Annotated in this window: 49 protein-coding genes, 1 tRNA gene and 1 pseudogene (1 of these 51 only partly in view); 30 read left to right on the top strand and 21 right to left on the bottom strand. The window is 59.5% G+C overall.

The features are described 5' to 3' along the window. Positions 1-250 precede the first annotated feature (250 nt). Positions 251-492 (top strand): annotated as a pseudogene (locus tag ACQKPC_RS17175) (transposase domain-containing protein); the annotation flags it as partial. A 416-nt stretch (positions 493-908) separates the two neighbouring features. Here ACQKPC_RS17175 and ACQKPC_RS17180 read toward each other — a convergent pair. Continuing rightward, positions 909-1,172: a hypothetical protein gene (locus ACQKPC_RS17180; protein WP_427625661.1), complete on the bottom strand. Its 264-nt coding sequence runs from the start codon at positions 1,170-1,172 to the stop codon at positions 909-911. Beyond that, positions 1,162-1,953 (bottom strand): MlaA family lipoprotein, encoded by a 792-nt coding sequence (locus ACQKPC_RS17185; protein ID WP_427625662.1) that lies wholly within the window; start codon positions 1,951-1,953, stop codon positions 1,162-1,164. Before ACQKPC_RS17185 ends, ACQKPC_RS17180 begins: the two co-directional genes overlap by 11 nt. Before the next feature lie 166 nt (positions 1,954-2,119). Between ACQKPC_RS17185 and ACQKPC_RS17190 the strand changes: the two genes are divergently transcribed. Both ACQKPC_RS17190 and ACQKPC_RS17195 read left to right on the top strand, forming a co-directional pair. Then, positions 2,120-2,830: a response regulator gene (locus ACQKPC_RS17190; protein WP_008072831.1), complete on the top strand. Its 711-nt coding sequence runs from the start codon at positions 2,120-2,122 to the stop codon at positions 2,828-2,830. Beyond that, complete coding sequence (locus ACQKPC_RS17195) at positions 2,827-4,212, top strand: ATP-binding protein (RefSeq protein WP_427625663.1); 1,386 nt, start codon at positions 2,827-2,829, stop codon at positions 4,210-4,212. Before ACQKPC_RS17190 ends, ACQKPC_RS17195 begins: the two co-directional genes overlap by 4 nt. A 188-nt stretch (positions 4,213-4,400) precedes the next feature. Here the strand turns inward: ACQKPC_RS17195 and ACQKPC_RS17200 are convergent, their stop codons facing one another. From ACQKPC_RS17200 to ACQKPC_RS17215, 4 genes are read right to left on the bottom strand one after another with little or no spacing between them, the layout of a single operon-like run. Next, a complete protein-coding gene (locus tag ACQKPC_RS17200) occupies positions 4,401-4,622 on the bottom strand; it encodes a formate dehydrogenase subunit delta (RefSeq protein WP_063342580.1) in 222 nt (73 codons plus the stop codon). After that, positions 4,619-7,501: a formate dehydrogenase subunit alpha gene (gene fdhF / locus ACQKPC_RS17205; protein ID WP_427625664.1), complete on the bottom strand. Its 2,883-nt coding sequence runs from the start codon at positions 7,499-7,501 to the stop codon at positions 4,619-4,621. Before fdhF ends, ACQKPC_RS17200 begins: the two co-directional genes overlap by 4 nt. Beyond that, positions 7,498-9,060 (bottom strand): formate dehydrogenase beta subunit, encoded by a 1,563-nt coding sequence (locus ACQKPC_RS17210; protein WP_427625665.1) that lies wholly within the window; start codon positions 9,058-9,060, stop codon positions 7,498-7,500. The genes fdhF and ACQKPC_RS17210 overlap by 4 nt, the downstream gene beginning before the upstream one ends. Beyond that, the gene (locus ACQKPC_RS17215) at positions 9,057-9,533 is read right to left on the bottom strand and encodes a formate dehydrogenase subunit gamma (RefSeq protein WP_218398546.1); all 477 of its coding nucleotides are present in this window, start codon (positions 9,531-9,533) and stop codon (positions 9,057-9,059) included. The genes ACQKPC_RS17210 and ACQKPC_RS17215 overlap by 4 nt, the downstream gene beginning before the upstream one ends. A gap of 414 nt (positions 9,534-9,947) precedes the next feature. Between ACQKPC_RS17215 and ACQKPC_RS17220 the strand changes: the two genes are divergently transcribed. Beyond that, a complete protein-coding gene (locus ACQKPC_RS17220) occupies positions 9,948-10,289 on the top strand; it encodes a potassium channel family protein (RefSeq protein WP_427625666.1) in 342 nt (113 codons plus the stop codon). 156 nt (positions 10,290-10,445) lie between these two features. Here ACQKPC_RS17220 and ACQKPC_RS17225 read toward each other — a convergent pair whose 3' ends face one another. After that, positions 10,446-10,775: a hypothetical protein gene (locus ACQKPC_RS17225; RefSeq protein ID WP_427625667.1), complete on the bottom strand. Its 330-nt coding sequence runs from the start codon at positions 10,773-10,775 to the stop codon at positions 10,446-10,448. A gap of 152 nt (positions 10,776-10,927) precedes the next feature. Next, positions 10,928-11,830 (bottom strand): LysR family transcriptional regulator, encoded by a 903-nt coding sequence (locus ACQKPC_RS17230; protein WP_086946341.1) that lies wholly within the window; start codon positions 11,828-11,830, stop codon positions 10,928-10,930. 139 nt (positions 11,831-11,969) lie between these two features. Between ACQKPC_RS17230 and ACQKPC_RS17235 the strand changes: the two genes are divergently transcribed. Together ACQKPC_RS17235 and ACQKPC_RS17240 are read left to right on the top strand one after the other, a co-directional pair. Further along, positions 11,970-12,716 (top strand): SDR family oxidoreductase, encoded by a 747-nt coding sequence (locus tag ACQKPC_RS17235; protein ID WP_123498033.1) that lies wholly within the window; start codon positions 11,970-11,972, stop codon positions 12,714-12,716. A 147-nt stretch (positions 12,717-12,863) separates the two neighbouring features. Further along, entirely contained in the window at positions 12,864-13,559 is a 696-nt protein-coding gene (locus tag ACQKPC_RS17240) for a glutathione S-transferase family protein (protein WP_110718933.1), read from the top strand. Positions 13,560-13,662: 103 nt separating this feature from the next. Here the strand turns inward: ACQKPC_RS17240 and ACQKPC_RS17245 are convergent, their stop codons facing one another. Both ACQKPC_RS17245 and ACQKPC_RS17250 read right to left on the bottom strand, forming a co-directional pair. Next, a complete protein-coding gene (locus ACQKPC_RS17245; RefSeq protein WP_427625668.1) occupies positions 13,663-13,959 on the bottom strand; it encodes an Arm DNA-binding domain-containing protein in 297 nt (98 codons plus the stop codon). A 163-nt stretch (positions 13,960-14,122) separates the two neighbouring features. Then, positions 14,123-14,207: transfer RNA gene (locus tag ACQKPC_RS17250), tRNA-Leu, on the bottom strand. 107 nt (positions 14,208-14,314) lie between these two features. On the opposite strand from ACQKPC_RS17250, the gene queA reads away from it, so the two are divergent. From queA to ACQKPC_RS17310, 12 genes are all read left to right on the top strand, one after another. Further along, positions 14,315-15,364, top strand: a complete 1,050-nt coding sequence (gene queA / locus ACQKPC_RS17255) for a tRNA preQ1(34) S-adenosylmethionine ribosyltransferase-isomerase QueA (protein ID WP_007903547.1) — start codon at positions 14,315-14,317, stop codon at positions 15,362-15,364. 14 nt (positions 15,365-15,378) lie between these two features. After that, positions 15,379-16,494: a tRNA guanosine(34) transglycosylase Tgt gene (gene tgt / locus ACQKPC_RS17260; protein WP_427625713.1), complete on the top strand. Its 1,116-nt coding sequence runs from the start codon at positions 15,379-15,381 to the stop codon at positions 16,492-16,494. Positions 16,495-16,537: 43 nt separating this feature from the next. Continuing rightward, the gene (gene yajC, locus ACQKPC_RS17265; RefSeq protein WP_008014002.1) at positions 16,538-16,873 is read left to right on the top strand and encodes a preprotein translocase subunit YajC; all 336 of its coding nucleotides are present in this window, start codon (positions 16,538-16,540) and stop codon (positions 16,871-16,873) included. 63 nt (positions 16,874-16,936) lie between these two features. Then, complete coding sequence (secD, locus tag ACQKPC_RS17270; RefSeq protein WP_427625669.1) at positions 16,937-18,805, top strand: protein translocase subunit SecD; 1,869 nt, start codon at positions 16,937-16,939, stop codon at positions 18,803-18,805. Positions 18,806-18,814: 9 nt separating this feature from the next. Further along, positions 18,815-19,729, top strand: a complete 915-nt coding sequence (gene secF, locus ACQKPC_RS17275; RefSeq protein WP_007903566.1) for a protein translocase subunit SecF — start codon at positions 18,815-18,817, stop codon at positions 19,727-19,729. A 118-nt stretch (positions 19,730-19,847) separates the two neighbouring features. After that, complete coding sequence (locus ACQKPC_RS17280; RefSeq protein ID WP_008072859.1) at positions 19,848-20,399, top strand: glycine zipper 2TM domain-containing protein; 552 nt, start codon at positions 19,848-19,850, stop codon at positions 20,397-20,399. 133 nt (positions 20,400-20,532) lie between these two features. Continuing rightward, on the top strand, positions 20,533-21,429 hold the full coding sequence (gene xerD / locus ACQKPC_RS17285) for a site-specific tyrosine recombinase XerD (protein ID WP_123498045.1): 897 nt from the start codon (positions 20,533-20,535) through the stop codon (positions 21,427-21,429). 263 nt (positions 21,430-21,692) lie between these two features. After that, a complete protein-coding gene (gene dsbC, locus ACQKPC_RS17290) occupies positions 21,693-22,424 on the top strand; it encodes a bifunctional protein-disulfide isomerase/oxidoreductase DsbC (RefSeq protein ID WP_008072863.1) in 732 nt (243 codons plus the stop codon). A gap of 133 nt (positions 22,425-22,557) precedes the next feature. Continuing rightward, positions 22,558-23,862, top strand: coding sequence for a homoserine dehydrogenase (locus ACQKPC_RS17295; RefSeq protein WP_032830508.1), 1,305 nt, complete (start codon positions 22,558-22,560; stop codon positions 23,860-23,862). Positions 23,863-23,928: 66 nt separating this feature from the next. Next, positions 23,929-25,338 carry a threonine synthase gene (gene thrC, locus ACQKPC_RS17300; RefSeq protein ID WP_007897604.1) on the top strand — a complete coding sequence of 470 codons (1,410 nt, stop codon included), beginning with the start codon at positions 23,929-23,931 and terminating at the stop codon, positions 25,336-25,338. A 133-nt stretch (positions 25,339-25,471) separates the two neighbouring features. Next, positions 25,472-26,827 carry a transporter substrate-binding domain-containing protein gene (locus ACQKPC_RS17305; RefSeq protein ID WP_427625670.1) on the top strand — a complete coding sequence of 452 codons (1,356 nt, stop codon included), beginning with the start codon at positions 25,472-25,474 and terminating at the stop codon, positions 26,825-26,827. Between the two features lie 310 nt (positions 26,828-27,137). Continuing rightward, complete coding sequence (locus tag ACQKPC_RS17310; protein WP_427625671.1) at positions 27,138-27,425, top strand: DUF3509 domain-containing protein; 288 nt, start codon at positions 27,138-27,140, stop codon at positions 27,423-27,425. Between the two features lie 170 nt (positions 27,426-27,595). On the opposite strand, the gene ACQKPC_RS17315 is transcribed toward ACQKPC_RS17310, so the two are convergent. Both ACQKPC_RS17315 and ACQKPC_RS17320 read right to left on the bottom strand, forming a co-directional pair. Beyond that, positions 27,596-28,522 (bottom strand): TIGR02285 family protein, encoded by a 927-nt coding sequence (locus ACQKPC_RS17315; protein ID WP_427625672.1) that lies wholly within the window; start codon positions 28,520-28,522, stop codon positions 27,596-27,598. Then, complete coding sequence (locus tag ACQKPC_RS17320; RefSeq protein ID WP_427625673.1) at positions 28,503-29,702, bottom strand: CaiB/BaiF CoA transferase family protein; 1,200 nt, start codon at positions 29,700-29,702, stop codon at positions 28,503-28,505. Before ACQKPC_RS17320 ends, ACQKPC_RS17315 begins: the two co-directional genes overlap by 20 nt. A gap of 146 nt (positions 29,703-29,848) precedes the next feature. On the opposite strand from ACQKPC_RS17320, the gene ACQKPC_RS17325 reads away from it, so the two are divergent. From ACQKPC_RS17325 to ACQKPC_RS17335, 3 genes are all read left to right on the top strand, one after another. Then, entirely contained in the window at positions 29,849-30,391 is a 543-nt protein-coding gene (locus tag ACQKPC_RS17325; RefSeq protein WP_008072874.1) for a YaeQ family protein, read from the top strand. A 63-nt stretch (positions 30,392-30,454) separates the two neighbouring features. Next, the gene (recJ, locus tag ACQKPC_RS17330; RefSeq protein ID WP_427625674.1) at positions 30,455-32,164 is read left to right on the top strand and encodes a single-stranded-DNA-specific exonuclease RecJ; all 1,710 of its coding nucleotides are present in this window, start codon (positions 30,455-30,457) and stop codon (positions 32,162-32,164) included. 358 nt (positions 32,165-32,522) lie between these two features. Continuing rightward, the gene (locus tag ACQKPC_RS17335) at positions 32,523-33,629 is read left to right on the top strand and encodes an NADH:flavin oxidoreductase/NADH oxidase (protein WP_427625675.1); all 1,107 of its coding nucleotides are present in this window, start codon (positions 32,523-32,525) and stop codon (positions 33,627-33,629) included. A gap of 210 nt (positions 33,630-33,839) precedes the next feature. Here the strand turns inward: ACQKPC_RS17335 and ACQKPC_RS17340 are convergent, their stop codons facing one another. Next, positions 33,840-35,465, bottom strand: coding sequence for a glucan biosynthesis protein D (locus ACQKPC_RS17340; protein WP_427625676.1), 1,626 nt, complete (start codon positions 35,463-35,465; stop codon positions 33,840-33,842). Positions 35,466-35,877: 412 nt separating this feature from the next. Here ACQKPC_RS17340 and ACQKPC_RS17345 point away from each other — a divergent pair, with 412 nt between their 5' ends. Then, positions 35,878-36,063: a hypothetical protein gene (locus ACQKPC_RS17345; RefSeq protein ID WP_008072883.1), complete on the top strand. Its 186-nt coding sequence runs from the start codon at positions 35,878-35,880 to the stop codon at positions 36,061-36,063. Positions 36,064-36,134: 71 nt separating this feature from the next. Here ACQKPC_RS17345 and ACQKPC_RS17350 read toward each other — a convergent pair whose 3' ends face one another. The 8 genes from ACQKPC_RS17350 to ACQKPC_RS17385 form a co-directional block, all read right to left on the bottom strand. Then, positions 36,135-36,641: a BRO-N domain-containing protein gene (locus tag ACQKPC_RS17350; RefSeq protein WP_427625677.1), complete on the bottom strand. Its 507-nt coding sequence runs from the start codon at positions 36,639-36,641 to the stop codon at positions 36,135-36,137. Between the two features lie 464 nt (positions 36,642-37,105). Continuing rightward, positions 37,106-38,530, bottom strand: a complete 1,425-nt coding sequence (locus ACQKPC_RS17355) for a gamma-aminobutyraldehyde dehydrogenase (RefSeq protein ID WP_427625678.1) — start codon at positions 38,528-38,530, stop codon at positions 37,106-37,108. A gap of 175 nt (positions 38,531-38,705) precedes the next feature. Next, positions 38,706-39,530, bottom strand: coding sequence for an ABC transporter permease (locus tag ACQKPC_RS17360; RefSeq protein ID WP_123498071.1), 825 nt, complete (start codon positions 39,528-39,530; stop codon positions 38,706-38,708). After that, on the bottom strand, positions 39,520-40,467 hold the full coding sequence (locus ACQKPC_RS17365; protein WP_427625679.1) for an ABC transporter permease: 948 nt from the start codon (positions 40,465-40,467) through the stop codon (positions 39,520-39,522). Before ACQKPC_RS17365 ends, ACQKPC_RS17360 begins: the two co-directional genes overlap by 11 nt. A gap of 1 nt (position 40,468) precedes the next feature. After that, entirely contained in the window at positions 40,469-41,506 is a 1,038-nt protein-coding gene (locus tag ACQKPC_RS17370) for an ABC transporter ATP-binding protein (protein ID WP_008072891.1), read from the bottom strand. Positions 41,507-41,696: 190 nt separating this feature from the next. Further along, positions 41,697-42,848 (bottom strand): putative ABC transporter substrate-binding protein YdcS, encoded by a 1,152-nt coding sequence (gene ydcS / locus ACQKPC_RS17375; RefSeq protein WP_427625680.1) that lies wholly within the window; start codon positions 42,846-42,848, stop codon positions 41,697-41,699. Between the two features lie 90 nt (positions 42,849-42,938). After that, a complete protein-coding gene (locus ACQKPC_RS17380) occupies positions 42,939-44,396 on the bottom strand; it encodes a gamma-aminobutyraldehyde dehydrogenase (RefSeq protein WP_427625681.1) in 1,458 nt (485 codons plus the stop codon). 129 nt (positions 44,397-44,525) lie between these two features. Beyond that, entirely contained in the window at positions 44,526-45,440 is a 915-nt protein-coding gene (locus ACQKPC_RS17385; RefSeq protein WP_427625682.1) for a LysR family transcriptional regulator, read from the bottom strand. 222 nt (positions 45,441-45,662) lie between these two features. Here ACQKPC_RS17385 and ACQKPC_RS17390 point away from each other — a divergent pair, with 222 nt between their 5' ends. The 8 genes from ACQKPC_RS17390 to ACQKPC_RS17425 form a co-directional block, all read left to right on the top strand. Next, positions 45,663-48,884 (top strand): hypothetical protein, encoded by a 3,222-nt coding sequence (locus ACQKPC_RS17390; RefSeq protein WP_427625715.1) that lies wholly within the window; start codon positions 45,663-45,665, stop codon positions 48,882-48,884. A 207-nt stretch (positions 48,885-49,091) separates the two neighbouring features. Beyond that, entirely contained in the window at positions 49,092-49,814 is a 723-nt protein-coding gene (locus ACQKPC_RS17395) for a tellurite resistance TerB family protein (RefSeq protein WP_427625683.1), read from the top strand. Positions 49,815-50,092: 278 nt separating this feature from the next. Further along, entirely contained in the window at positions 50,093-51,715 is a 1,623-nt protein-coding gene (locus ACQKPC_RS17400) for a methyl-accepting chemotaxis protein (protein ID WP_427625684.1), read from the top strand. Then, complete coding sequence (locus ACQKPC_RS17405; RefSeq protein WP_427625685.1) at positions 51,715-52,251, top strand: chemotaxis protein CheW; 537 nt, start codon at positions 51,715-51,717, stop codon at positions 52,249-52,251. The genes ACQKPC_RS17400 and ACQKPC_RS17405 overlap by 1 nt, the downstream gene beginning before the upstream one ends. Next, positions 52,248-53,534, top strand: coding sequence for a CheR family methyltransferase (locus ACQKPC_RS17410; RefSeq protein WP_427625686.1), 1,287 nt, complete (start codon positions 52,248-52,250; stop codon positions 53,532-53,534). The genes ACQKPC_RS17405 and ACQKPC_RS17410 overlap by 4 nt, the downstream gene beginning before the upstream one ends. After that, positions 53,531-54,214 carry a chemotaxis protein CheW gene (locus ACQKPC_RS17415; RefSeq protein ID WP_427625687.1) on the top strand — a complete coding sequence of 228 codons (684 nt, stop codon included), beginning with the start codon at positions 53,531-53,533 and terminating at the stop codon, positions 54,212-54,214. The genes ACQKPC_RS17410 and ACQKPC_RS17415 overlap by 4 nt, the downstream gene beginning before the upstream one ends. Then, positions 54,211-56,499: a hybrid sensor histidine kinase/response regulator gene (locus ACQKPC_RS17420; protein ID WP_427625688.1), complete on the top strand. Its 2,289-nt coding sequence runs from the start codon at positions 54,211-54,213 to the stop codon at positions 56,497-56,499. Before ACQKPC_RS17415 ends, ACQKPC_RS17420 begins: the two co-directional genes overlap by 4 nt. After that, on the top strand, positions 56,496-57,378 hold the 5' portion of the coding sequence (locus ACQKPC_RS17425; protein WP_427625689.1) for a chemotaxis response regulator protein-glutamate methylesterase. It continues 128 nt past the right edge of the window; the window shows 883 of its 1,011 coding nt (coding positions 1-883); the start codon lies at positions 56,496-56,498; the stop codon falls past the right edge of the window. Before ACQKPC_RS17420 ends, ACQKPC_RS17425 begins: the two co-directional genes overlap by 4 nt.

Genomic DNA, 57,378 nt, shown 5'->3' on the forward strand with positions numbered 1-57,378 from the left:
GATGGTAGTGTGGGGTTTCCCCATGTGAGAGTAGGTCATCGTCAAGATTAAATTCCGAAACCCCTATCTGCGTATGCAGGTAGGGGTTTTGTTTTGTCCGCAGGAAAGTTCGTACAGCATTATCGGATCGCTCCTGTCTGATTGCGATGCTGTCCCGTTAGTGTTTATCGATGTTGGTTGTAAGGGGGGGCGGCGAACACACCTTCCGAGGCAGGCCGATAAGGGCGATTGTGGGATACCGCTTTACCGTGAGATCCGGCCGTGGGCTCTTTGGCCAAGAACTGGCTCTTCGCAGGGTCGCTATGCAGCGGCACACGGGCGGCAGCGATCATGAGTTTGATCCAGCCTGCGCGCATAAACGGACACGATCCGTATGCCTATCTGAAAGATATGAGGCGATTGTCGACACAGCGGGCCAGCGAAATCGGGCTACTGCTACCGCATCAGTGGGTACCGGCCAGACTTACGCGAGATGAGTCAGGTGTACACTGACCGCATACGGTCAGTCTCGACGATTGACTTTTTGAGAACACCCTATAGCCATGAAGACACAGCCTGGTATCCAAAAGCCTGGATTTCCAGTGCCTAAGCCTACTGCAAGTAGCGAGACGCCGACTGCGAGCATGATGCGTTTTCCATAACTGAAAGATCCATTAATAGCTGACCTGAATTTAGCATAGACCCATCGCAGTAGCGGCAAAGAAATCGTCATGCTTGCAGGAACCAAGGGATTCATCAGATCGGAATGATGAGTAAAAAATCGTAGATATCTCCATGCAACGTGGGATGCGCAGACGGTTACTGTGGAACCACCGATTATGGTGAAGAGGTCTGCGTTGCACTTGGCCTGACATAAGCGGCGGGATGACGACCGGAAGACTTCCATCCTCCGCATCATCATCCTGAAATCAAGGCTGCGACTGGCTGTCCGCTCTCATGATCTGTGCCTCACCATTGGCCACGAGCCAGCGAACCACTTCGGCAACCGACACGGTATGACTACGCTCTATCCAGCGCACTAGTGCCGGCCCGTAGTGTTCGGTGTATCGGCTGAGCACCAGTTGGCGACAGTCCGCTGACAAACGCAGGGTAATTTCGCGACAGTGCAGATTGGCCGGGTCGTCCCGCGTCATCCGTTGCTGCAGGACCAGGCTATTGTTTTCAGAACCCATCAGCCGGTGCTCCTGTGCATTGAGAGGTGGTGTTCTCTGGCGAGCCTTGTTTGCCATCGGCCACGTAAGCGGCACGATGCTCGGCGACCACATTGCGCAACGCGCTGTAATAGTCCGGCAGTTTTTGCAGGCTGTCGGTCAGCGGTAAGGCTTCTGCCCGGCCATCGACGATGCCGCCGACAGTGCTGATAGTGGACAGCGTCTCCACGGTATCGCTATTGCTGCCGAACGGATCGACCACAAAACCAAGCACGCGGCCGGCGGCGTCGCGACTGTTGGAGGTCCCGAGCAATGGCAGCTCGACGATCGGACCATTGCCGATGCCCCACACGCCAAAGGTCTGGCCAAAATCCGAGTCGTGGCGCGGGATACCGGCCATGCCGGAGACATCGATCAAGCCCACCACCCCTACCGTGGTGTTAAGCGCGAAACGTCCCAGGGTATTGACCGAGCGCATCGGGTTGCCTTGCAGCAGGTCATTGATAAAGACCTTCGGCTCGCCGAAGTTCGCCACAAAGTTATGCACACCGGTCTGGAAAAAATCCGGCGTGTAGCGGTAGCCGCGCGCGACCGGCGCCAGGGCGTAATCATCAACCACCCGGTTAAACGCGAAGACGCCACGATTGAACGGTTCCGCCGGGTCGTACACCGAATAGGCGATGTCAGCGCAGGCCACGTCGGTGGTGGTCGGCGACTGGCTGCTGCAACCCGTCAGCCCTGCGGCCAACACGGCAATTGAGGTGTTGCGGGTCAACCAGGGAGCACACTTGAAAGGCAACATGGACGCAAGTCTCAGGAGGAATTCGCCGTGATGCTGAGCTCCAATCCTTGCGCCAAGATGTCTGGTTTATTGCGCTGTTGACGCTTTATTGCAGAGTTGAAATATATGACGCGCGGCCATGAATGGTTTTAGATAGCGGTTCCATTCGCCCCTTAAGTGACCTTCGGTGAACAGCCTTTTAATTGTCGACGACGACCTTGAAGTCCTTGATCTACTGAAAAAATTCTTCGTGCAACACGGCTACAGCGTCGAGGTCGCCACAGACGGTGCGTCGCTGTGGGCGGCCATAGAGCGCCAGGCGCCGGACCTGATCATTCTGGACGTGATGTTGCCCGGAGACAGCGGCCTGATCCTGTGTCAGCAACTGCGGATTCGACACGCAATACCGGTGATTATGCTGACGGCCATGGGTGAACTCAGTGACCGGGTGGTCGGCCTGGAACTGGGTGCCGATGATTATCTGACCAAACCCTTCGACGCCCGTGAACTGCTGGCCCGAGTGCGTGCTGTGCTGCGTCGTGTTGACGAGCGTCGTCCGGTTCCGCAAGAGCGGCCACGGCCACTGATTGATTTTGCCGACTGGCATCTGGACGTCACCCGCCGTGAACTTCGCTCGCCGGACAACGTGATGATCCCGCTGTCGGCCGGTGAGTTTGACCTGCTGCTGGTCTTCGTCGAACACCCCCAGCGCATCCTCACCCGTGAGCAGTTGCTGGACCTGGCGCGCGGGCATTGCCATGAGGCGTTCGATCGCAGCATCGACGTTCAGGTCAGCCGCCTGCGGCGCAAACTCGAGTCCGACACCAAGCGGCCGGCGATGATCCGCACCGTGCGCAATGGCGGTTACCTGTTTACTCCCAGCGTGACGCGGCGATGAGCTGGCTGAAGCGGATTCGCGCTCGAGACTGGCCGCAAGATACGGTGGCGCGCTGGATTGCGTTGACGATCATCCTGGCCATGCTCATTTCCCTGGCGCTCAACGGGTTGTTTATCCAACTGGCCGGTGTATGGGCGCGCCCGCCCCTGACCGAGATCGGTTTGCTGGAAAAAGCCGCTGCCATCACCCGCGTCATCGAGGCCGCCCCGGCGCCCCTACGTCACTCATTGGCACAAGCCGCCAACGAGAACGGCTTCACTGTCACGTGGCACCCTGATCGGCACGATCTCAATCTGCCGACAGTGGACGATCCGAAGTCTGACATTGGCTCGACCATCCTGCAGCCGATGCTCAGAGCCCCTGACCGGCGCATCGAAGCCTATGAACCGGCCGACTGGACGGAGCACACGGAGGACGCGCATTACGCGCTGTTGATCGAGCTATCGGATTCATCATGGCTGATGTTCTCCGCGCCCTCGCGCAGTTGGGGGCTCGACGAAGCGCCACGCTACCTGATCGTCATCCTGCTGGTGCTGATCTCCACCGCAGTGGTCGCGCTGATCGCTACCCGACGCCTCGCCACACCTTTGCAGCGTTTCGCCGAAGGCGCCCGCCGCTTCGGCGTGGACTTCCGCGCACCGCCGATCGAGCCGCTCGGTCCCCACGAAATCCGCCAGGCCATTCTCGCGTTCAATGCCATGCAGGCCCAGCTACAGCACTTCATCCGCGACCGTACGCAAATGCTCGCCGCCATCTCCCATGACCTGCGCGCGCCCCTGACGCGGATGCGCTTGCGTGGCGAATTTATCGAGGACAGCGAGCAACAGCAACGGCTGTTTAGTGACGTGGATGAAATGCAGGCAATGATCAACTCGGCGCTAGAGTTCTTTCGTGATGATGCGCGGCTTGAACCGGCGACCCAGTTTGATCTGGCGGAACTGCTGCAAACGTTGCTTGATGATTATCGGGATCAGGGCGTCGACATTACGTTCAGCGGGCCGCTGCGGTGGGTGTATTTCGGGCGCCCGTTGGGGCTTAAACGAGTGATTACCAATTTGCTCGATAACGCGATCAAGTACGGCAGTGAGCCGGGGATTGAGCTGAAACCGAGCGCCGGCCAGGTGTGGATCAAAGTACTGGATCGTGGGCCGGGCATACCAGATGCCTGCCTTGAACAAGTGTTTGTGCCGTTCTTCCGGATGGAAGGCTCGCGCAACAAAAGCACGGGGGGTGTTGGTTTGGGGTTGTCGGCGGCGCGGGCGATTGTGCTCGAGCACGGAGGCAACCTGACACTGCGTAATCGGTCGAGGGGCGGATTGGAGGCGTTGGTGGTGTTGCCGGTGCATTCAAGTTCAGAGCTGATCTCTCAGCATTTGCTTTGAACTGAGCGATTAAGCGACCCAAAAAATTGGGGCTAATCCAGATGCGAGCCAGTTACACACAACTCCTGGGGGAGCGGGCTTGCTCGCGAAAGCGGTGTGTCAGTCAACGATGGCGGTGACTGGTATATCGCATTCGCGAGCAAGCCCGCCCCCACAGGTTTTTCGGTCAGGCTCAAGATCGTGTGAACCTAAGCCTCCCAGCCCGCCCCACTGACCGCCGCCTGCGCCAGTGGGTGCAAGTCTGCCCCCTGATGCGCTGTCTGCCAGGCCAGCAACTCCTTGCGCATACCGGGCGTCCAGTACATCTGCAGGTGATTGCGTACGCCGAGCACTGCCTGTTGCTGGTCCGGTTCGGTGGCGAAGTACTGGGCAATCTGGTTGACCATTTTGATCAGGTTGTCGGTACTCATCGGCGTACCTCCGCTTTAGCGCCACGCGCCTGACGGCGTTCGTCGAGCAGACGTTGTTGTTCGTCGCTGAACTCCTGGTAGCGTTTTTGCCACTCGGAAGGGTGGTAGACGCGGCTGACTTCCACGGCGGTGACCTTGTACTCCGGACAGTTGGTGGCCCAGTCAGAGTTGTCGGTGGTGATGACGTTGGCCCCCGATTCAGGGAAGTGGAAAGTGGTGTACACCACGCCCGGAGCTACCCGTTCGCTGACCCGCGCACGCAGGACGGTCTGCCCGGCGCGGCTGCCGATGCCGACCCAGTCACCTTCGTTGATGCCTCGGCTCTCGGCGTCGGTCGGGTGGATTTCCAGGCGGTCTTCGTCGTGCCAGGCGACGTTGTCGGTACGCCGGGTCTGGGCGCCGACGTTGTACTGGCTGAGGATGCGCCCGGTGGTCAGCAGAAGCGGATAGCGACTGTTGACCTTTTCCTCGGTGGGCACGTAGCCGGTGAGCATGAAGCGCCCCTTGCCGCGCACGAATTCCTCGATGTGCATGGTCGGCGTGCCGTCCGGTGCCGCGGCGTTGCACGGCCATTGCAGGCTGCCGTGGCGATCCAGTTCGGTGTAGCTGACGTTGGTGAAGGTCGGCGTCAGGCTGGCGATTTCATCCATGATTTCTGATGGATGCTGGTAGTTCATCGGGTAGCCCAGAGCGTTGGCCAAGGCCACCGTGCCTTCCCAGTCGGCCTTGCCGCCTAGAGGCTCCATGACTTTGCGCACCCGGGAGATGCGCCGTTCGGCGTTGGTGAAGGTGCCGTCTTTTTCCAGGAACGAGCTGCCCGGCAGGAACACGTGGGCGAACTTGGCGGTTTCGTTGAGGAAAATGTCCTGCACCACCACGCATTCCATGGCCGACAGCGCCGCGGTAACGTGCTGGGTATTCGGATCGCTTTGGGCGATGTCTTCGCCCTGGCAATACAGGCCCTTAAAGCTGCCGCCCAAGGCTGCCTCGAACATGTTGGGAATGCGCAGGCCCGGGTCGGGTTGCAGAGTGACGTTCCACGCCTGTTCGAACTGCGCCCGAACCACTTCGTTGGAGATGTGGCGGTAGCCAGGCAGCTCGTGGGGGAAGGAGCCCATGTCGCAGGAGCCCTGAACGTTGTTCTGCCCACGCAGCGGGTTCACGCCCACACCTTCGCGGCCGATGTTGCCGGTGGCCATGGCCAGGTTGGCGATGCCCATGACGGCGGTGCTGCCCTGGCTGTGCTCGGTGACGCCCAGGCCGTAGTAGATCGCCGCGTTGCCGCCGGTGGCATACAGGCGGGCGGCGGCGCGGATGTCGGCAGGGTCTACGCCGCAGATGGCGCCAAGGGTTTCCGGCGAGTTTTCCGGGCGGCTGACGAACTCGCTCCAGCGGGCGAAATCGCTGCCCTCGCAACGGGCGTCGATAAAGGTTTGATTGAGCAGGCCTTCGGTGACGATGACGTGGGCCAGGGCATTGAGCATCGCGACGTTGGTGCCTGGGCGCAGGGCCAGGTGCAGTTCGGCGCGGGCATGCACCGAGTCCACCAGATCAATGCGTCGTGGGTCGATGACGATCAGCCGCGCGCCTTCACGCAGGCGGCGTTTGAGCTGGGAGGCGAACACGGGGTGGGCGTCGCTGGGGTTGGCGCCCATCACCAGAATCACGTCGGCCTGCATCACCGAGTCGAAACTCTGGGTACCGGCGGACTCGCCCAGGGTTTGTTTCAGGCCATAGCCGGTCGGCGAGTGGCAGACCCGCGCACAGGTGTCGACGTTATTGTTGCCAAAGGCGGCGCGTATCAGTTTTTGCACCAGGTAGGTTTCTTCATTGGTGCAGCGGCTGGAGGTGATGCCACCAATGGAGTCGCGGCCATATTTCTGCTGCAGTCGGCGGAATTCGCTGGCAGCGTAGGTCACCGCTTCATCCCAGCTGACTTCCTGCCAAGGATCGTTGATGTGCTTGCGGATCATCGGTTTGGTGATGCGATCCGGGTGGGTGGCGTAGCCCCAGGCAAAGCGCCCTTTGACGCAGGAGTGACCGTGGTTGGCTTGGCCATTCTTGTCTGGAACCATGCGCACCAGCTGGTCGCCTTTCATCTCGGCGCGGAACGAACAGCCCACGCCGCAATAGGCGCAAGTGGTGATCACGCTGCGTTCGGGCTGACCCAGTTCGACCACGCTTTTTTCCATCAGCGTCGCGGTCGGGCAGGCTTGCACACAAGCACCGCAGGACACGCATTCTGAGTCGAGGAAGTTCTCGCCCCCGGCGGCCGCGACCCGGGATTCGAAACCGCGCCCGGTAATGGTCAGGGCAAAGGTGCCCTGGGTTTCTTCGCAGGCGCGCACGCAACGGTTGCAGACGATGCACTTGCTCGGGTCGTAGTCGAAGTAGGGGTTGGAGGTGTCCTTCACATCCGCCAGATGGTTGTCGCCTTCATAGCCGTAACGCACTTCCCGCAGGCCGACCTGACCGGCGACGGTTTGCAGCTCGCAGTTACCGTTGGCCGAGCAGGTCAGGCAGTCCAGCGGGTGGTCGGAGATGTACAGCTCCATGACGTTGCGGCGCAGGGTGGCAAGCTTCGGTGTCTGGGTGTGCACGCTCATGCCTTCGCTGACCGGCGTGGTGCAGGACGCCGGATAACCGCGCATGCCGTCGATCTCCACCAGGCACATGCGGCAGGAGCCGAAGGCTTCCAGGCTGTCGGTGGCGCACAGTTTGGGAATGGTGGTGCCCAGCAGCGCGGCGGCGCGCATCACCGAGGTGCCTTCGGGCACGCTGATGCTGCGGCCATCGATGTTGAGGGTGACTTGCACCTGGCTATCGCGGGCAGGGGTACCCAGGTCGATATCGGTTTTCGGGTCGAAGAGAGTGATCATTGGTCGGCCTCCGAGGACTGCAGACCGAAGTCGGCGGGGAAGTACTTGAGGGCGCTGACGACCGGATAGGAGGTCATGCCGCCCAACGCGCACAGCGAACCGTATTGCAGGGTGTCGCACAGGTCCTTGAGGATGATCACCTGCTCATCACGACTGTTCTGATCGGGCGCGGCCAGCAGGCGGTCGATTACCTCCACGCCCCGGGTCGAGCCGATGCGGCAGGGGGTGCATTTGCCACAGGATTCCTCGGCGCAGAACTGCATGGCGAAGCGTGCCATGTGGGCCATGTCCAGGGTGTCGTCAGCCACCACCACACCACCGTGACCGAGCATCGCGCCGATGGCGGCGAAGGCCTCGTAATCCAGGGGCGTGTCGAATTGCGACGGTGGCACCCAGGCGCCGAGCGGGCCGCCCACCTGGGCGGCTTTCAGCGGCCGGCCACTGGCGGTCCCGCCGCCGTAGTCTTCCACCAGTTCCCGCAGGGTCAGACCAAAGGCCCGTTCCACCAGGCCGCCGTGACGAACATTGCCCGCCAGCTGGAAGGGCATCGTGCCCAGAGAGCGGCCCATGCCGTAATCGCGATAGAACTGCGCGCCCTTGGCCAGAATCAGCGGCACCGAGGCCAGGGTCAGCACGTTGTGCACCAGGGTCGGCAGGCCGAACAGACCTTGCAAGGCGGGGATCGGTGGCTTGGCGCGAACAATCCCGCGCTTGCCTTCGAGAGAGTCCAGCAGCGCGGTTTCTTCACCGCAGATGTAAGCGCCGGCACCGACGCGCACTTCCATATCGAAGGCCTGGCCGCTGCCGCCGACATTGGCGCCCAGGTAACCGGCAGATCGGGCGATGTTCAGTGCTGCGCGCAGAGTCGCCACAGCTTGTGGATATTCCGAGCGCACGTAGATGTAGCCGTAACTGGCGCCGACGGTGATGCCGGCAATGGCCATGCCTTCGATCAGCAGGAAAGGGTCGCCTTCCATCAACATGCGATCGGCGAAGGTGCCGGAGTCGCCTTCGTCGGCGTTGCACACAATGTATTTCTGCGCCGCTTCGGTAGCGCGCACCGTGCGCCATTTGATCCCCGCTGGGAAGGCTGCGCCGCCACGGCCACGCAACCCCGAATCGAACACGGCGGTCGCGGTCTGCTCGCCGCCCAGGGCGATGGCCTGGGTCAAGCCCTCAAAGCCGCCGTGAGCCCGGTAATCCTCCAGCGACAGCGGCCGGGTGATGCCGGCGCGGGCAAACAGCAGCCGTTGTTGGGTCTTTAGATACGGCAATTCTTCCACCAGGCCCAAGGCCAGTGGATGCGCGGACGGCTCGCCTTGCAACGCATCGAGCACGGACGGCACATCGGCGGCGGTCAGCGGGCCAAAGCCGATACGGCCTTGCGGGCTGTCCACCTCCAACAGCGGTTCCAGCCAATACAAACCGCGCGAACTGGTACGTTGCAATTCCTGGGGAACAAGGCGTCCCCGGGCGTGGGTGATAAGGGCTACCGCAACCTCTTCGGTACCCACGGCACGGGCCAGCGAATCAGAGGACAGATAGAAAGCCGGCATCATGCGTCCTCCCGACAAGTGTCGAGCAGGGCATCCAGACGCTCGGGACTAAGTCGCGCATGCACTTGGCCATCCAGTTCCAGAGCGGGCGAACAGGCACACGCGCCGAGGCAATACACCGGACGCAAACTGATGCTGCCGTCGGCGCTGCTGCCGTGGTCGTCCAGTTGCAGACGTTCGCGCAACTGCGCGGCGAGCTGCTCGGCGCCGCGACTCTGGCAGGACTCGGCCCGGCACAGACGCAGGATATGCCGGGCCGGAGGGGCGGTTCGGAAGTCATGGTAGAAACTGATCACCCCGCGAACCTCGGCCTGACTCAGGTTGAGGGCGTGGGCAATCTCGGGGATGGCGGCATCGGGGATGTAACCGATGCCCTCCTGAATCTCATGAAGGATCGGCAACAGTGCGCCGGGGGAGCGTTTGTGGCGCTCCAGCAGGCTGTTGACCATAGGCAGGTGCAACATCTCATCAGGCATACAGCATTCCTCACGATCACGGACAAACCAGGCGGTTGTCAGTTGTCCGAAAGTGTCGGCTGCGGCAGTCACACCACGTCACGGTATCGTGGCATTTTCAGGCCGTTGGCCAGGCACCCTGAGCGGGCATCTTGTTGGGCCCGGTGCGGTCTTTGCCGCACCTCTTCAGGGCATAACAGGCAGCTTGCCATGCTGCCTTTGATTCATCTGCACCAAAGCGACGTGTTCGATTCTGTCTACGACTCCCTGTTAAGTCTAGAAGAGCGCAGCCCGAGGCGTTCGCTCACTGAGTATCTTTCGGATAATCCTTGAGCGCGATGAGAGAGGCATCGTGCCCGCTTGTGCCAAGCTGAAAGGGTATTGAAACGCCATGCATTCAATTGCCGGTCAGGCTAGCCCCAAGAGGTCCATGACATGAACACCACTCATGCATCGCACGTCCGTCGCGAGTTCTACAAAGCAGTCAGGTTCTACTTTCACGTTGTCTGGCCAATTTTTTCCATCCTGCTGTTTTTGATTGTGTTGTTCGGCCTGATCATCAGCTTTCTGGAAGGATGGGATCCATTTGACGGTATCTACTTCGCGTTCGTGACCGGCCTGACCATCGGTTATGGAGAACTCGTCCCCAAACTGGCCGTCTCGCGGGTGCTGGCGATTTTGCTGGGATTTAACGGGGTGCTGATGACGGCGATATTTGCGGCGATCAGTATTCGGGCGATTGAGATTGCGGTGCGGGCGACAGGTCAGGTGGAGTAGGGGCGGCAGCGGTGTAGGGGGAAATGCGCTATGAAGTCATGCTCACGATGTTCATTTGAGAAACAGGGAAAGACAGATGATTGATTTCGACAAGACGTGGCTTCTCGCCTGGATGCTCCTATCGGGCGTACCCATTTTTAGGTAGGCCCCCTTTATTCATTGGATGTCTTTCAAGTAGTCCATAAGAGCGATGAGCGGGACATCCAGCTGTGGGATCGTCCGGGCAGCGCTTAAATCTGCTGCCAATCGATGCAGTTCGCGACCGAGGACTGTATTAACTCCGCCCATGGCCTCTAACGCCAAGCCCACACAATGCGCCACTCTAAACTGGATACCCTCGACATCCCCCCGCCGCACCAACAACCCAAAAACCTCCCGCTCATAATCACTCATGATCGGATCGTCCCGCAGAATCGGGCTTTCACCTTCCGTCTCATAAGCCAGCTTGAGGGCGAAAAGGGCAACGGTTTCCAGTGGCAATTCCATTGGTGTGAATCCTTGATTCGTTAGCTGAGCGGTTTCGGGTTTGGCGTTGGAGAGCAAAATCAAAAGATCGCAGCCTTCGGAAGTTCCTACGGGGTGGCGGGGCGAGATCACTTTTTTGCAGACGAAAAAAAAGGCCTTGCAGACTACTGCAATTATGATGGTCTGGGTTGATCGTTAAATGCAGAATTTTTTGCGAACACCTCGGCGATGAAATCCATGAATACAATGGCCCTTTTGGGGAGAAGCCGGTCGGCAACGTAAATGACTTGCACGGGGACGGCCGGAGCTGCGTAGTCCCTAAGCAACACCCGCAGATTGCCATTTTTCAGCCCTTCCTCGTAAAGCCATTCGGGCCCCTGTGCGATCCCCAGCCCCTCGTTTACACACTCTCGTATGGCCTCAGGTGAGTTGACCCGAAGCCTGCCAGAAACGGGAACATCGATATCCCGAAAGCGCCATGTGGTGCCTGTCGACAGCAGGGTGTAGATCAGGCAATCGTGCGTTCTCAGATCATTGGGCGTCGTGGGGATTCCGCGTTTGGCCAGGTATCCCTTGCTGGCAACGCATACACGCTCGAACCAGCCTAGCGGCCGGGCACGCATTGCGCTGTCTTCCAGATGTCCGATGCGGATCGCCAGTTCAGCCCCTTCGTCGACCAGATTCACATAGCGATCATTGATCTGCAGGTCGAGCGTCAACTCTGGATAGCGCTCCAGAAATGTGGATACATGCGGCACCACGAATGCATGGGCTAGCGCGGTCGGGCAGGCGACTCGCAACAATCCGGACGGGGCGACGTTCTCCCTGAAGGACGACTCCGATTCTTCCACGGCATCGAGAATGCGCCGTGCATCTGCGTAATAGCGTTCTCCCTCGGGGGTGAGGGCAAGCTTTCGTGTGGATCGGTGAAGCAGCCTGGTTTGCAAATGATCTTCCAGCGCCGCCACATAGCGGCTGACGTTAGGCTGCCCCAGCCCCAAGTCACGCCCTGCAGCCGAGAAGCTTCCTGTCTCAACAGCGCGAACAAAGCAGGTCATCAGCAGTAGTCGATCCATCTAGGCCTCTCATTCATGCAATACAAGCATGAAATGTATTCGAATAGGTCATCTTATCAATGCACAGGTATGAATACATAGTTTCCCTCTGGCAGGTCAGTACATCGACTGACCGTGAAAAACCGAAAAGGAAACTTACATGTCCCGATTGCAAGGCAAACGCACTCTCATCACCGGCGGCACCAGCGGCATTGGCCTGGAAACGGCTAAGCAGTTCCTCGCCGAAGGCGCGCGCGTGATCGTTACCGGAGTCAATCCGGAGTCCATCGCAAAGGCCCAGGCGGAACTGGGAAGCGAAGTATTGGTACTGCGTGCTGACTCCGCCAGCATCGATGCGCAGAAGGAACTGGCGCAGGCCGTTCAGACTCACTATGGCCAACTCGATGTTGCCTTTCTCAATGCAGGCGTATCCGTTTGGCTGCCGATCGAAGAGTGGACGGAGGAAATGTTCGATCGCTCCTTCGACATCAACGTTAAGGGGCCGTACTTTCTGATCCAGGCATTGCTACCAGTCTTCGCGAACCCTGCGTCGGTGGTTCTCAATACCTCGGTTAGTGCACACCTCGGCGCCGCGCGTTCATCAGTTTATGGCGCGACCAAGGCCGCGTTCCTGAACATGTCGAAGACGCTTTCTAGCGAACTGCTCCCGCGTGGTATTCGGGTCAATGCAGTCAGCCCTGGCCCGGTTGATACGCCGCTTTACGACAAGCTCGGTATTCCCGATGCCTATCGCGAACAGCTCAACCAGGATATCGCAGCGACCATTCCGTTCGGCCGGTTTGGTACGCCCGAGGAAGTGGCCAAGGCCGTGCTGTACCTGGCGTCAGACGAGTCACGATGGACGGTTGGCTCGGAACTCATCGTCGACGGTGGCCGCTCGCTTTAGCTGCCAACGATACGCGAAGGAACGTCTCCTGCGCTTTTACGGAAAACTGATTGCCACTCAGGCTTTCTTGAAGTCACGGACGTAGCTTCTATACGGCCCGCTCCCACTCGTGGCGGCGGGCTTTGATTCTTCAGTGGGTCTATTCCAATGCCACAGTCACAGTTCACACTCGTCAGCCATCCGTTATGCCCATTCGTTCAGCGAGTGGCCATCGTGTTACTCGAAAAAGGTATTACCTTTCAGCGTATCGATGTCGATCTTCGCGACAGGCCAGACTGGTTTCTGGCGATGTCGCCAAGCGGTAAGGTTCCGCTGCTCAAGGTTCCAGACGGCAATGAAGGCGAGTCCGTTCTATTCGAGAGCGTCGCCATTTGCGAATACCTGGAGGAGGTGTACCCGGAACCTGCGTTACATCCAATGAATGCGTTGATCCGAGCACAACACCGTGCATGGATCGAATTCGCCTCTGCCACACTGGCGGATGCATGGGGATTTTTGAACGCCACCGACCAGCAGACAGCCCTTGGCAAATCTGCAGCGTTGAGAGGAAAGCTGGAACGATTCGACAGTGAAATATCGGACGGCCCTTATTTCTCCGGCGAGAGGCTCAGCATGGTCGACATCGCCGTGGCTCCAGTTTTTCGCTACTTCGACATACTTGGATTCGAGCCCAATCATCAGTTGTTTGATGGACTGAGTCGAGTGGCTGATTGGCGTCGTGCGCTGGCCAGCCGTTTCAGCATTCAGGCGGCAGTTGCAGAGGACTATGCCATCCGGTTCCGCAAGCACTTGCAGGAAGCAAGAGCACTCTTGGCTACTGCATCGGAAACGCATCCCCTTTAAATGCCGATGCGATCGCGCCGCCGCTAGCTTGGCCAGCAGGCGCGCTGGCAAGGCATAGCCCCGGAGAAATGGATCCTGGCTCGGGATGGTCCAAATCCCTTCCTCAAAATCGATTTCCTCCCATTTTGCGTAGCGAACCATCGCGGCGTTTGGCACCGGAGTTGGTGCCTTGCTTAAGTAGGTTGCGGCATTCTGCAGCTCGTTCACGGGCTTCCTGCAAGGAGATATGCGGATACACGCCCAGTGACATGCGCGCCGCCCGACCCTGATACGTGTACCGGAAGTGCCAATACTTGCTGCCGTTGGGTTTCACCAGCAGGGCAAGACCCGAACTATCACTCAACGTGAACGGTCTGTCGGCAGGCTTGGACGCTTTGATTTGCAAGGCGGTCAATGGCATTGCTGTACACCTCCGGTTCTCGAACTGGAATATGTACAGAAAATGTACCCAAAAGAGGCTGGCTTGCAAGAGATGGGGGTGGAACCCCAGAGACCAAAAAGCCCGCAGTTAGCGGGCTCTAGGGGTGTTGCGTAGACGCTGGTAGTCGTCTATGTACTGCAAATGGTGCCCCGAGGGAGACTCGAACTCCCACTCCTTTCGAAAACGGATTTTGAATCCGCCGCGTCTACCAATTCCGCCATCAGGGCTCAATGGCGGCGAAGTATAGAGATGAGATAACCGTTGGTCAATCAGGTACATGGAGAATTTTTGATATTTCCGCTAGACTTCCCGGCCCTGCTAGACGAACCCCATCATGCGCGTTGCTGACTTTACTTTTGAGCTCCCTGATTCGCTGATTGCTCGCCATCCTTTGGCTGAGCGTCGCGGTAGTCGCCTGTTGACCCTGGACGGGGTCAGCGGCGCCCTGGCACACCGTCAATTCACTGATTTGCTCGAGCATTTGCGCCCGGGCGATTTGATGGTGTTCAACAATACCCGGGTGATTCCGGCGCGGCTGTTTGGCCAGAAGGCTTCCGGCGGCAAGCTGGAAATCCTGGTGGAGCGGGTGCTCGACAGTCATCGTGTGCTGGCCCATGTGCGTTCCAGCAAGTCGCCCAAGCCGGGTTCGAAGATCCTGATCGACGGCGGTGGCGAGGCCGAGATGCTGGCGCGTCACGATGCGTTGTTCGAGCTGGGGTTTGCCGAAGAAGTGTTGCCGCTGCTCGACCGCGTGGGGCATATGCCGCTGCCTCCTTATATAGACCGTCCGGATGAAGGCTCGGACCGCGAGCGCTATCAGACGGTGTACGCCGAGCGTTTGGGAGCAGTGGCGGCGCCGACGGCGGGGCTGCATTTCGACCAGCCGCTGATGGAGGCGATTGCCGCCAAGGGCATTGAGACTGCGTTCGTGACCTTGCACGTCGGCGCCGGCACCTTTCAGCCGGTGCGCGTCGAGAAGATTGAAGATCACCACATGCACAGTGAATGGCTGGAAGTCGGCCAGGACGTGGTCGATGCCGTTGCGGCCTGCCGCGCTCGCGGTGGTCGCGTGGTGGCCGTGGGGACTACCAGCGTGCGTTCCCTGGAAAGTGCCGCGCGCGATGGCGTGCTCAAGCCGTTCAGTGGCGACACCGACATCTTTATCTATCCAGGCCGGCCGTTTCATGTGGTCGATGCCCTGGTTACCAACTTCCATTTGCCCGAGTCCACGCTGTTGATGCTGGTTTCGGCGTTCGCCGGTTATCCCGAGACCATGGCCGCCTATAAAGCCGCCGTCGACAACGAATACCGCTTTTTCAGCTACGGTGATGCGATGTTTATCACCCGTAATCCCGCACCACGTGGCCCAGAGGAAACAGAATGAGTCGCACCAGTCGCATGTCTTTTGAGCTCCTTGCCACAGACGGCAAGGCTCGTCGCGGTCGTTTGACCTTCCCGCGCGGTACCGTCGAGACCCCGGCCTTCAAGCCGGTGGGCACGTACGGCACGGTCAAGGGCATGTTGCCGCGGGATATCACCGCCACTGGCGCGGAAATCATTCTGGGTAACACCTTCCACTTGTGGCTGCGTCCGGGCACCGAAGTGATCAAGAAGCACGGCGACCTGCACGATTTCATGCAGTGGAAAGGCCCGATTCTGACCGACTCCGGCGGTTTTCAGGTGTTCAGCCTTGGCGCGATGCGCAAGATCAAGGAGGAGGGCGTGACCTTCGCCTCTCCGGTCGACGGCGCCAAAGTGTTCATGGGCCCGGAAGAGTCTATGCAGGTCCAGCGCGATCTGGGCTCGGACATCGTGATGATCTTCGACGAATGCACCCCGTACCCGGCCGATGAAGACGTCGCTCGCGTATCGATGGAACTGTCGTTGCGCTGGGCCCAGCGTTCGAAAAACGCCCATGGCGACAACACCGCGGCGTTGTTCGGCATCGTTCAGGGCGGCATGCACCAGGATTTGCGCATGCGCTCCCTGGAAGGCCTCGACAAGATCGGCTTCGATGGCTTGGCCATTGGCGGTCTGTCGGTGGGCGAGCCCAAGCACGAGATGATCAAGGTGCTGGATTACCTGCCGGGCCAGATGCCGGCTGACAAACCTCGTTACCTTATGGGCGTTGGCAAACCGGAAGATCTGGTTGAGGGTGTGCGCCGCGGTGTGGACATGTTCGATTGCGTGATGCCAACCCGTAATGCCCGCAATGGGCATCTGTTCATTGATACAGGCGTGCTGAAGATCCGTAACGCGTTCCATCGCCATGATGATTCGCCGCTGGATCCGACCTGCGATTGCTATACCTGCCAGAACTTCTCCCGTGCTTATCTGCACCATCTGGACAAGTGCGGCGAAATGCTGGGTAGCATGTTGAATACCATCCACAATTTGCGCCATTACCAGGTGCTTATGGCTGGTTTGCGCGAGGCTATTCAACAGGGTACATTGGCCGCCTTTGTCGATGCCTTCTACGCCAAACGCGGGTTACCTGTTCCGCCTTTGGACTGAGTTTTCTGACCCCAAGATTCAACATTTGCAACTGGAGTGCTAAATGAGCTTTTTTATCTCTAATGCCATGGCTGACGCTGCTGCACCTGCGGCAGGCCCAATGGGCGGCGGCTTTGAGTGGATTTTCCTGGTCGGTTTCCTGGTCATCTTCTACCTGATGATCTGGCGTCCACAGGCCAAACGCGCCAAAGAGCAGAAAAACCTGCTGGGCAGCCTGCAAAAAGGTGACGAAGTTGTGACCACCGGTGGTATCGCCGGCAAGATCACCAAAGTGTCCGACGACTTCGTTGTTCTGGAAGTCTCCGACACCGTCGAAATGAAATTCCAGAAAGGCGCCATCGCCGCCACGCTGCCAAAAGGCACGCTCAAAGCGATCTAAGTTTCAACTTCTACTCAATCGACGGGGCGCGCAAGGCGCCCCGCGTCATAAGCGGGCGGCGTGATGCTGAACAAATACCCTCTGTGGAAATACATTCTGATCCTGGCGGTGCTGGCGATCGGTCTGATTTATTCCGCTCCCAATCTATACCCTGATGACCCGGCCATTCAGGTCAGCGGTGCAAGCACTGCGCTGCAGGTTACTCAGGCTGATCTGGATCGTGTGAGCACCGCGCTCAAGGAATCCGGGATCAACGTCAAGGCGGCCACCCTGGCTGCGGGCGGCAAGGGCGGTCTGATCCGTCTGACCAAGGCTGAAGATCAGCTGCCAGCCAAAGACGTCGTACGCAAGGCATTGGGTGATGACTACGTCGTTGCACTGAACCTGGCACAAACCACCCCGCAATGGCTGCGCAGCCTTGGCGCGCACCCGATGAAACTGGGTCTGGACTTGTCCGGTGGTGTGCACTTCCTGCTGGAAGTGGACATGGACAAAGCCCTCGATGCACGCCTGAAAGTCTACGAAGGCGACGTCAAGAGCCTGTTGCGTAAAGAGCGTCTGCGTTATCGCAGCCTGCCGCAACTGGGCGGTGCCATTCAGCTGGGCTTCACTGATGAAGCAGCCCGTGAAGAGGCGCGTGCGCTGATTCGCAAGAACTTCAACGATTTCGATATTGTTCCGGCCGACCTCAATGGCCAACCGGTACTGCGTCTGGCGATGACCCCGGCCAAGCTGGCGGAAATCCGCGAATACTCCATCAAGCAGAACTTGACCACGGTACGTAACCGCGTCAACGAGCTGGGTGTTGCCGAACCTATCGTTCAGCGCCAGGGCGCCAACCGCATCGTGGTTGAGCTGCCGGGCGTGCAAGACACTGCAGAAGCCAAGCGTATCCTCGGCAAGACGGCCAACCTTGAGTTCCGTCTGGCGGCTGAGCCTGGCGCTTCGAAAGCCACTTCCGAATCGTTCGAGTTCCGGGAAGGCAATCGTCCTGCGGCGCTGATCGAGCGTGGCTTGATCATCACCGGTGACCAGGTGACTGACGCCAAGGCTGGCTTCGGCGAGCAAGGCACGCCAGAAGTGAACATCCGTCTGGATGGCCATGGCGGCGAGCTGATGAGTCGTGCGACGCGTAACAACGTTGGCCGCAGCATGGCGGTGATCTTCATCGAGCAACGTCCTGTCACCACTTACACCAGGCAAGTGATCAACGGCGTCGAGAAAGACGTACCGGTTCAGACGTTTAAAGAAGAGAAGAGGATCATCAGCCTGGCGACCATTCAGTCGCCGCTGGGTGCCCAGTTCCGCATCACTGGCCTGAACGGCCAGGGCGAATCGTCCGAGCTGGCGCTGCTGCTGCGTGCCGGTGGTCTGGCGGCACCGATGTACTTCGCTGAAGAACGTACCATCGGCCCAAGCCTGGGTGCCGACAACATCACCAAAGGTATCGATGCATCGCTGTGGGGCATGCTGTTTGTCTCGCTGTTCATCATGGCCATCTACCGCTTCTTCGGCCTCATCGCCACCGTCGCGCTGACGGTGAACATGGTGATGCTGCTGGCCTTGATGTCGCTGCTGGGTGCAACGCTGACCCTGCCAGGTATCGCCGGTATCGTGTTGACCATGGGTATGGCGGTCGACGCCAACGTACTGATCTTCTCGCGGATACGTGAAGAGATTGCGGCCGGCATGACTGTGCAGCGGGCAATCAACGAAGGCTTCGGCCGGGCATTCACCGCGATTCTCGACGCCAACCTGACAACCTTGTTGGTCGGCGGGATTCTCTTTGCCATGGGCACCGGCCCGGTCAAGGGTTTCGCAGTGACCATGTCCCTCGGGATCTTTACCTCGATGTTCACGGCCATCATGGTGACCCGCGCGATGGTCAACCTGATCTTCGGCGGTCGTGACTTCAAGAAGTTGTGGATTTAAGGGGCTGCCATGTTACGTACAATCAACTTCATGGGCGTTCGCAACGTTGCGTTCGGCGTCACATTGTTCCTTACGGTCCTGGCTCTGTTCAGCGTCGCCACCAAGGGCATGAACTGGGGGCTGGACTTCACCGGCGGTACGCTCATCGAGCTGACCTACGAGCGTCCGGCTGACGTCACCAAGGTGCGTGAGCAGCTGGTGACGTCGGGTTATCACGAGGCGATCGTACAGAGCTTCGGTGCGACTACCGATTTGCTGGTGCGTATGCCAGGTGAAGACCCGCAGCTGGGTCACCAAGTGGCCGAGGCCTTGCAGAAGCTCGGTGGCGACAACCCTGCGGTGGTCAAGCGCGTCGAATTCGTCGGCCCTCAGGTCGGTGAAGAACTGCGCGATCAGGGCGGCCTCGGCATGCTGATGGCGCTGGGCGGCATTTTGATCTACCTGGCTTTCCGCTTTCAGTGGAAGTTTGCAGTCGGTGCGATCGTTTCGCTGATCCACGACGTGATCGTGACCATTGGTATCCTGTCGTTCTTCCAGATCACCTTCGACCTGACGGTACTGGCGGCGGTGCTGGCGATCATCGGCTACTCGCTCAACGACACCATCGTGGTATTCGACCGGGTTCGTGAGAACTTCCGGGTACTGCGCAAGGCCAGCCTGATCGAGAACATCAACATCTCGACCACGCAAACCCTGCTGCGGACCATGGCGACGTCGATCTCCACCTTGCTGGCGATCGCGGCCCTGTTGTTCTTCGGTGGCGATAACCTGTTCGGCTTCTCCATCGCCCTGTTCATCGGTGTTCTGGCGGGTACTTACTCGTCGATCTACATCGCGAACGTGGTGCTGATCTGGCTGAACCTGAGCAGCGAGGACCTGATTCCTGCTGCGGTGGCTGAGACCGAAGTCGACGACCGCCCATAACGGTTATCGCTTTTCCAGCTGTAGGCCGAGAAGGCGCGAGTGTTGAACTCGCGCCTTTTTTTATGCTCCAAGGCTGGGAGAAGCGGGTTTTCCCGTCTGTGATGGTCAGGAGGTTCATGTGAACAAGTCGTTGCTGGTTGGTGCGGTATTGGGTGCTGTCGGTGTCACTGCCGGGGGTGCTGTTGCCACCTACAAGCTGGTTAAAAGCGGCCCTGAGTATGCGCAAGTGCTGGCCGTTGAACCGGTCAAGACACAAATCAAGACTCCACGTGAAGTGTGCAAGGACGTTACGGTTACCCGGCAAGCGCCGGTAAAAGATCAACACCAGATCGCCGGTACGGTGGTCGGCGCGCTGGCGGGTGGCCTGTTGGGCAACCAGATCGGCGGCGGTACAGGCAAGAAAATCGCCACAGTGGCCGGTGCGGTCGGCGGTGGTTATGCGGGCAACAAGGTGCAGGAAGGCATGCAGGAGCGTGATACCTACACCACCACTCAAACCCGCTGTAACACCGTGAATGACATCAGCGACAAGGTTGTAGGCTACGACGTTCGTTATTCGCTGGATGGCAAGGAAGGCAAAGTGCGGATGGATCGCGATCCGGGCAACCAGATTCCGGTCGACAAGGAAGGCAAGTTGATCCTGGGGCAGAACGAACCGGCTCAACAATAAGCTGAGCGCCTCAAGCAAAAAGAAGCATCTCGAGAGGGATGCTTTTTTTGTGCCTGAATTATATGTTCGCCGCCAACGTGCTATGAAAGACTCCTCATTTTTCGCGGCCTTACGCCTGCCTGTCCGAGACCCCATGCCTGCCATTGATCATCCCCTGATAGACCAGTTCCTTGACGCCCTGTGGCTGGAAAAAGGCCTTTCCGATAACACCCGCGATGCCTATCGCAGCGACCTGGCCTTGTTCAACGGTTGGTTGCAGGAAAAGGGCCTGGAATTGATCAACGCCGGTCGCGAGTTGATCCTCGATCACCTGGCCTGGCGCCTGGAGCAAAACTACAAACCCCGTTCCACGGCGCGGTTTCTTTCCGGTGTGCGTGGCTTCTATCGCTATTTATTGCGGGAAAAGCTGATCGCGGTCGATCCGACATTGCGTGTCGATATGCCCCAGCTAGGCAGGCCGTTGCCTAAGTCCTTGTCGGAAGCCGATGTGGAATCGCTGCTGGCCGCGCCAGACCTGAGCGAAGCCATCGGTCAGCGAGACCGCGCCATGCTGGAAGTGCTTTACGCCTGTGGCTTGCGGGTCACGGAGCTGATCAGCCTGACGCTGGAACAGGTCAACCTGCGCCAAGGCGTGCTGCGGGTGATGGGCAAGGGCAGCAAGGAGCGACTGGTGCCGATGGGCGAGGAGGCGATTGTCTGGGTCGAGCGCTACATGCGCGATGCCCGTGGCGAGTTGCTGGGCGGGCGTCCCAGCGATGTACTGTTCCCCAGCCTGCGCGGCGAGCAGATGACCCGCCAGACCTTCTGGCATCGCATCAAACACCAGGCCAAGGTCGCCGGGATCGGCAAGTCGTTGTCTCCACATACCCTGCGCCATGCCTTCGCCACACACTTGCTCAATCACGGCGCCGATTTGCGCGTGGTGCAAATGTTGCTCGGCCACAGCGATCTGTCGACCACCCAGATCTATACTCACGTCGCCCGCGCACGCTTGCAGGACCTGCACGCCAAGCATCACCCACGTGGCTAACGCAGCTCCTGAAATGGAAATACCGCCCTGTGGCGAGGGGGCTTGCCCCCGTTGGGTTGCGAAGCAGCCCCTTTGTGGCGATCTCTGATATATGGACCGAGACGTGAGGATTGACGACTGCTGCGCAGCCGAACGGGGGCAAGCCCCCTCGCCACGGGGGCCTTATGTGGTAGGCTTTGCCGGTTTGCACGATGGGCGGTTATGACCCGGTGTTTCGGCACGGGTGTTCTGATCGTCCCATTTGTCTGCCTTCAGGAGTTCTCATGCGTCTGACCCAGATTTTCGCCGCCGCAGCCATTGCGTTGGTCAGCACCTTTGCCGTCGCCGATGACACGGCCGACAAAGCCATTCGTAAAAGCCTGCAAACCCTCGAGCTCGACGTGCCGGTCGAAAGCATCACCGCCAGCCCGTTGCCAGGCCTGTACGAAGTCAAACTCAAGGGCAGCCGTGTGCTTTACGCCAGCGCCGATGGCCAATACGTCGTTCAGGGCTACCTGTTCCAGCTCAAGGACGGCAAACCGGTCAACCTGACCGAGAAGACCGAGCGCCTGGGCATTTCCAAACTGATCAATAACATTCCAGTGGCTGAAACCGTGGTTTACCCGGCAATCGGCGAAACCAAATCACACATCACCGTGTTCACCGACACCACATGCCCGTATTGCCACAAGCTGCACGCCGAAGTGCCGGCGCTGAACAAGCTGGGTATCGAAGTGCGTTATGTTGCGTTCCCGCGCCAGGGCCTGGGCTCGGCGGGTGACGAGCAACTGCAAGCCGTGTGGTGCTCCAAGGACAAGAAAGCGGCCATGGACAAAATGGTCGATGGCAAGGAAATCAAGGCCGCCAAGTGCGAGAACCCGGTAGCCAAGCAGTTCGCCCTTGGTCAGTCGATCGGCGTGAACGGTACACCGGCCATCGTTTTGGCCGACGGACAGGTCATTCCGGGCTACCAGCCTGCGCCACAAGTCGCCAAACTGGCATTGGGCGCGAAATAATTTCGCATCGTCATGGTCAGCCTTTGACGATCATGGTTCGGCGGCAATATTGTCGGGCCATTAATAGAGAGCCGCGAGTATGCGGTTGTTTTCACGGCCGGCCTTGAGTCGGCCGTTTTATGGGGAGTTCACAGTGAAACCGGTCAAAGTAGGCATCTGTGGGTTAGGGACCGTCGGTGGCGGTACCTTCAACGTACTTCAGCGCAACGCCGAGGAAATTGCTCGTCGTGCCGGGCGTGGAATCGAAGTGGCACAAATTGCCATGCGCACGCCAAAGCCTCAGTTCCAGACGACCGGTATTGCGATTACCAACGATGTGTTCGAAGTGGCCACGAACCCTGAGATCGACATCGTTATAGAGCTGATGGGCGGCTACACCGTTGCCCGCGAGCTGGTACTCAAGGCCATCGAGAATGGCAAGCATGTGGTCACCGCGAACAAGGCACTGATTGCCGTTCACGGTAATGAAATTTTCGCCAAGGCTCGCGAGAAGGGCGTGATCGTGGCGTTCGAAGCGGCCGTGGCCGGCGGCATTCCCGTGATCAAAGCGATCCGTGAAGGTTTGTCCGCCAACCGCATCAACTGGGTGGCCGGGATCATCAACGGCACTGGCAACTTCATCCTCACCGAAATGCGTGAGAAGGGTCGCACCTTCGAAGACGTACTCGCCGAGGCGCAAGCCCTGGGTTACGCCGAAGCCGATCCAACCTTCGACGTCGAAGGCATCGATGCAGCCCACAAGCTGACGATCCTGGCGTCCATTGCATTCGGTATCCCGCTGCAATTCGACAAGGCTTACACCGAAGGCATCACCAAGCTGACCACCGCTGACGTGAACTACGCCGAAGCGCTGGGCTATCGCATCAAGCACCTGGGCGTGGCGCGCAGCACCGCGGCCGGTATCGAGTTGCGTGTGCACCCGACGCTGATCCCGGCCGATCGTTTGCTCGCCAACGTCAACGGCGTGATGAACGCGGTGATGGTCAACGGCGATGCTGCCGGTTCGACCTTGTTCTACGGCGCCGGTGCCGGCATGGAACCGACCGCTTCGTCGGTGATCGCTGACCTGGTGGATGTGGTTCGCGCCATGACCTCCGATCCGGAAAACCGCGTGCCGCACCTGGCTTTCCAGCCTGATTCGCTGTCGGCCCATCCGATCCTGCCGATCGAATCCTGTGAAAGCGCCTACTACCTGCGCATTCAGGCCAAGGACCATCCGGGCGTGTTGGCTCAGGTGGCGAGCATCCTGTCGGAGCGCGGCATCAACATCGAATCGATCATGCAGAAAGAAGTCGAAGAGCATGACGGTCTGGTGCCAATGATCCTGCTGACGCACCGTGTGCTGGAGCAGCACATGAACGACGCGATCACCGCCCTGGAGGCCTTGGAAGGCGTGGTCGGCCCGGTCGTACGAATCCGCGTCGAGCACCTGAACTAAGCCGTTATCGTTCACCGGGCTCGCACGCGAGCCCGGCATTGCGAACACTGTCTATTGGAGCCAGTCATGCGTTATATCAGTACCCGCGGCCAGGCACCGGCCCTGAATTTCGAAGATGTCCTGCTGGCCGGTCTCGCCACCGACGGCGGTCTGTACGTGCCGGAAAACCTGCCACGTTTCACTCAGGAAGAGATCGCTTCCTGGGCCGGCCTGCCGTATCACGAGCTGGCCTTCCGGGTAATGCGCCCGTTTGTGACCGGCAGCATTCCCGATGCCGATTTCAAAAAGATTCTTGAAGAAACGTATGGCGTGTTTTCCCACAACGCCGTTGCGCCACTGCGTCAGCTCAATGGCAACGAATGGGTACTGGAGCTGTTCCACGGCCCGACCCTGGCGTTCAAGGACTTTGCCCTGCAACTGCTCGGTCGCTTGCTCGACTACGTGCTGGAAAAACGCGGCGAACGCGTGGTGATTGTTGGCGCCACCTCCGGTGACACCGGTTCGGCCGCCATCGAAGGCTGCAAGCACTGCGAAAACGTCGACATCTTCATCCTGCACCCGCACAACCGTGTGTCCGAAGTGCAGCGTCGCCAGATGACCACCATCTTCGGCGAAAACATCCATAACATTGCCATCGAAGGCAACTTCGATGACTGCCAGGAAATGGTCAAGGCCAGCTTCGCCGACCAGAGCTTCCTCAAGGGCACGCGCCTGGTGGCGGTGAACTCGATCAACTGGGCGCGGATCATGGCCCAGATCGTTTACTACTTCCACGCAGCCCTGCAGCTGGGTGGCCCGGCGCGTTCGGTGTCGTTCTCGGTACCAACCGGCAACTTCGGCGATATCTTCGCCGGTTACCTGGCGCGCAACATGGGCCTGCCGATCAATCAGTTGATCGTCGCCACCAACCGCAACGACATCCTGCACCGCTTCATGAGCGGCAATCAGTACGTCAAGGAAACCCTGCACGCCACGCTGTCGCCGTCCATGGACATCATGGTGTCGTCGAACTTCGAACGCCTGCTGTTCGACCTGCACGGTCGTAACGGCGCGGCGATTGCCGGCTTGATGGACACCTTCAAGCAGGGCGGCGGTTTCAGCGTCGAACAGGAGCGCTGGACCGAGGCACGCAAACTGTTCGATTCGCTGGCCGTGGACGACGCCCAAACGTGCGAAACCATTGCCGAAGTCTTTGAGCAAACCGGCGAGCTGTTGGACCCGCACACTGCCATCGGCGTGAAGGCCGCGCGCGAATGCCGTCGCAGCCTGGATATCCCGATGGTGATCCTCGGTACAGCCCATCCGGTCAAATTCCCGGACGCAGTGGAAAAAGCCGGTGTAGGAAAAGCGCTTGAACTACCTGCACATCTTTCTGATTTGTTTGAGCGAGATGAGCGTTGCACCGTGTTGCCGAACGACCTGAAAGCCGTACAGGCCTTTGTCAGTCAGCATGGCAACCGCGGCAAGCCGCTGTAACCGGTAAAAGCTGTCACATTTTGAAGCCCGTCTCCTGACGGGCTTTCTCATTTCTGCATGCCACACTTGCCGGGTTTCGTAAAAGAAGAGCCGCCCATGAAGGACGGGCGAGACGATTACCAAGGAAGTGGCAATGCTGTTTTTCAGAGGGTTTAAACCAGCCGTGTGCTGGATGTTTTTGCTGGGCGCCCTGGGCTTCGGGCAATGGGTAAAGGCAGCGCAATGGGTGACACATGAGTCCAGGGAGCCAACCGCCGTCGCACGCATTGAGCTGGATGCTCAGGAGCTGCAATGGGTTCGTGATCATCCCGAGGTCGTTGTCGCGTCGGCGCAGTACCCGCAGTACCTGTTCAAGGATGAGTATGGTCACTGGAGCGGTTTGAACAACGATGTGCTCGACCGAATCAGCGCCATGACAGGGCTGCGGTTCGTCCATGAAGAGTCGTTTTCTACCGATCAACTGCTGGAACTACTGGAAAGCGGCGCGGCGGACATGAGCACGACGTTGGCAATAAATGACGAGCGCAAGGTGTTCCTGGATTTCAGCCATGCATTCGGCGGGGCGGGTTGGGTACTCGTGGGGCTGGCCGACACACCGGCGTTACAGTCCCTGGAACAACTTTCCAGAAGAGTCCTGGTATTGCCGGCCCGGCACGCCTTGGAGGGTGTGATTCGTCGTGATTACCCGGCGATTGAGCTGCGTCTGGTCAAAACCTACGCTGAAGCCTTGGCGCTGGTGGAAAGTGGCGAGGCCTACGCCACCATAGAAAATGAAATCGGAGCGCAGCTTTATCCCTCGGACCGGCTCAAGGTAGGGCCTGCGGTGGAGGGCAAGTGGGAGGCTGATCACTTGGCGGTCCGCAAAGGACAACCGCACTTATTGAGCATCCTCAACAAGGCGCTCGAAGCATTCCCGCCTGCCGAGCTACGCGCCATACGGCTGAAATGGCTGAATGGAATTGCACCGGTACATGCGCCCTCGGCCTGGCAGCGGGTAACCCAGTGGGGCTGCTGGAGCCTGTTCATCGTTAGCCTGTTCGGCCTGCTTTCATTGCTGTGGAACCGTCGGCTCGCCGCCCTGATCGAACAACGTCGGGATGCCGAGAAAGACCTTAATGACCAGCTCGCATTTCAGCATGCGTTGATAGACGCCATGCCCGATCCGATGTTCGTGCGTGATCTGGAAGGGCGTTTGATCATGTGCAACAAAAGTTATGAGGAGAACTTGTCGACCCGTTTCGACCAGGTACAGGGTCGACAACTGATCGAAGTCGATGTCTTGCCCAAAGAGACTGCCGAGCAGCTGCACACCGAGTTCATGGTTCAGCTCGGTACTCGCAAGACTCGCTTCAGCGAACGTCAGTTGATGTTCAAGGATGGAGTCAGGGATATCTACCAGTGGACGGTGCCGTTCTACAGTGCGGACGGTCAATTGCGAGGACTGCTGGGTGGATGGAGCGATATCGGCAAGCGTACAAGGCAGGCATGAATCGGCAATACCTGTCAGTCAGGCGCAATCCCTGTGGGAGCGGGCTTGCTCGCGAAGAGGGAGTGTCAGTCGACATTAATATTGCCTGGCACACCGCCTTCGCGAGCAAGCCCGCTCCCACAGGTTCTGCATCTGGCATTAAGCATGAATCAGCTGTTTTTTTACTGTCATCTTGACCGTGCATGCTCTATCTACCAGAGGCGCCGGTGCGCCTGCCGTTGGAATCCAGAACTTTCTTCTCGGGCCTGTGGTCATCTACTGTGGACACACCCCAGGCACTTTGTTTTCGGACTATTGAGTGGTGATCGAGATGGAAAGTATCAGTCTATTGCTCGGTGAGGCTCTGAGCCCGTATCTGGTCAAGTTGACCCCATCGGGTGCCCATGGCGAATGCATGGTGACACTGAAGAGTACGAGCGGCGCTATCGTGGTCGAACGGGCGTTCAATCAGGCCCAGTTAACCGATAAACGTCTGCTGACGGATGTCGTCGACGGGCTGCACCGTGACGTGCTGATCGCTGAAGGACGCCTGGAGCCCTGTGTCATCGCGGCGTTGCGCAATGCTGCGCAGGACAAGATCCTGGCCAGCCGAAATTGAATTGTTTTTTGTGGGAACCTTCCTGCGCCAAGGTCAGTCAGACCATGTAACAGCAGGATCAAGCATTGTGCTCCGGTGCTTGTAGCTTGTTGCTACTGGTCTTTATGTAGGCCACGTTTAACCCCGAGTCGTCTCCCCACTTCTCGGGGTTTCTTTTTGTCTGCGATTTGTCACTGCGCGGCCTGACGCTCGAAAAAGGCCCTGGTTTCTTCCAGGTAGTCCTTGCGTCTTTGCGGATCGAGCCAATCGGCGTACAGCGGGTCCAGGCGCTCGCGGGGCAGGGCGCGCAATAGCTGATTGATTTCACTGATTGCCTGTCGCCCCTGGGGCGTATTCGAGCAACCGATGTACCCGGACAAGTATTTGCCCGTGCCTTTGACCGGATAAAACTCTAACTGATCGTCGGCAATATGTTCCTGACGAGCCTGATAGCGGATTTCCGGCCAGTAACCCAAGACCACCTGCAAACGACCCAGGCGCTGCATCTGTAACAGACTGCCGAGGGCGTTGTTGCCGTAGTGGGGCATCAGCGCGCCGGGTGGCGCCTGTTGCAGCAGTGTGTCGAGGAACTGACCGTAACGGCGCTCGGCCACTACACCGACTTTCTCTCGACGGCTGGCCAACAGTGCTGCCAAATCGACCTCATCGCCAAAGAGAAAGGGCTCCAACACCGACCGATCTTCACGTCGAATCACCAGCCCATTGCTGACCGCCCGGAAGGCCGGAATGGAAAAGGCGATCCATTGTTCGCGCTCCTTGCTCCAGATCAGCGACGGGTCGCAGGTGAAGGATTCTTCATGGAGCATTTGCATGCCGCGGGCGCGATTGACCCGCATCAGGGTGTGTTCGTACTGCGGCATGCCGGCGATCAACAGCGGCATCAGTTGATCGATAACCCCCTGGCCTTTTTTCGGGCCTTCGAAGATCGTCACGGGCGGCAGATCGCGCAGCAGCCAGAGCAAATGCTCTTTAGGTTGCGCCAGGGCCGGGGACATCAGCCCCGCCAACAGCCCGAGCACCGCCAGCACACGCCCGATGCCGGCGTAATCGATTGCGGATGAAAGCAGGCGCTTCAGCTTAAATGGCCCCGTCTTCACGCAACCGTGCGATCTGTGCCGGGTCGTAGCCAAGGTCGTGGAGTACTTGCGCATTGTGTTCACCCAGCTGCGGCCCGACCCATTCGGAGCTGCCGGGCGTCTCAGAGAGTTTTGGCACAATGCCGGGCATCTTGAAGTCCTTGCCGTCGGGCAGCTTGGCTTGCAAGAACATTTCCCGGGCCAGGTACTGCGGATCGCTGAACATGTCTTCGGCACTGAAGATCCGGCTGGCCGGAACGTCGGCCTGGTTCAGTTGCTCGATCACCGCGTCCAGCGGCAGTGAGTTGACCCAGCGATCAATCACTCCGTAAATCTCGTCGCGACGGCTGTCGCGTCCGTCGTTGCTGGCCAGCACAGGGTCGTTGGCCAGGTCTTCGCGACCGATGATCAGCATGAAACGCTTGAAGATCGCATCGCCGTTGGCGCCGATCTGCACGTGTTTGCCATCAGCGCTGGTATGGATAGAGGAGGGCGTGATGCCCGGCATGATGTTGCCGGTGCGTTCGCGGATGAAGCCGAACACGTCGAACTCCGGGACCATGCTTTCCATCATGGCGAAGATCGCTTCGTACAACGCCACGTCCACCACTTGCCCCAAGCCGCCGTTGACCTCGCGATGCCGCAAGGCCATCAGTGCGCCGATCACGCCCCAGAGCGCGGCAATCGAATCGCCGATGGAAATCCCGGTGCGCACCGGCGGCCGGTCCTCGAACCCGGTGATGTAGCGCAGGCCGCCCATGGACTCACCGACCGCGCCGAAGCCTGGCTGATCTTTCATCGGCCCGGTCTGGCCAAAGCCCGAAAGCCGCACCATCACCAGTTTCGGGTTCAGTGCATGCAAGACGTCCCAGCCCAGGCCAAGCTTTTCCAGCACGCCGGGGCGAAAATTCTCGATCAAAATGTCCGCTTCGCTGAGCAGCTGTTTGAGAATCGCCAAGCCATCCGGGTGTTTCAGGTTCAGGGTCAAAGACTTCTTGTTACGCGCCTGAACAAACCACCACAGCGAAGTGCCTTCATACAACTTGCGCCATTTGCGCAGCGGATCGCCGCCGTCCGGGGACTCGATCTTGATCACTTCGGCGCCGAACTCGCCGCAAATACGCGAGGCAAACGGCCCGGCAATCAACGTACCCAATTCGATGACTTTCAGACCGGAGAGCGGTTTGTTGGAAAACGGCATGCTGAATCCTGTAGGACAAAGGCTGAGCGGATACAGAGTTTTAACATAGGCCGACGTCCATCGCCCAAAGTTGATGCCTTCAATTCGTTGATTGCCTGTTGCATCGGTTAGACTTGCCGCCTTTCCTCGTATCAAGAAGCCCGTTCATGGCCCAGCCGTCCACGACCTACAAGTTTGAACTGAACCTCACCGACCTCGACCGCAGCGTCTACGAGAACGTGAAGCAGACCATCGCCCGTCACCCTTCGGAAACCGAAGAGCGCATGACCGTGCGGCTGCTGGCCTACGCCTTCTGGTACAACGAACAGCTGTCCTTCGGTCGCGGTCTGTCAGACGTGGATGAGCCAGCGCTGTGGGAAAAGAGCCTGGATGATCGTGTCCTGCACTGGATCGAAGTCGGTCAGCCAGACGCCGATCGCCTGACCTGGTGCTCGCGCCGCACCGAGCGCACCAGCCTGCTGGCTTACGGCAGCCTGCGGGTCTGGGAAACCAAAGTGATCCCGGCAATTAAAAACCTGAAAAACGTTCACATCGCCGCTGTGCCTCAGGAAGTGCTGGAAACCCTGGCCAAGGACATGCCGCGCGTTATCAAGTGGGATGTGATGATCAGCGAAGGAACGATTTTCGTCACCGACGACCGTGGTCAGCACGAAGTGCAGTTGCAATGGCTGAGCGGTGAGCGCGGCTGATTCGCCACTGAACCGCGTTACCCGGTTTTATCCTACGTATTCAAGAGAAGCACCTGTCACCCCATGCGCATCGAACCTCGCCTGTTGCCCGACACCCTGCCATTCCTCGGTGATATTCCACCACTGCTGACCCGCCTTTACGCGGCGCGGGGCGTGCAGTCCGAGGCTGAACTGGACAAGAGCCTGGCGCGGTTGATTCCGTATCAACAGCTCAAAGGCATCGATGCGGCGGTAGATTTGCTGGTGACGGCGCTGGAGCAACGTCAGCGGATACTGATCGTCGGCGACTTCGACGCCGACGGGGCGACGGCCAGTACCGTGGGCATGCTGGGGTTGCGTCTGTTGGGCGCGGCGCATGTCGACTATCTGGTGCCGAACCGGTTCGAGTATGGCTATGGCCTGACGCCGGAGATCGTCGAGGTGGCGCTGACCCGTGAGCCGCACCTGCTGATCACCGTGGACAACGGCATCTCCAGCGTCGAAGGCGTGGCGGCGGCGAAAAAGGCCGGGCTCAAGGTGCTGGTCACCGATCACCACTTGCCCGGCGATGAACTGCCGTTGGCCGATGCCATCGTCAATCCGAACCAGCCGGGTTGCGAGTTTCCGAGCAAAGCCCTGGCCGGAGTCGGGGTGATCTTCTATGTACTGATGGCCCTGCGCGCGCGCTTGCGCAGCCTGGGTTGGTACGAGAGCAAGCCGCAGCCGAACATTGGCGAGCTGCTGGACCTGGTGGCACTGGGCAGCGTCGCCGACGTGGTGCCGCTGGATGCCAACAACCGGATTCTGGTGCATCAGGGCCTGGAGCGGATTCGTGCCGGGCGCGCGCGGCCGGGAATCAAGGCGATCCTTGAAGTGGCCAAGCGCGACCATTCGCGCATCACCTCCACTGATCTTGGCTTCATCCTCGGCCCGCGTCTGAACGCTGCAGGGCGTCTGGATGACATGAGCCTGGGCATCGAATGCCTGCTCACCGAAGACACGGGTGCTGCCCGTGAAATGGCTGCTCAGCTGGATGGCATGAACCAGGACCGCAAATCCATCGAGCAGGGCATGCAGCGTGAGGCGCTGGCCCAGCTCAAGGATTTACCGGTGGAGTCGATGCCGTTCGGTCTGTGCCTGTTCGATCCCGAGTGGCACCAGGGCGTCATCGGAATCCTCGCCTCTCGTATGAAAGAGCGCTATTTCCGTCCGACCATTGCCTTTGCCGATGCCGGCGATGGCCTGCTCAAGGGCTCGGGGCGTTCGGTTCAGGGCTTTCATATTCGCGACGCTTTGAGCGTGGTCGCGGCGCAGCATCCGAATCTGATCAGCAAATACGGCGGCCACGCCATGGCGGCAGGCCTGACGTTGCCGGAAGCGAATTTTCCGTTATTTGCCGAGGCCTTTGACGTTGAAGTGCGTAGGCAACTGCGCGAAGAAGACCTGACCGGGCGCCTGCTGTCGGACGGTACGTTGGCGGTCGAAGAATTTCACTTGGAACTGGCCCGCGCCCTGCGCCACGCCGGGCCTTGGGGGCAACACTTCCCGGAGCCGCTGTTTCATGGGGTGTTCCAGTTGGTCGAGCAACGCGTCGTGGGTGAACGGCACCTCAAAGTGGTGCTGAAAAGTGAATGCGGTTCGGTGAAGCTTGACGGCATTGCCTTCGGTATCGACCGTGATATCTGGCCGAATCCGACCATCAAGTGGGTTGAATTGGCTTACAAGCTCGACCTTAACGAGTTCCGTGGGAACGAGACCGTTCAGTTGATGATTGCCCACATCGAACCGCGATAACGGCACGATGCCTTTGTGGCGAGGGGGCTTGCCCCCGTTCGGCTGCGAAGCAGTCGTAGCGCATTCGGTGTGGTTTGTCTGAAGGGACTCGATTACAAGTTTCAGGGCCGCTTCGCAGCCCAACGGGGGCAAGCCCCCTCGCCACAGGTATCACCCGGACCTCAAATTTGGGTGTTTCATTTCTTGAACCCTCCCTCATCCCGCGAAGTCGACTAGTCTCTAAGCACTGCTTGATTATCCTTGTGACGTCTTGTCGAATTTTTTGCCCGCGGGGGCGGGTGCTGCACCCTTTTTCCTGTCACTCGTCGACTATTCAAACAGAACCCTGGAGCCTGCCCACTGATTCGAGAGGTGCCCCATGAGTCTGCTGCTTGAACCCTATACCCTTCGTCAATTGACCCTGCTTAACCGCATCGCGGTATCCCCGATGTGCCAGTACTCCAGCGTCGATGGGCTGGCCAATGACTGGCATCTGGTCCACCTCGGCAGCCGTGCTATCGGCGGCGCTGGTCTGGTGTTCACCGAAGCCACGGCGGTCACCGCCGACGGGCGGATTACCGCCCAGGACCTCGGCCTCTGGAATGATCAACAGATCGAACCCTTGCAACGTATTACGCGCTTCATCGCCGCCCAAGGCGCCGTTGCCGGCATCCAGTTGGCGCACGCCGGGCGCAAGGCCAGTACGCATCGGCCGTGGCTCGGCAAGCATGGCAGCGTCAAGCCGGAAGATGGCGGCTGGACCCCGGTCGGCCCTTCGCCGATCGCTTTTGACCCCCAGCACACACCACCCAAGCAGCTCGATGAGGGCGAGATCGCTGGCGTCATTCAGGCCTTCGTCGATTCGGCCAAACGGGCGCTGACCGCCGGTTTCAAAGTGGTCGAAGTACACGCCGCCCACGGTTACCTGTTGCACCAATTTCTTTCGCCCCTGAGCAATCAGCGGCGTGATCAGTACGGCGGCTCGTTCGAGAATCGAATTCGGCTGGTGCTGCAAGTCACCGAAGCGGTGCGTGCGGTGTGGCCTGAGGAGTTACCGGTGTTTGTGCGAGTGTCGGCCACCGATTGGGTGGAAGATGGCTGGAACCCCGACGAAACTGTGGAGCTGGCGCGACGCCTCAAAGATCTGGGCGTGGACCTGATCGATGTCTCATCGGGCGGGACGGCGGTAAACGCCGAGATTCCTACAGGCCCCGGTTATCAGACCCGTTTCGCCGAGCGCGTACGCAAGGAGTCAGGTATTGCCACTGGCACTGTAGGAATGATCACCGAACCGGCCCAGGCCGAGCACATTCTGCGTACCTGTCAGGCCGACATCATCTTCCTCGCCCGGGAACTGTTGCGTGATCCGTATTGGGCGCTGCATGCCGATGATGATCTGGGCGGGCACAAGGCTGTCTGGCCGGCGCAATACCAGCGGGCTACCCATCGCGACCAGCCGATTCATGAATCGGATTTGCGTGACTAGAAGGCCGCTGTAAAAACCAAAAAGCCCCGGTCGTGTTGACCGGGGCTTTTTGATTTCTGGTTCGGGATGTTGGTCGGCGGTTCGGCCGTCTTCGCGAGCAAGCCCGCTCCCACAGTTGATCTTTGTCGTACACAAAATATGTGTCTCATGGAGATCCAATGTGGGAGCGGGCTTGCTCGCGAAGGGGCCATTTCAGACCCCGACTAACTCTCAGGTGTACTTACGCTTCTCCGGCGCTGGCGGGAAATACTGGTACAACCAGGTTTCACTCAACGTCCGGTCATTGGTGCGAATGAACAACCGCAGCTCCACCGGGGCCACGCTGTCATTGGTCGGGTACCAGTCGAAGGTAATGCGGTAGCCCTTGATGTCATCGAGCACCAACACGTTGAAGTCCTTCACCTGGCCATTCGAGCAGGTCACCACCGGCTCGATCCCCGCGCCTTCGGGCAAGCGGTCCAGTCCGCCGCCGGTGAAGTCCACGGCAAAGCGTCGTGCCCAGACCTCTGGGTAATGCTCGCCTGGCGCCCAGCCTTCAATGAAACCGCCCATGCCCGAACGGGTAGCGTTGACCCGCGCCAGAGGCGTACTCACCGGTGGCAGGGAGCTCCAATAGAGCTTGTAGCCGTAATTGAGGGAGTCCCCGGCCGCGACCGGTTTTTTCGGCGTCCAGAATGCAACGATGTTATCCAGGGTTTCGCCGGTTGTAGGAATTTCCAGCAAATCGATAGAGCCTTCGCCCCAAGCGGTTGTAGGTTCTACCCACAGACTCGGTCGCTTGCTGTACCAATCGACGGTGTCTTGATAATTGGCGAACTCGTGATCGGTCTGCACCAGGCCGAAACCTTTAGGGTCGGTGTCGGCAAAGGCATTGAATTGCAGGGTGGCCGGGTTGTTCAGCGGGCGGCAGATCCATTCGCCGTTGCCGCGCCACATCGCCAGGCGATCAGAATCGTGGATTTGCGGGTGAATGGTGTCGCACATGCGCCGTTCGTGAGTGCCGCAGCTGAACATGCTGGTCATCGGTGCGATGCCCAGTTGCTCGATGGCGGTGCGGGCATTGACGTGGGCGTCGACCTCCATCACCACACGCTCGGCCTGGCAATCGATGTCAAAACGGTAGGCGCCAGTGGCGCTCGGCGAATCGAGCAGGGCGTAAACCACGAAACGGGTGCTGTCCTTGTCTGGTGTCTCGAACCAGAACTTGGTGAAGTCCGGAAACTCTTCACGCTTCTTGGCGTACGTATCGATCGCCAGGCCGCGGGCCGACAACCCGTACTGGCCGGTGGCATCTACCGCGCGGAAATAGCTGGCGCCGAGGAACGACAACACGTCGTGCTTATCCAGTTCCGGGGCTTTGAACAGCTTGAACCCGGAAAACCCCAGGTCGCCTTTGAGCTGTTTAGTGTCGACGGTAGTTTTTTCGTAGTTGAACAGCGACGGGCGGAAATGCACCTCGCGCGCCAGTCGAGTCTTGGGATCGACGCTGTACATGCGCACCGGTTGCTTGAAGCCCATGCCGACGTGGAAAAACTGCACGTCCAACTGACCTTTCAAGTCCTTCCACAGCGAGTGATTGCCGTCGTAGCGGATCGCGTTGAAGTTCTGCGGTGTCATGGTCGCCAGCGTCGGCGGCAGTACCTGTTTGGTGTCCTGATAAGGCTTGCCGGCGAGCTGTTTGGCCTGGCTCTTCAGCGCTTCGAAGTCGAACGCCACGGCGTCGCCATCAGCCGTGCTGCTGCCAGCCCAGGCGTGTGCGGTCAATAGGCCGGTGGCCGAAAGACCAGTGTAAGCCGCGATGGCCATGGAGGCTTTGAGCAAATTCCTGCGGTGCATAAGTACAACCTGTCGTGAACAATCCCGCGCCGTTCCTGGCACGTGCTGGATCAGAAATAACGGTTCGGACATGCCTTCGGCCAAACGCAACGGACTTTAGAGCAGATGCCAATAAGCTTAAACCGTTCAGTTGCAGAGCAAAAATGTTTGATGGCACCGCGACAGCGCAGCAATGAAACAAGACATGTCAGGTAACGTTTCTCACAACACTTTCTGATTTATAGGGTATATCTGCTTTTTTCGACTAATTACTCTAAAAACCGCTTTTCAGCGCCGATTTAATTTCTATTCTATGGGCATGACCGGTTTCGGCCCTTCAGGCCGGTGGGTTCAGCGCGTACAAGACGGCCGCTGAAAGTGATAGGGCGATGCGGTTTTGCAGTTTTCTCTGACGTATAGAAGGACATCGTCCATGTCGAAAGTACAAGGCATCACTGAAATGTTAGGACTCTTTCCCTGGCTGACCACCGGTCGGCGAAGGCGTCGGCTCAGTTCGGAGGAGTTGAAGTTGGTGGAGCGGTATCGCGAGCTGTCGGAGAATGACCGGATTGCGATGCGGTATCTGGTGGATGCGATGCGCAGTGTTTCGCGGTTTTAACGGTAGGAGATCGAGTGATGTTGGAAAACCAAAGGGGCGGACTGTAAAAGTCCGCCCCTTTGTGCATCAGTTCAACGGCTACAAATCGTGAATGGCCGCTGTGCCTGCATCAAGTCAGGCATGTCCCGCCACTTGATCCATGCCTGATGCTGCCAATGCAGCAGCGGCACAGAAATCCCAGCCCATTGCAACGAACTCAGGCTGGGAATGTTATCCACAGATGTCGCTTTCGAATCACGCAGCATTGGGATGACCTCGTTGCTCAGCCACTGGCGCAGGTTTCGGTTTTCCGGGACGAAATGGTGAACGAGCAGGGCATACATCCCTGATTCGCTGACCATCAGTGATTCGGTCGTTTTGCCGTTCTTCAGCAGCCAGACGTATTGGCGTTGATCAGGATCGAGCTTCAGGGTGAGCCGTTGGTCCATCGGTCGACCCATCAGGCGACCGAGGTCCTGAACACAGAACCAGGCTTGGTTGGCTTGCATGATGGCGTGGAGGAATCGGTTGTGGCGGGTGAAGACGGTAGGAGTGTAATGAGGATGGATTTCAGAGGGATTTAGCGTGTGCTCAAGCATTTTTCGACTCCATGTTGAAAAGGAAGCCGCCACTAATCCTTCGACAGATTGGGGTGGCGGACCGCGCGGCGTTCGAAGTCGGAACATTCTCGATCAACATGTAAGCCGAGAGGCCCGCGCCACACGGCCCACCATAAAGCGAAGCTGAAAGGCAAAAATTGCCCCAGTTCATATGGGGGCGCGGATGCGCCATGTTGATGATGTTCCGGCTTCGACCCCGGGTCGCTGATTTGGCAGCGACGAGGTAAAGCCTATCGTTCAGGCGCTCGCGGCGCCAAGTCTACTCTGGCGACGCTTGTTGTAGGAATCGTTGCCTTTTCTGGAAGGCTCTATCTGTAGGAATTTCCTGTTTTTGTACGAGGTGCAGGGAGACAGCGCCATTCGCGAGCAAGCCCGCTCTCACAGAGATTGCGCAAATCCTGTAGGAGCGAGCGGTGCGGCGATCCGACTTGCCCGCAAAGCTTTCAATGCTTGAACATCACGTGCCGAACAACGGTGTAATCCTCCAGCCCATACATCGACATGTCTTTCCCATAACCAGACAGTTTCTGACCGCCATGGGGCATTTCGCTGACCAGCATGAAGTGGGTGTTCACCCACGTGCAGCCGTACTGCAGGCGTGCAGACAGGCGATGGGCGCGGCCGACGTCCGTGGTCCAGACCGATGACGCCAGGCCGTAGTCTGAATCGTTGGCCCAGGCCAGCGCCTGCGCTTCATCGGTGAACCTGGTGACCGACACTACCGGCCCGAACACTTCGCGGCGCACGATCTCGTCGTCCTGTTGCACGTCGGCCAGCACCGTTGGCTCAAAGAAGAAGCCATTGCCTTCCACCGCTTTGCCGCCAGTGATCAAACGGATGTGTGGTTGCGCCATGGCACGTTCGACCAACGCGGTCACGCGGTCGCGATGTTGTGCGCTGATCAACGGGCCAAGCTCCGTCGAGGGATCGTCCTGCAAGCCGTACTTGATACTGCTGACGGCCGCACCGAGCTTCTCGACGAACTGGTCGTAGATGCCTGCTTGCGCGTAAATACGGCAGGCGGCGGTGCAATCCTGACCAGCGTTGTAGAAACCGAAGGTGCGAATGCCTTCCACGGCGGCGTCGATGTCCGCATCGTCGAAGATGATCACCGGTGCCTTGCCGCCCAGTTCCATGTGCAGGCGTTTGACGTTTGCGGCGGTGCTGGAAATGATGTTCGAGCCAGTGGCGATCGAGCCGGTCAGCGACACCATGCGCACTTTCGGATGATTGACCAGTGCGGTACCGACTGCAGAACCACGGCCGTACACCAGATTAAGGACACCGGCCGGGAAGATGTCCGACGCCAGTTCTGCCAGGCGCAGGGCGGTCAGCGGGGTTTGCTCCGACGGCTTGAGCACCACGGTATTACCGGCGGCCAGGGCCGGGGCGATTTTCCAGGCGACCATCATCAGCGGGTAGTTCCACGGCGCGATGGAGGCAATGACGCCCACCGGGTCGCGGCGGATCATTGAGGTGTGGCCGGGCAGGTATTCCCCTCCCAGCGCGCCGCTCATGCAACGGTTGGCGCCGGCGAAGAAACGGAACACGTCGGCAATCGCCGGAATCTCGTCGTTCAGCGCGGCGCTGTAGGGTTTGCCGCAATTGTCCGACTCCAGTTTGGCCAGCTCTTCGCCATGGGCTTCGATGATGTCGGCGAGTTTGAGCAGCAGCAACGAGCGTTCTTTCGGCGTGGTTTGCGACCAGGCTTGGAAGGCGTTGTCGGCGGCCCGCACGGCGGCGTCGACCTGGGCTTCGCTGGCTTCGTTGATTTCTACCAGCACACGGCCCAGGGCCGGGTTGAACACGGCTTGGGCGGGGCCGTCGCCATTGACGAGTTGGCCGTTGATCAAGAGTTTGGTTTGCATGGCTATGTCCTCATCGAAGCTGCTTATGTGTTCCTGCTGAAACCGGCCCCCTGTGGGAGCGGGTTTGCCCGCGATGACTGACTGACATTCAACTGAAATGTCGACTGTAAGACCGCTATCGCGGGCAAGCCCGCTCCCACAGGATCCGGTTTCCACCTTGGAAATGAGTTGTCCGTTATTTCCCGCCACTGCCCGCAACGCTTTCCCCGCCCCGGGTCAGGTAATAAGCGCCGAGGATCGGCAACATGGTCACCATCATCACCAGCATCGCGACGACGTTGGTGACCGGCACGTCCCGTGGGCGGCTGAGCTGGTTGAGCAGCCACAGTGGCAAGGTGCGTTCATGGCCGGCGGTGAAGGTGGTGACGATGATTTCGTCGAACGACAGCGCAAACGCCAGCATGCCACCGGCCAGCATCGCCGAGCCGAGGTTCGGCAGGACGATGTAGCGGAAGGTCTGCCAGCCGTCGGCGCCGAGGTCCATCGAGGCCTCAATCAAACTGTATGAAGTGCGGCGCAAGCGGGCGATGACGTTGTTGTAGACGATCACCACGCAGAAGGTCGCGTGGCCGACGATGATGGTGAACATCCCCGGTTCGATCCCTAGCGTTTTGAACGTCGCCAGCAGCGCGATCCCGGTGATGATCCCGGGCAGGGCAATCGGCAGGATCAGCATCAGCGAGATGCCTTGCTTGCCGAAGAAGTCCCGCCGGTACAACGCCGCCGACGCAAGAGTGCCCAGGACCAGCGCAATCAATGTGGCGACCGCCGCGATTTGTAACGACAGCTTGATCGCTTCCAGCACGTCGGGCCGGGAGAACGCCACGCCGATCCACTTCAGGGTGAAGCCCTTGGGCGGAAAGCTGAACGCCGCGTCTTCAGTGTTGAAGGCGTAAAGGAAGATGATCAGGATCGGGAAGTGCAAGAACACCAACCCGCCCCAGGCAGCGATGCGCAGGCCCAGGGATGCCCGATCTTGAGATGAAGTATCAGAGCGCATCGAAAGCCCCCAGACGTTTGACGATGGACAGGTAAATGGCGATCAGCACGATCGGCACCAGCGTGAAGGCCGCCGCCATCGGCATATTGCCGATCGCTCCTTGCTGGGCGTAGACCATGCTGCCAATGAAGTAACCCGGCGGGCCCACCAGTTGCGGCACGATGAAGTCGCCCAGGGTCAGGGAAAAGGTGAAGATCGAACCGGCGGCGATGCCCGGAATCGACAGCGGCAGAATCACTTGCATGAAGGTCTGACGCGGCTTGGCACCAAGGTCCGCCGAGGCTTGCAGCAAGGACGGCGGCAGGCGTTCCAGTGAGGCCTGGATCGGCAGGATCATGAACGGCAGCCAGATGTAGACGAACACCATGAACCGCCCCAGATGCGAGGTCGACAAGGTGCTGCCGCCGACGCCCGGAATCCCGAGCACGAACTGCAACACCGGCTCCAGCCCCAGGTGCTGAACAAACCACTGGGCCACTCCGCCCTTGGCCAGCAGCAAAGTCCAGGCATACGCCTTGACGATGTAACTGGCCCACATTGGCATCATCACCGCGATGTAGAAAAACGCCTTGGTCTTGCCGCTGGTGTAGCGCGCCATGTAGTAGGCGATCGGGAACGCCACGACCGCACTGGCGATCGACACGACGACAGCCATGCTCAGGGTGCGCAGGATGATGTCGAAATTTGACGGCTGGAACAGTGCGGTGAAATTCGCCAGGGTCAGGTCGGGCGTGACCGTCATGGTGAAGTCATCGAAGGTGTAGAAGCCTTGCCACAACAACGTCAACAGCGAACCGAGGTAGATCGCACCGAACCACAGCAGCGGCGGCACCAGCAGCAGCGACAGATACAGGTTCGGCCGCCGGTACAGCATGTTGGAAAACCGGCGCAGCGGCGAGCCACTGGCCGGGGTTTGAGGGGGCACCACGCTGTTCATCTCACACCCCGCCCACAACATTATCGTGCAGCGGGATCATCGCCTCGCGCGCCCAACGAGCGCTGATGCGTTGCCCGGTCTGATGTTGCGTGCTGACATCCAGCCACTGAACGTTGGCCTGGCTGATGTTCAACGTCTGGCCGTTTTCCAGTTTCAGTTCATAGCGGGTGGCGCTGCCTTGGTACTGGATGTCGTGCAGCAGGCCGCTGACTTCGATTTCATGGCTGGCCAACGGACCTTCGGCGAAACGCACGTGTTCCGGGCGGATCGAAAACGGCTGTGGATTGCCGCTCAACTGCTGCGCCAGATCGCCGCGAATCACGTTGGACGTGCCGACGAATTCGGCGACGAACGTGGTTGCCGGTTTCATGTACAGGTTGCGTGGTGTGTCGACCTGTTCGATGCGGCCCTTGTTGAATACGGCCACGCGGTCGGACATCGACAGCGCTTCGGTCTGGTCGTGGGTAACGAAGATGAAGGTGATGCCGAGCTGGCGTTGCAGCTTCTTCAGCTCGCCTTGCATTTGCTCGCGCAGCTTCAGGTCGAGGGCGCCCAAGGGTTCGTCGAGCAACAACACACGCGGGCGATTGACCAACGCGCGGGCCAGGGCCACACGCTGGCGCTGGCCGCCGGAGAGTTGCACCGGTTTGCGCTCGCCGTAGCCGCCGAGGGCGACCATATCAAGGGCTTCTTCGGCGCGTTTTTGGCGTTCGGTCTTGCCGACACCTTTGACTTTCAAACCGTAGGCGACGTTGTCGAGTACGTTCATGTGCGGGAACAACGCGTAGTCCTGGAACACAGTATTCACGTCACGCTGATACGGCGGTAACCCCGCAGCTTCGGCGCCGTGAATACGGATGGAACCCGCGCTCGGTTGTTCGAAACCGGCGATCAGGCGCAGGCAGGTGGTTTTGCCCGAGCCGGAGGGGCCCAGCATGGAAAAGAACTCGCCGTCCTGGATATCGATAGAAACCCGGTCAACGGCCTTCACCTCGCCGAACTGCCGGGAAACGTTGGTGAACTGGACTGCAAGCGTCATGGTGCGGTGCTCCGAGAAGGCGAGGATCATCACAGTGGCCTTGCCTGGACTTCTGAAATCTTCATTGATGATCGTTCCCACGCTCCGCGTGGGAATGCAGCCCGTGACGCTCTGCGTCAGCTCTGCGCGAATGGACGCGGAGCGTCCGTTGATGCATTCCCACGCAGAGCGTGGGAACGATCAGTTGGTGTTAGCGACCACCCATAATCGCAATGTAATCCTGGGTCCAGCGGCTATAAGGCACGTACTTGCCACCTTCAGCCTGCGGAGTTTTCCAGAAGGCGATCTTGTCGAACTGGTCGAAACCATTGGTCTTGCAACCCTCCGCGCCCAGCAGTTCGCTTGCCTTACACCCCGCCGGAACCGCCGGCAATGAGCCGAACCAGGCGGACACATCGCCCTGGACCTTCGGCGTGAGCGACCAGTCCATCCACTTGTAGGCACAGTTCGGATGCTTGGCCTCGGCGTGCAGCATGGTGGTATCGGCCCATCCGGTGGCGCCTTCTTTCGGGATGGTCGAGGCGATCGGCTGTTTCTCGTTCATCAGGCCGTTGACCTGATAGGGCCAGGCGCTGGCAGCCACCACGCCTTCGTTCTTGAAGTCACTCATCTGCACGGTGGTGTCGTGCCAGTAGCGATGGATCAACTTTTGCTGGGCGCGCAGCAGGTCGAGAACGGCCTTGTACTGTTTTTCGTCGAGCAGGTAAGGATCCGTGATGCCCAGTTCCGGCTTGGTGGTTTTCAGGTACAGCGCCGCGTCGGCGATGTAGATCGGGCCGTCATACGCTTGCACGCGGCCCTTGTTGGATTTGCCGTCGGACAGCTTCTGCTCTTCGAACAGCACCCCCCAACTGGTAGGTGGCTGCGTGAACACCTTGGTGTTGTACATCAACACGTTCGGGCCCCATTGATAAGGGGTGCCGTAAGTCTGGTTGTTGACCACATACCACGGCGCATCCTTGAGGCGCGGATCGAGATTTTTCCAGTTGGGAATCAATGCGGTATTGATCGGTTGCACACGTTTGCCGGCGATCAGACGCAGGGAGGCGTCGCCGGACGCCGTCACCAGGTCGTAACCGCCCTTGGCCATCAGGCTGACCATTTCATCGGACGTGCCGGCCGTCTTGACGTTGACCTTGCAGCCGGTTTCCTTCTCGAAGCCGGTCACCCAGTCGTAGGTCTTGTCGGTATCGCCCCGTTCGATATAGCCGGGCCAGGCGACGATATCCAGCTGACCTTCGCCGGCACCGACGGCTTTCAGCGGCTCGGCGGCCTGCAGGCTGGCGCTGGCCAGCAGTGCCGTGGTGATTGCACTGAGCAGTGCGGTCTTGTGCACAAGCATGGTGAACCCTCTTCTTTAAATTATGGTCGGGGCAGTTCTGAACGGGGTGAAGCCAATGCCGTTATGGCTAATTGTTAGCGTAGTGCGCTTTTATAAATGCTGTCCGTGACGGGCCATGATGTGGCGCACCACGCTGTAGTCCTGCAGCGAATCACTGGATAAGTCTTTGCCATAGCCCGAGCGCTTCAGGCCGCCATGGGGCATTTCGCTGACCAGCATGAAATGGCTGTTGATCCAGGTGCAGCCGTACTGCAAACGCGCTGCGACCTGCATGGCTTTGTCGAGATTCTGGGTCCAGACCGAGGAGGCGAGGCCGTATTCCGAGTCGTTGGCCCAGTCCACCGCTTGTTCGAGCTCATTGAAGCGGGTCACGGTGACCACCGGCCCGAACACTTCGCGCTGAACGATTTCATCGCTCTGTTTGCAACCGGCCAGCAAGGTCGGCTGGTAATAGAAGCCGGCACCGGAATGCACCGCCGCGCCGGTCACGCGTTCGATGTGCGGCTGGCCGAGGGCACGCTCGACGAAACTGGCCACGCGGTCGCGCTGGCGAGTGCTGATCAGCGGGCCGATCTCGTTGTCGGCATCACGTTTACCGGCAAAACGCAGGCTGCCGACCGCTGCGCCGAGTTCGGCCACCAAGCGGTCATGAATCCCGGCCTGTGCATAAATCCGGCACGCGGCGGTGCAGTCCTGGCCGGCGTTGTAATAGCCGTAGGTGCGCACGCCCTCGACCACCGCTTGAATATCCGCGTCGTTGCAGACGATCACCGGCGCCTTGCCGCCGAGTTCGAGGTGGGTGCGTTTCAGGGTTTTCGCCGCGGCCTGGAGGATTTTTTGCCCGGTGACGATATCGCCAGTCAGCGACACCATGCGCACTTTCGGGTGGCTGACCAAATGGCTGCCGACGCCTTCACCGCCACCGCAAATAATGTTGATCACCCCGCGCGGCAGGATCTCGGCGAGCGCCGGTGCCAACGCCAGAATCGACAGTGGCGTGTGTTCCGACGGTTTGAACACCAGCGTGTTGCCAGCGGCGAGGGCGGGGGCGATTTTCCAGGCGGCCATCATGATCGGGTAGTTCCACGGCGCAATCGATGCGACCACGCCAATCGGATCGCGACGGACCATGCTGGTGTAACCCGGCAAGTATTCGCCGCTGAGCTGGCCGGTCTGGCAACGCACGGCACCCGCGAAGAAACGGAACACATCGACCGTGGCGCTCAAATCGTCCTGACGTGCCAGGTGCAATGGCTTGCCGCAGTTCAGCGATTCGAGGCGGGCGAGCAGGTCGGCGTTTTTTTCAATGGCGTTGGCGATGTCCAGCAGCAGGTTCGAGCGCTGCTGCGGCGTGGTCCGCGACCAACTGGCAAAGGCGCGGTGGGCGGCGAGGATCGCGGTTTCGAGCTGCTCGGTGCTGGCTTCGGCAATGTGCGTCAGCACTTCTCCGGTGGCCGGGTTGAGGATGGGTTCGACGAAACCCTGGCCCGGGACCAACTCGCCATCGATCAACAACGCGGTGAACAACGGAGCCTGCGCGCCAGCCATTTTTCGGGTTCTCTTTTCTTGTGTGGCCATGGGATTCCCTGTGACTGGGCCCGGCCGTCTTATAGATGCCTCAAGACTAGTGGCCGGGCTTGTGGTCGACAAATACTAAATACTGAAGGTGGCGTTCGATTAAATAGATGGCTTGCGCCCGCCATGGGGTTGTTCGCGAGCGACGGTCAGGAACGGGTCCACCAGCGCGGGCCGGGCAGTGCCGCGACGCCACGCCAGACCGACATCGAGGGTCTGGCTCAGGTCGGCGATCGACCGCGCTTCGATGATGTCGCCCTCCAGGGACCACGGGCGGTAAGTCATGTCCGGCTGAATGGAAACGCCCAAGCCCGCGGCAACCAGGCTTCGTACCGCTTCCGTCGAGGCTGTTCGCAAGGTGATGCGCGGTTGCAGCGAGGCCGCCGACCACATGCGCTGGGCGTTGCGGTCCATTTCATCGACGTTCAGCTGAATCAGCGGCTCGCGAGCGACATCGGCGAGGTTGATGCTGTCGTGTTCCAGCAGCGGATGCTGGGCCGGTAGCCACAGTCGATGGGGCGAATGGGTCAACACTTCGGTCTGCAAGGCGTGGCGGTCTTCCAGATTGGAGAGGATCAGCACGCCCACATCAATTTCACCGCTGACCAGCAAATGCTCGATGTACGGCCGCTCATCTTCCATCACGCGTATTTCAACGTTGGGGTAAGCGCGCTGGAATCGGGTGAGCAAATCCGCCAGGTAATAACCGGCGACCAGGCTGGTCACGCCGATGATCAACTGCCCGGCAACCTGATCGGTGCTCTGTTGCAGGCTGCGTTTGGCATTGTCCACCGTGGCCAGAATCAGGTGTGCCTGACGCAGGAATTGATGCCCCTGGTGGGTCAGGGTCATGCCCTTGGCGTGGCGATTGAACAGGCCGACACCGATTTCCTGCTCCAGTTGCTGGATGGCCAGGGTCAGGGTGGACTGGGAAATGAAGGCGGTTTGCGCGGCGGCGGAGATCGAACCGGTCTCGGCCACGGCGATGAAGTGGCGGATCTGACGCAGGGTCATCATGGGGAATTACCGGGTGGGCGGTTTTTATCGATTTATCCGAGTGTATATCTTTTAAATCGATGGGTTGGTTTGTGCGGGGCGGGAGGGCAAACCCTCTACCGCTCGTCTGGAAAAAAACCCTACCTGTTAGTTCTGACAGTAGCCAACCCCTCCTTGTCGGGCGTCTGATAACCCCTGTCCACTTGTCGCCCAACCGCCTCATCCATAACAAGGAGTCTTCTCATGGCTAGCGATCTGTCTGGGGAATTCGATAACACTGTGCTGACGTTGTATCTACCCCAAATCCCGCTTGGTACGGAATCGGTAAAGGGCGCCCATTATGGGGTGTCCCTCCACAGCTATAACGCTAAACCCAAGGGGCTGGCGGTACAGGTTGACCCTTACCTGGGGCAGGCTGCGGGCGATACCGTCAGGCTCGATCTCAACGGTCAGCCGGGCATCGACAGCACACAAACCCTGGACGATACGACGGGCGTCACGTTGTATATTCCGAAGGGCCTGTTGCTGCCCGGCCGCGTCAACCAACTGGTGTACACCGTGATTCGCCGCAGCCAGAACCTTGGCAGCTCCACACCGGCGCTGACGTTGCTGTACAACGCCATCCGGCCCGGCATTGAGGACAGTACCCCAGGTGACGGCGGACACTCCGAGCTGGAGTTGATCCTGCCGGACGCGATCAAGAACGGCGTCGGCGCTGACTTCCCCGTGGATGGGGCTGAGGTGAGCGTGTCGTACCCTTACTGCCGGGCGTATGACCGCATTTGGCTGAACTGCAACGGTTATGATGTGTATTACAACGTCACCGAGGACGAAGCCCCGACGCCACCAAGTCATGGCTTGCCCGTTCCGACCACGGTGCGCTTCTTCGTTACGCGCGCCGACCTAGTGGCCGGTCGAGACCATGAGCACTTCCCGTTTTCCTACACCGTGACCGACCAACTCGGCAACGGTCCAGACACCGATTCGCCCTGGTCGGCCACGCAGACCGTGGACGTGGATCTGGCGGGCGCGCGCTTGCCAGCTGCGATTCTGCGCGAAATTCTGAGTGAAGCCGAAGACTTGTCACACTTTATCAACCTGGAAAAACTGGGGGCTTACCTGTATGTGATTATCCTGGTGAGAGACCCTCGCTTCAAAGTGGGCGACCTCATCGACGCAACCTACACCGGCCAATCACCGGGGCTGCCGGATGTGGTGCTGACCGTAAGAGGGAATGTTCAGGCGGACGACTTCGGGGATCCGGTGCGTGTCGTACTGGAGATCCCGAATGACAAGGTTATTTCCGCCAAGACCGTGACCGTGAAGTATGTGCTGAAAAGAAACGGCGAGCAGAAATATTCCTCGAGGGAGGCCAAGGCGCAGGTGATTGGTGAGGCCGTAACTGTGCCACCAGTAATCAACCGCGTGAGGGATTCAAAGGGTGAAATCGCCAATGGTGGCACCACGACCGAGACCTCGATCACGATCACGGGTAGTGCCAGTGCTGGCCAAAAAGTGCAGCTCTATGATGGAGATGCCCCAATAGGAGGCGCACTCACCGCAGTGGGCGGGACTTGGACCGCAACTGTGTCCGTCGCGGTCGGTGTGCGTCGCCTGACGGCTAAGGCGCTGTATGGCAGTGGTCAGGTTTCGGCAGCGTGGGTGGTGAATGTGACGGGTTTGCTAGAGTTGAACCCGCCTACCGTCAAGGAAGCGCCGAACAACAGCCTGGATCCGCTGGTGGTTTCGGCTCCGGTCCAGAACTACGTGACCATTATCGTGCCCAAGACCCCGCCCCTGCCGCCAGATAGTCAACTGAGCGTCAGCTGGACCGGTGCCCCCGGTACCCAAGCTGGTGGTTCTTACACATCACCTGCCACACTGGTCAGCGCCGGACTGGAAATAAGAATCCCCAATACCGTGGTGGCGTTCAACCTGGGCTTGAGTGTGACGGTGTCCTATACCATCACCCGAGGAGACGGCGATCCAATACCGTCGCAGACGTTGACGTTGGCTGTGCAGGCTATTGACCAGAAAGATCTGCCCAAACCGATAATTAGACAAGCCGCCAATAATGGCGAAGGTTCGGAGCTGAATGTCGCTAACCTGACGGCTAATGCCGTTTACCATATGGGTACTTGGCCTTTGATTGCCACTGGCCAGTACGTATGGCTGAGCCTGCACGGTACAAACATCAATGACACTCCTTACCGTAAAGTTATTCATCAGGCGCCCGGCTCTTATGTCAACCAACAATGGATGACTCAGGGTTTTTACACTCGCAGCATTGCGCTCAGCGAGTTGAAAAACCTGAAAGACGGCAGCACGTTGACCATGGAATTTAAGGCTTCGTTTAGCAAGAGTCCGACTAAACAGGATCCGTTTCCTTTGCGCACCTATACCATCAAGTCGATTGTCTTGGTTCAGCCAGAAATCACTTCGGTAAAAAACAACAGTACCGAGGTTGGTAATGGCACAACCCTTAATGTTATCGGCCGCACTGATACCGTGGTGACATTGACCGGTACCGCGACCGCTAATCTTAAGGTAGAGATTTTTGATAAAAACATTTCGACGGGCATCATTGTGCCGGTCGATGCTCTAGGGATCTGGAGCACACCAGTGACTGTGAAGGTGGGTCTGCACAGTTTCACGGCCATTGCGAAATATGGTGATTACCCAGTATCCACTCCAAGGACTTTCAATCAAAAGGCTCTGTGGAATTTCGTTAATGGCTCATTTCAAAGTTGGGTTGCTCAAGGTAACTATGTAGGTACTCTAGATAACAATCATGGGGGAGTTGGATCAAACACTAGTGATTCACGAAAAAATTGGCAGGGCATGATCATGGCTTGTCCAATTCAGGTGGAGGATGGAAAAACATACAAGTTTACTTATCAACTTCGCTTTGTTCGCACCGGGAACGCGAACGTGAATGGGACTACAGTGACCCTGTATGTCGGAGAGGCAGCTAAAGATGTAGTAATTGGGTCACCGGTCGGTGTTAACTATAATATCATTGGGCCGGTGTCTGGTTCCGGTCAATACAAAGCATTAGCCACCGGCTCAGTCATGCTGAAATTCTTCAACCATGTCGCTCACCACTACGGAAATGACTTCAGGTTCAACAATATCACAATGGAAGAAGCGGTAGCAGCAAGAGGGCTTGACGCGCCTGCGCCTGAAAGTCCTGAGCATATTGTGGATCGTATGGAAACTGAGTGGCGTGAGAGACAGAAGCCATTCGAAGGACTTACGAAAGCTGAGAGACTTGAGAAGCTTGAAAAACTTGAGGGATATGAGGAGTCTGAGAGGCTTGAAATACTTAAGGAGCTTGAGGGGTTAACGGAGCCTGAAAGAATTGATGCTCTTGAGAAACGTTTGGCAATTGACCCGTTTGATCGAGTAAAGATGCTTGAGGAGCTTGAGGCGCTTAACCAGCAGCTGATAGACCAAAGGTTCTAAGGAGAGCACCTGTAATAGGCAAAGCAATAAAAAATAATCGGGGTGGATTTATTTCATTAATAAATCCATCCCGTTTTTTATTTGAAATCCGCAGCCCACAAGTAGCAAGCAACATCCTGAAGCACTCTCACCCGACGACACCGGGCACTTTCGGTTCAGGCTGATGGCCTTAATGATCCGGTTAACCCGAATTCGTGGAGGCAGCAAATGAACACCCGTGGATTGCTCGATCAGTTACTCAAGTCCGGTCAGGATCTGTTGCAGAACAAGGCTGGCGGGACGCAGAACAAATCGGCTGGCGGTGGGCTGGGCGGCTTGCTCGGCGGTAGTGGCGGGGCTGGCGGCCTCGGCAGCCTGCTTTCGGGCGCCGGCGGCGGTGCTTTGGCGGCCGGGGCCATGGGTCTGTTGCTGGGCAGCAAGAAGGCTCGCAGTGTGGGCGGCAAGGCCCTGACTTATGGCGGCCTCGCCGCGCTGGGGGTCATTGCCTATAAGGCTTACGGAAATTGGCAGGCCCAGCAAGGCACCGCGCCGAAGACCGAACCGCAAACCCTCGACCGCGTGCCGGCGGCGCAAGTCGAGCAGCACAGCCAGGCGATTCTCAAGGCGCTGGTGGCGGCGGCCAAAGCCGATGGTCATGTGGATGAACGCGAGCGTGCGTTGATCGAAGGCGAGTTCTCCAAGCTCGACAACGATCAGGAACTGCAGCAGTGGCTGCATGCTGAACTCAATAAACCGCTGGACCCGACCGACGTCGCCCGCGCTGCGAGTACGCCGGAAATAGCGGCCGAAATGTACATCGCCAGTGTGATGCTGGTGGACGAAGAGAACTTCATGGAAAAGTCCTACCTCGATGAACTGGCGCGGCAGTTGAAGCTGGAGCCGGGGTTGAAGGCCGAGTTGGAGAAGCAGGTGCGGCAGGCTTCGGTGTAAGCGGCGCTTTTTAAAAGATCGCAGTCTTCGGCGGCTCCTACGGGATCGCGTTTATCCGTTAGGGACGGGTGAACGCTGTCGGTGGAGCTGCCGAAGGCTGCGATCTTTTTGCGCACTCATTGGCCGGGTTTGCGACTGCTGCGCAGCCGAGCGGGGGCGAGCCCCCTCGCCACAAAGGTTGGTCAGGAGTACCGCGTTTTCGTTCTTCGTGATCAAGCCCGTTCCCACAGACCCTCGGCTATACTCCCCCGCAATTCGAACCGCACCGAGGACTGACTGTGAAGAACTGGACGTTGCGCCAACGCATTTTGGCGAGCTTTGCGGTGATTATCGCAATCATGTTGTTGATGGTCGTGATGTCTTTTTCTCGCCTGATCAAGATCGAGGTCAGCGAAGAAAAGGTCCGCACCGACTCGGTGCCGGGGGTGTATTTCAGTTCGATGATGCGCGGTGCCTGGGTCGATAGTTATAACCTGACCCAGCAAATTGTCGGTCTTTCCGGAAATCGCGCACTGACCGCTGCCGACCAGGCCATGTACAAGAGCTTCGAAGAGCGCTTGAACGAGCAAATGGCCTACTACCGCAAGACCATTTTTCAACCGGACGATCAGGCCATTTTCGACGAATTCGAAGTTCGTCATCAGGTCTTCAATCAAGAAATGAGCAACGTCCTCGACCTCTACCAGCGCAAAGAGTACGAGCAAGCGCGCATTGCCCTGGAGCAAAAGCTGACACCGGCCTGGATCAACGGGCGTAAGCAGTTGAACAGCCTCATCGAGCGCAATCACGATGCAGCTGAAGCAGCCACACTGGCCATCGGCGAAGCGGTGACCGACGCCAAAATCAGTATGGGCGTCTCTTTACTGGTGGCGATCATCGTCGCCGGCCTCTGTGGCCTGCTGCTGATGCGCGCGATCATGGCCCCAATGAATCGCATCGTGGATATCCTCGAAGTCATGCGCACCGGCGATCTCAGCAGTCGCCTGGATCTTGATCGCAAGGACGAGTTCGGCGCAGTGGAAACCGGCTTCAACGACATGATGACCGAGCTCACTTCGCTGGTGTCCCAGGCGCAGCGCTCCTCGGTGCAGGTCACCACGTCGGTCACGGAAATCGCTGCGACATCCAAGCAGCAACAGGCTACCGCCACCGAAACCGCTGCCACCACCACCGAAATCGGCGCGACATCGCGGGAAATTGCCGCCACTTCGCGGGATCTGGTACGCACCATGACCGAAGTTTCCACCGCCGCCGATCAGGCGTCGGTGCTGGCAGGTTCCGGTCAACAAGGCCTGGCGCGCATGGAAGACACCATGCACTCGGTGATGGGCGCGGCCGATCTGGTCAACGCCAAACTGGCGATCCTTAACGAGAAGGCCGGTAACATCAATCAGGTGGTGGTGACCATCGTCAAAGTCGCCGACCAGACCAACCTGTTGTCCCTGAATGCCGCGATCGAAGCCGAGAAGGCCGGTGAATATGGTCGCGGGTTTTCCGTGGTCGCTACCGAAGTACGGCGCCTGGCAGACCAGACTGCGGTGGCCACCTACGACATCGAGCAGATGGTGCGCGAGATCCAGTCGGCGGTGTCAGCTGGGGTGATGGGCATGGACAAGTTTTCTGAAGAAGTGCGCCGTGGCATGTCCGAGGTGCAGTCGGTGGGCGAGCAGTTGTCGCAGATCATTCATCAGGTTCAGGCACTGGCACCACGGGTGTTGATGGTCAACGAAGGCATGCAGGCCCAGGCCACCGGCGCCGAGCAGATCAACCACGCGTTGGTGCAGTTGGGCGATGCCAGCAGCCAGACTGTCGAGTCCCTGCGTCAGGCCAGTTTTGCCATCGATGAACTGAGCCAGGTGGCCGTGGGGCTGCGTGGCGGCGTTTCGCGATTCAAAGTCTGATGAGCGAGCTCGCGGTCAAGCGCGGCGCGGTGATGCCGGTGAAACAGTCGTTGTTTCTGGTGTTCCGCATCGGCAACGAGCGTTACGCGTTGCAGGCCATCGAGGTGGCCGAAGTGCTGCCGCAGCTGCCGTTGAAACCGATTCCCCAGGCCCCGGACTGGGTGGCGGGGGTGTTTGCCTGTCGCGGCGCGGTGGTGCCGGTGATTGACCTCAGCGCCCTGACGTTCGGCCAACCGGCCCAGGCCCGCACCAGCACGCGGCTGGTGCTGGTGCACTATCGGCCGGATGAGGCGACGCCTGCGCAATTGCTCGGGTTGATTCTGGAGCAGGCCACCGACACGTTGCGCTGCAACCCGGCGGACTTTCAGCCTTATGGCCTGGACAATCGCCAGGCGCCGTACCTGGGGCCGGTGCGCGAAGATGCCCAGGGTTTACTGCAATGGGTGCGGGTTGCCGATTTGCTGGACGAACAGGTCCGCGCCTTGTTGTTTCCCTCGCCGCCGCTGGACCTGGCGCAGTTTGAGGAGCAGGGATGAGCAGCGATCAAAGGTTTTTCGATTTCCTCAAAGAACGTATCGGTCTGGATGTGGGCTCGGTCGGCCCGGCGATCATCGAACGCGCGGTGCGCCAGCGCTGCACGGCGGCTCGGGCGCTAACGACTGATGAGTACTGGCACGCCTTGCTGGGCTCGCGCGACGAACAACAGGCGCTGATCGAAGCGGTCATCGTCCCCGAGACCTGGTTTTTCCGTTACCCGGAATCCTTCGCCACGCTGGCGAAACTGGCGGCCAAGCGGCTGGCGGCGATCAATAACATGCGCGCCCTGCGGATTCTCAGTCTGCCGTGTTCCACCGGTGAAGAACCGTACTCCATCGCCATGGCATTGCTCGATGCCGGGCTGGCGCCGCACCAGTTCAAGGTCGACGGCATGGATGTCAGCCCGCTGTCGGTGGAGAAGGCCAGGCTCGCGCTGTATGGCAAGAATTCGTTTCGCGGCCAGGACATCGACTTTCGCGAGCGGCATTTCACGGCTGAAAACGACAACTATCGCCTCAGCGGGCGCGTGCTTGAACAGGTGCGTTTGCAGGTTGGCAATCTGCTGGATCCGGCCTTGCTGGCCAGTGAGCCACCTTATGACTTCGTGTTCTGTCGCAATTTGCTGATCTATTTCGATCAGCCGACCCAGCAGCAAGTGTTCGAAGTGCTCAAGCGCCTGACCCACGTCGACGGCGTGCTGTTTATCGGCCCGGCGGAGGGCAGTCTGCTGGGGCGTTTCGGCATGCGCTCGATCGGCATCCCGCAGTCGTTTGCCTTCAGTCGTCAAAGTGCGCCGGAACCGCTCGCGACCTTCGTGCCTACTCCGACGCCGCTGCCGCTGCCGGTGCAACAACCGGTGCGCAGCGTGACACCGCCGCCAGTGCGCAGTCGGCCTTTCGCAACGGTCGTGCCGATGCCTCCGGTCGCCGCCACCCCTTCGGCCACCCCTTCGGACGCCGCCACGCTGCTGGCGAACATCGCCGCGCTGGCCAATGAAGGCAAAAGCGCAGAGGCCCGCGCCGCGTGCGACAGTTTTTTGCGCAGTCACGAGCCGGTGGCGCAGGTGTTCTATTGGCTGGGGCTGCTCAGCGATGTCGCCGGCAGCGCCCTCGAGGCCCAGGGCTTTTATCGCAAGGCGTTGTACCTCGAGCCGCAACACCCCGATGCGCTGATGCACCTGGCCGCCTTGCTCCAGTCCCAGGGCGACACGGCGGGAGCCCGACGATTACAGGCCCGCGCCGCCCGCAGCGAGCGCGCCGCAGACAGTGAGCGTAAACGATGAGCGCCGCCGACACCTTGAGCGTCACCCATGAAGATGCCCAGGCCATCGACGACTGCTGGAACCGAATAGGTATCCACGGCGACAAGTCCTGCCCATTGCTGAGCGAGCACATTCATTGCCGCAACTGTGCGGTGTATTCGGCTGCCGCCACGCGCTTGCTCGATCGCTATGCCTTGCAGCAGGACGACCGCGAGCAAGTTTCCACGGTGGCCGGCAGCGATGTGAAAACCCGCTCGCTGCTGATGTTTCGCCTCGGCGAAGAATGGTTGGGCCTGGCCACTCGCAGCCTGGTCGAAGTGGCGCCGTTGCAAGCGATTCACTCCTTGCCGCACCAGCGCTCCGGGGCGTTGCTCGGCGTGGCGAATGTGCGCGGTGCCTTGGTAGCGTGCCTGTCGCTGGTGGAGTTGCTGGGGCTCGACGGCACCAGTGGCGTGGCATCCGGCGCGCGGGTGATGCCGCGGATGCTGATCATCGCCGCCCACGGCGGGCCGGTGGTGGTACCGGTGGATGAGGTGGACGGGATTCACGCCATCGACGAGCGCATTCTCGATGCGGCGTCCCAGTCCGGCACCCAGGCCAGCGCCAGATACACCCGTGGCGTCTTGCAATTCAAAGGTCGCAGCCTGCGTTGGCTGGATGAAGAACAGCTGCTGTCCGCCGTGACCCGGAGCCTCACATGACCCCCGAGCAAATGCGTGACGCCTCTTTGCTGGAACTGTTCAGCCTCGAAGCCGAGGCCCAGACCCTGGTGCTGAGCGCAGGTCTTTTGGCGCTTGAGCGTGATCCGACCCAAGCCGATTACCTTGAGTCGTGCATGCGCGCGGCCCATTCGCTCAAGGGTGCGGCGCGGATTGTCGGTGTCGATGCCGGGGTCAGCGTTGCCCATGTGATGGAAGATTACCTGGTCAGCGCCCAGGAAGGGCGCCTGTACCTGCGGCCCGAACACATTGATGCACTGTTGCAAGGCACCGATCTGCTGATGCGGATTGCGACGCCGGGCAACGCTCCGGCGCCTGCGGATATCGACGCTTACGTCGTCTTGATGGGACGGCTGCTTGATCATATGGCGGCCACTGCCCCCATCGCGCCGCCGATGGCAGAGCTTCAGATGGAACCGCCGACACCCAAGGTTGAGCCGCCCATGCCGGCCGCCGCCGAAGCCTCTCCGGCAGCGCCCGCCGAGCCAGCGCCCACGACTAAACGCACCACCGAAAGTGGCGAACGCGTATTGCGCGTCACGGCCGAGCGCTTGAACAGCCTGCTCGACCTGTCGAGTAAATCCCTGGTGGAAACCCAGCGGCTCAAGCCGCACCTGGCCACCATGCAGCGCCTTAAGCGCATGCAGAGCAACGGCCTGCGGGCGCTGGAAAACCTCAACGTCCATCTCAAGGACCATGCCTTGAGTCTTGAAGCCCAGGAAGCCTTGGGGGATGCCCGCCGATTGTTGGCCGAGTCTCAGCAATTGCTGGTGGAAAAGAACGCCGAGCTGGACGAGTTCGCCTGGCACGCCAGCCAGCGTGCGCAGGTGCTGTACGACACGGCGCTGGCCTGTCGCATGCGGCCATTCGCCGACGTGCTGAGCGGGCAAGTGCGCATGGTCCGCGACCTCGGCCGCAGCCTGGGCAAACAGGTGCGACTGGAGATCGAGGGCGATAAGACCCAGGTCGACCGCGACGTATTGGAAAAACTCGAAGCACCGCTGACGCACCTGCTGCGTAATGCGGTCGATCACGGCATCGAAACCCGGGAACAACGGCTATTGGCCGGCAAACCGGAGGAAGGCCTGATCCGGTTGCGAGCGTCCCATCAGGCCGGTCTGCTGGTGTTGGAACTCAGCGATGACGGCAACGGCGTCGACCTGGAAAAGCTTCGGCGCAACATCGTCGAGCGACAGTTATCCCCAGCCGAAACCGCCGCCCAGTTGAGCGAAGAGGAGCTGCTGACGTTCCTGTTTCTGCCGGGTTTCAGCCTGCGCGACGCGGTTACCGAAGTTTCCGGGCGCGGCGTCGGGCTGGATGCAGTTCAGCACATGGTTCGCCAGTTGCGCGGTGCCGTGGTGCTGGAGCAGACAGCAGGCGAGGGCAGTCGCTTTCATCTGGAAGTGCCGCTGACGCTGTCGGTGGTGCGCAGCCTGGTGGTGGAAGTCGGTGATGAGGCGTATGCCTTCCCGCTGGCGCACATCGAGCGCATGTGCGACCTGGCGCCGGAAGATATCGTGCAGGTCGAAGGCCGGCAGCACTTCTGGTACGAAGGCCGGCATGTCGGGCTGGTTGCCGCCAGTCAGCTGTTGCATCGCCCGGCGAGCCAGAACAATGCGCAAACCCTCAAAGTCGTGGTCATCCGCGAGCGCGAGGCGATCTACGGGGTGGCAGTCGAGCGCTTCGTCGGCGAGCGCACATTGGTGGTGCTACCGCTGGACGAGCGCCTGGGCAAGGTGCAGGACATTTCCGCCGGGGCCTTGCTCGACGACGGCTCGGTGGTGCTGATCGTCGACGTCGAAGACATGCTGCGTTCGGTGGACAAACTGCTCAATACCGGGCGTCTGGAGCGCATTGCCCGGCATGCCAATCAGGCCGTCGAAGCGGCGCGTAAACGGATTCTGGTGGTGGACGACTCGCTGACCGTTCGTGAGTTGCAGCGCAAGCTGCTGCTCAATCGCGGCTATGACGTCGCGGTGGCGGTGGACGGCATGGATGGCTGGAACGCCCTGCGTTCAGAGGACTTCGATCTGTTGATCACCGACATCGACATGCCGCGCATGGATGGCATCGAGCTGGTGTCTTTGGTGCGCCGCGACAACCGTCTGCAATCCCTGCCGGTGATGGTGGTGTCCTACAAGGACCGCGAAGAAGACCGCCGCCGTGGACTGGACGCCGGAGCCGACTATTATCTAGCCAAAGCGAGTTTTCATGATGACGCTTTGCTGGATGCAGTGGTTGAGCTCATTGGAGGCGCGCGGGCATGAAAATCGCTATCGTCAACGACATGCCCATGGCGGTAGAGGCCTTGCGCCGCGCTTTGGCGTTCGAACCGGCGCACGAGGTGATCTGGGTCGCCGGCAATGGGGCCGAGGCAGTGCAACGTTGCACTGAATACACCCCGGATCTGATCCTGATGGATTTGATCATGCCGTTGATGGACGGTGTGGAAGCGACCCGGCGGATCATGGCCGAGACCCCGTGCGCGATTGTCATTGTCACTGTCGACCGCGAGCAGAACGTACACCGGGTGTTCGAAGCCATGGGCTACGGCGCGCTGGATGTGGTCGATACCCCGGCTATCGGTGGCGGCAATCCTCAGGAAGCCGCCGCACCGCTGCTGCGCAAGATCATGAACATTGGCTGGCTGATTGGTGACCACAGCAATCGGGTGCGATCGGCACCGAGCCCACACCGCCATTCGGCCTCGCGCCAGCGCCTGGTAGCCATCGGTTCATCCGCCGGCGGGCCGGCGGCGCTGGAAGTGCTGCTCAAGGGCCTGCCTCGAGATTTTTCGGCGGCCATCGTGTTGGTCCAACATGTGGATCAGGTGTTCGCCGCCGGCATGGCCGAATGGCTTGCCAGCGCCAGTGGCCTGGACGTGCGCCTGGCCCAGGAAGGCGAACCGCCGCAAAACGGCGTGGTCCTGCTGGCCGGGACCAACCATCACATTCGATTGCTGAAAAACGGCACACTCGCCTACACCGCCGAACCGGTCAACGAGATCTATCGGCCGTCGATCGATGTGTTTTTCGAAAGTGTAGCCAGTTACTGGAGCGGTGACGCTGTGGGCGTTCTGCTGACCGGTATGGGGCGCGACGGCGCGCAGGGGCTTAAACTCATGCGCCAACAGGGCTACCTGACCA

The organism is Pseudomonas sp. NPDC089918 (assembly GCF_050280605.1).
Classification (GTDB): Bacteria; Pseudomonadota; Gammaproteobacteria; order Pseudomonadales; family Pseudomonadaceae; genus Aquipseudomonas.

Bases quoted from the DNA above. Each gene is read 5' to 3' on its own strand.
- ACQKPC_RS17325 (WP_008072874.1), top strand. From the start codon at position 29,849: ATGGCCCAGCCGTCCACGACCTACAAGTTTGAACTGAACCTCACCGAC.
- dsbC (WP_008072863.1), top strand. From the start codon at position 21,693: ATGCGTCTGACCCAGATTTTCGCCGCCGCAGCCATTGCGTTGGTCAGC.
- ACQKPC_RS17355 (WP_427625678.1), bottom strand. From the start codon at position 38,530: ATGCAAACCAAACTCTTGATCAACGGCCAACTCGTCAATGGCGACGGC.
- ACQKPC_RS17320 (WP_427625673.1), bottom strand. From the start codon at position 29,702: ATGCCGTTTTCCAACAAACCGCTCTCCGGTCTGAAAGTCATCGAATTG.
- ACQKPC_RS17195 (WP_427625663.1), top strand. From the start codon at position 2,827: ATGAGCTGGCTGAAGCGGATTCGCGCTCGAGACTGGCCGCAAGATACG.
- recJ (WP_427625674.1), top strand. From the start codon at position 30,455: ATGCGCATCGAACCTCGCCTGTTGCCCGACACCCTGCCATTCCTCGGT.
- fdhF (WP_427625664.1), bottom strand. From the start codon at position 7,501: ATGATCACTCTCTTCGACCCGAAAACCGATATCGACCTGGGTACCCCT.
- ydcS (WP_427625680.1), bottom strand. From the start codon at position 42,848: ATGCTTGTGCACAAGACCGCACTGCTCAGTGCAATCACCACGGCACTG.
- ACQKPC_RS17395 (WP_427625683.1), top strand. From the start codon at position 49,092: ATGAACACCCGTGGATTGCTCGATCAGTTACTCAAGTCCGGTCAGGAT.
- ACQKPC_RS17200 (WP_063342580.1), bottom strand. From the start codon at position 4,622: ATGAGTACCGACAACCTGATCAAAATGGTCAACCAGATTGCCCAGTAC.
- ACQKPC_RS17215 (WP_218398546.1), bottom strand. From the start codon at position 9,533: ATGCCTGATGAGATGTTGCACCTGCCTATGGTCAACAGCCTGCTGGAG.
- ACQKPC_RS17220 (WP_427625666.1), top strand. From the start codon at position 9,948: ATGAACACCACTCATGCATCGCACGTCCGTCGCGAGTTCTACAAAGCA.
- queA (WP_007903547.1), top strand. From the start codon at position 14,315: ATGCGCGTTGCTGACTTTACTTTTGAGCTCCCTGATTCGCTGATTGCT.
- ACQKPC_RS17245 (WP_427625668.1), bottom strand. From the start codon at position 13,959: ATGCCATTGACCGCCTTGCAAATCAAAGCGTCCAAGCCTGCCGACAGA.
- ACQKPC_RS17240 (WP_110718933.1), top strand. From the start codon at position 12,864: ATGCCACAGTCACAGTTCACACTCGTCAGCCATCCGTTATGCCCATTC.
- ACQKPC_RS17350 (WP_427625677.1), bottom strand. From the start codon at position 36,641: ATGCTTGAGCACACGCTAAATCCCTCTGAAATCCATCCTCATTACACT.
- ACQKPC_RS17340 (WP_427625676.1), bottom strand. From the start codon at position 35,465: ATGCACCGCAGGAATTTGCTCAAAGCCTCCATGGCCATCGCGGCTTAC.
- ACQKPC_RS17410 (WP_427625686.1), top strand. From the start codon at position 52,248: ATGAGCAGCGATCAAAGGTTTTTCGATTTCCTCAAAGAACGTATCGGT.
- xerD (WP_123498045.1), top strand. From the start codon at position 20,533: ATGCCTGCCATTGATCATCCCCTGATAGACCAGTTCCTTGACGCCCTG.
- yajC (WP_008014002.1), top strand. From the start codon at position 16,538: ATGAGCTTTTTTATCTCTAATGCCATGGCTGACGCTGCTGCACCTGCG.
- ACQKPC_RS17385 (WP_427625682.1), bottom strand. From the start codon at position 45,440: ATGATGACCCTGCGTCAGATCCGCCACTTCATCGCCGTGGCCGAGACC.
- ACQKPC_RS17335 (WP_427625675.1), top strand. From the start codon at position 32,523: ATGAGTCTGCTGCTTGAACCCTATACCCTTCGTCAATTGACCCTGCTT.
- ACQKPC_RS17365 (WP_427625679.1), bottom strand. From the start codon at position 40,467: ATGAACAGCGTGGTGCCCCCTCAAACCCCGGCCAGTGGCTCGCCGCTG.
- ACQKPC_RS17230 (WP_086946341.1), bottom strand. From the start codon at position 11,830: ATGGATCGACTACTGCTGATGACCTGCTTTGTTCGCGCTGTTGAGACA.
- ACQKPC_RS17390 (WP_427625715.1), top strand. From the start codon at position 45,663: ATGGCTAGCGATCTGTCTGGGGAATTCGATAACACTGTGCTGACGTTG.
- secD (WP_427625669.1), top strand. From the start codon at position 16,937: ATGCTGAACAAATACCCTCTGTGGAAATACATTCTGATCCTGGCGGTG.
- ACQKPC_RS17310 (WP_427625671.1), top strand. From the start codon at position 27,138: ATGGAAAGTATCAGTCTATTGCTCGGTGAGGCTCTGAGCCCGTATCTG.
- ACQKPC_RS17380 (WP_427625681.1), bottom strand. From the start codon at position 44,396: ATGGCTGGCGCGCAGGCTCCGTTGTTCACCGCGTTGTTGATCGATGGC.
- ACQKPC_RS17180 (WP_427625661.1), bottom strand. From the start codon at position 1,172: ATGGGTTCTGAAAACAATAGCCTGGTCCTGCAGCAACGGATGACGCGG.
- ACQKPC_RS17415 (WP_427625687.1), top strand. From the start codon at position 53,531: ATGAGCGCCGCCGACACCTTGAGCGTCACCCATGAAGATGCCCAGGCC.
- ACQKPC_RS17225 (WP_427625667.1), bottom strand. From the start codon at position 10,775: ATGGAATTGCCACTGGAAACCGTTGCCCTTTTCGCCCTCAAGCTGGCT.
- ACQKPC_RS17370 (WP_008072891.1), bottom strand. From the start codon at position 41,506: ATGACGCTTGCAGTCCAGTTCACCAACGTTTCCCGGCAGTTCGGCGAG.
- ACQKPC_RS17345 (WP_008072883.1), top strand. From the start codon at position 35,878: ATGTCGAAAGTACAAGGCATCACTGAAATGTTAGGACTCTTTCCCTGG.
- ACQKPC_RS17185 (WP_427625662.1), bottom strand. From the start codon at position 1,953: ATGTTGCCTTTCAAGTGTGCTCCCTGGTTGACCCGCAACACCTCAATT.
- thrC (WP_007897604.1), top strand. From the start codon at position 23,929: ATGCGTTATATCAGTACCCGCGGCCAGGCACCGGCCCTGAATTTCGAA.
- ACQKPC_RS17360 (WP_123498071.1), bottom strand. From the start codon at position 39,530: ATGCGCTCTGATACTTCATCTCAAGATCGGGCATCCCTGGGCCTGCGC.
- tgt (WP_427625713.1), top strand. From the start codon at position 15,379: ATGTCTTTTGAGCTCCTTGCCACAGACGGCAAGGCTCGTCGCGGTCGT.
- secF (WP_007903566.1), top strand. From the start codon at position 18,815: ATGTTACGTACAATCAACTTCATGGGCGTTCGCAACGTTGCGTTCGGC.
- ACQKPC_RS17210 (WP_427625665.1), bottom strand. From the start codon at position 9,060: ATGATGCCGGCTTTCTATCTGTCCTCTGATTCGCTGGCCCGTGCCGTG.
- ACQKPC_RS17405 (WP_427625685.1), top strand. From the start codon at position 51,715: ATGAGCGAGCTCGCGGTCAAGCGCGGCGCGGTGATGCCGGTGAAACAG.
- ACQKPC_RS17235 (WP_123498033.1), top strand. From the start codon at position 11,970: ATGTCCCGATTGCAAGGCAAACGCACTCTCATCACCGGCGGCACCAGC.
- ACQKPC_RS17420 (WP_427625688.1), top strand. From the start codon at position 54,211: ATGACCCCCGAGCAAATGCGTGACGCCTCTTTGCTGGAACTGTTCAGC.
- ACQKPC_RS17305 (WP_427625670.1), top strand. From the start codon at position 25,472: ATGCTGTTTTTCAGAGGGTTTAAACCAGCCGTGTGCTGGATGTTTTTG.